At 73.0% G+C, this 43591-nt stretch carries 31 protein-coding genes and 2 pseudogenes; 15 read left to right on the top strand and 18 right to left on the bottom strand.

What is annotated here, in order from left to right:
• From ACZ7P3_RS37505 to ACZ7P3_RS37515, 3 genes are all read left to right on the top strand, one after another.
• On the top strand, positions 1 to 4407 hold a 4407-nt coding region (locus ACZ7P3_RS37505), incomplete at its 5' end, for an amino acid adenylation domain-containing protein (protein ID WP_472088683.1).
• Between the two features lie 63 nt (positions 4408 to 4470).
• The gene (locus tag ACZ7P3_RS37510; protein WP_472088684.1) at positions 4471 to 4698 is read left to right on the top strand and encodes an MbtH family protein; all 228 of its coding nucleotides are present in this window, start codon (positions 4471 to 4473) and stop codon (positions 4696 to 4698) included.
• Positions 4699 to 4906: 208 nt separating this feature from the next.
• Positions 4907 to 5575 (top strand): hypothetical protein, encoded by a 669-nt coding sequence (locus tag ACZ7P3_RS37515; protein WP_472088686.1) that lies wholly within the window; start codon positions 4907 to 4909, stop codon positions 5573 to 5575.
• Between the two features lie 176 nt (positions 5576 to 5751).
• Here the strand turns inward: ACZ7P3_RS37515 and ACZ7P3_RS37520 are convergent, their stop codons facing one another.
• On the bottom strand, positions 5752 to 7293 hold the full coding sequence (locus tag ACZ7P3_RS37520; protein WP_472088687.1) for an AMP-binding protein: 1542 nt from the start codon (positions 7291 to 7293) through the stop codon (positions 5752 to 5754).
• Between the two features lie 73 nt (positions 7294 to 7366).
• On the bottom strand, positions 7367 to 7564 hold the full coding sequence (locus ACZ7P3_RS37525) for a hypothetical protein (protein WP_472088688.1): 198 nt from the start codon (positions 7562 to 7564) through the stop codon (positions 7367 to 7369).
• A 150-nt stretch (positions 7565 to 7714) separates the two neighbouring features.
• Here ACZ7P3_RS37525 and ACZ7P3_RS37530 point away from each other — a divergent pair, with 150 nt between their 5' ends.
• From ACZ7P3_RS37530 to ACZ7P3_RS37540, 3 genes are all read left to right on the top strand, one after another.
• Positions 7715 to 8551: a LuxR C-terminal-related transcriptional regulator gene (locus ACZ7P3_RS37530; RefSeq protein WP_472088689.1), complete on the top strand. Its 837-nt coding sequence runs from the start codon at positions 7715 to 7717 to the stop codon at positions 8549 to 8551.
• A 139-nt stretch (positions 8552 to 8690) separates the two neighbouring features.
• The gene (locus ACZ7P3_RS37535) at positions 8691 to 11537 is read left to right on the top strand and encodes a helix-turn-helix transcriptional regulator (protein WP_472088691.1); all 2847 of its coding nucleotides are present in this window, start codon (positions 8691 to 8693) and stop codon (positions 11535 to 11537) included.
• A gap of 203 nt (positions 11538 to 11740) precedes the next feature.
• The gene (locus ACZ7P3_RS37540) at positions 11741 to 12532 is read left to right on the top strand and encodes a S1 family peptidase (RefSeq protein WP_472088693.1); all 792 of its coding nucleotides are present in this window, start codon (positions 11741 to 11743) and stop codon (positions 12530 to 12532) included.
• 115 nt (positions 12533 to 12647) lie between these two features.
• Here ACZ7P3_RS37540 and dmpI read toward each other — a convergent pair whose 3' ends face one another.
• Both dmpI and ACZ7P3_RS37550 read right to left on the bottom strand, forming a co-directional pair.
• Complete coding sequence (dmpI, locus tag ACZ7P3_RS37545) at positions 12648 to 12830, bottom strand: 4-oxalocrotonate tautomerase DmpI (RefSeq protein ID WP_066997876.1); 183 nt, start codon at positions 12828 to 12830, stop codon at positions 12648 to 12650.
• A gap of 120 nt (positions 12831 to 12950) precedes the next feature.
• The gene (locus ACZ7P3_RS37550) at positions 12951 to 13817 is read right to left on the bottom strand and encodes a LysR family transcriptional regulator (protein WP_472088695.1); all 867 of its coding nucleotides are present in this window, start codon (positions 13815 to 13817) and stop codon (positions 12951 to 12953) included.
• 511 nt (positions 13818 to 14328) lie between these two features.
• Here ACZ7P3_RS37550 and ACZ7P3_RS37555 point away from each other — a divergent pair.
• From ACZ7P3_RS37555 to ACZ7P3_RS37565, 3 genes are all read left to right on the top strand, one after another.
• Entirely contained in the window at positions 14329 to 15633 is a 1305-nt protein-coding gene (locus ACZ7P3_RS37555; protein WP_472088696.1) for a magnesium and cobalt transport protein CorA, read from the top strand.
• A 104-nt stretch (positions 15634 to 15737) separates the two neighbouring features.
• Positions 15738 to 16721: a polyphosphate kinase 2 family protein gene (locus ACZ7P3_RS37560; protein WP_472088698.1), complete on the top strand. Its 984-nt coding sequence runs from the start codon at positions 15738 to 15740 to the stop codon at positions 16719 to 16721.
• Positions 16722 to 16760: 39 nt separating this feature from the next.
• The gene (locus ACZ7P3_RS37565) at positions 16761 to 19484 is read left to right on the top strand and encodes a cation-translocating P-type ATPase (RefSeq protein WP_472088700.1); all 2724 of its coding nucleotides are present in this window, start codon (positions 16761 to 16763) and stop codon (positions 19482 to 19484) included.
• Between the two features lie 125 nt (positions 19485 to 19609).
• Here ACZ7P3_RS37565 and ACZ7P3_RS37570 read toward each other — a convergent pair whose 3' ends face one another.
• Positions 19610 to 20953 carry a diacylglycerol/lipid kinase family protein gene (locus ACZ7P3_RS37570; protein ID WP_472088702.1) on the bottom strand — a complete coding sequence of 448 codons (1344 nt, stop codon included), beginning with the start codon at positions 20951 to 20953 and terminating at the stop codon, positions 19610 to 19612.
• Positions 20954 to 21123: 170 nt separating this feature from the next.
• On the opposite strand from ACZ7P3_RS37570, the gene ACZ7P3_RS37575 reads away from it, so the two are divergent.
• Positions 21124 to 21966, top strand: a complete 843-nt coding sequence (locus tag ACZ7P3_RS37575) for a patatin-like phospholipase family protein (RefSeq protein WP_472088704.1) — start codon at positions 21124 to 21126, stop codon at positions 21964 to 21966.
• A gap of 278 nt (positions 21967 to 22244) precedes the next feature.
• On the opposite strand, the gene ACZ7P3_RS37580 is transcribed toward ACZ7P3_RS37575, so the two are convergent.
• From ACZ7P3_RS37580 to ACZ7P3_RS37610, 7 genes are all read right to left on the bottom strand, one after another.
• Positions 22245 to 23561 carry an ABC transporter substrate-binding protein gene (locus tag ACZ7P3_RS37580; protein ID WP_472088705.1) on the bottom strand — a complete coding sequence of 439 codons (1317 nt, stop codon included), beginning with the start codon at positions 23559 to 23561 and terminating at the stop codon, positions 22245 to 22247.
• Positions 23558 to 24562 carry a hypothetical protein gene (locus tag ACZ7P3_RS37585; RefSeq protein ID WP_472088706.1) on the bottom strand — a complete coding sequence of 335 codons (1005 nt, stop codon included), beginning with the start codon at positions 24560 to 24562 and terminating at the stop codon, positions 23558 to 23560. The genes ACZ7P3_RS37580 and ACZ7P3_RS37585 overlap by 4 nt, the downstream gene beginning before the upstream one ends.
• Positions 24559 to 26328: a VWA domain-containing protein gene (locus ACZ7P3_RS37590; RefSeq protein ID WP_472088708.1), complete on the bottom strand. Its 1770-nt coding sequence runs from the start codon at positions 26326 to 26328 to the stop codon at positions 24559 to 24561. The genes ACZ7P3_RS37585 and ACZ7P3_RS37590 overlap by 4 nt, the downstream gene beginning before the upstream one ends.
• Before the next feature lie 47 nt (positions 26329 to 26375).
• Positions 26376 to 28637 carry a serine/threonine-protein kinase gene (locus ACZ7P3_RS37595; protein WP_472088709.1) on the bottom strand — a complete coding sequence of 754 codons (2262 nt, stop codon included), beginning with the start codon at positions 28635 to 28637 and terminating at the stop codon, positions 26376 to 26378.
• On the bottom strand, positions 28634 to 30328 hold the full coding sequence (locus ACZ7P3_RS37600) for a S1 family peptidase (protein ID WP_472088710.1): 1695 nt from the start codon (positions 30326 to 30328) through the stop codon (positions 28634 to 28636). Before ACZ7P3_RS37600 ends, ACZ7P3_RS37595 begins: the two co-directional genes overlap by 4 nt.
• An 80-nt stretch (positions 30329 to 30408) precedes the next feature.
• Positions 30409 to 30870 carry a TIGR03668 family PPOX class F420-dependent oxidoreductase gene (locus ACZ7P3_RS37605; RefSeq protein WP_472088711.1) on the bottom strand — a complete coding sequence of 154 codons (462 nt, stop codon included), beginning with the start codon at positions 30868 to 30870 and terminating at the stop codon, positions 30409 to 30411.
• A 17-nt stretch (positions 30871 to 30887) separates the two neighbouring features.
• On the bottom strand, positions 30888 to 31538 hold the full coding sequence (locus tag ACZ7P3_RS37610) for a phosphoribosyltransferase (protein ID WP_472088713.1): 651 nt from the start codon (positions 31536 to 31538) through the stop codon (positions 30888 to 30890).
• A gap of 334 nt (positions 31539 to 31872) precedes the next feature.
• Here ACZ7P3_RS37610 and ACZ7P3_RS37615 point away from each other — a divergent pair, with 334 nt between their 5' ends.
• The 3 genes and pseudogenes from ACZ7P3_RS37615 to ACZ7P3_RS37625 all read left to right on the top strand — a co-directional run.
• A complete protein-coding gene (locus ACZ7P3_RS37615; protein ID WP_472088812.1) occupies positions 31873 to 32613 on the top strand; it encodes a polysaccharide deacetylase family protein in 741 nt (246 codons plus the stop codon).
• Complete coding sequence (locus ACZ7P3_RS37620; protein WP_472088714.1) at positions 32528 to 32968, top strand: SRPBCC family protein; 441 nt, start codon at positions 32528 to 32530, stop codon at positions 32966 to 32968. Before ACZ7P3_RS37615 ends, ACZ7P3_RS37620 begins: the two co-directional genes overlap by 86 nt.
• A gap of 116 nt (positions 32969 to 33084) precedes the next feature.
• Positions 33085 to 33300 (top strand): annotated as a pseudogene (locus tag ACZ7P3_RS37625) (hypothetical protein); the annotation flags it as partial.
• A gap of 46 nt (positions 33301 to 33346) precedes the next feature.
• Here ACZ7P3_RS37625 and ACZ7P3_RS37630 read toward each other — a convergent pair.
• From ACZ7P3_RS37630 to ACZ7P3_RS37655, 6 genes and pseudogenes are all read right to left on the bottom strand, one after another.
• Positions 33347 to 33549: pseudogene (locus ACZ7P3_RS37630) on the bottom strand (DUF4158 domain-containing protein); the annotation flags it as partial.
• A 1-nt stretch (position 33550) separates the two neighbouring features.
• On the bottom strand, positions 33551 to 34702 hold the full coding sequence (locus tag ACZ7P3_RS37635) for an XdhC family protein (RefSeq protein ID WP_472088715.1): 1152 nt from the start codon (positions 34700 to 34702) through the stop codon (positions 33551 to 33553).
• A 50-nt stretch (positions 34703 to 34752) separates the two neighbouring features.
• Complete coding sequence (locus ACZ7P3_RS37640) at positions 34753 to 36210, bottom strand: NCS2 family permease (protein WP_472088717.1); 1458 nt, start codon at positions 36208 to 36210, stop codon at positions 34753 to 34755.
• A 207-nt stretch (positions 36211 to 36417) separates the two neighbouring features.
• A complete protein-coding gene (locus ACZ7P3_RS37645) occupies positions 36418 to 38802 on the bottom strand; it encodes a xanthine dehydrogenase family protein molybdopterin-binding subunit (RefSeq protein WP_472088718.1) in 2385 nt (794 codons plus the stop codon).
• A gap of 1 nt (position 38803) precedes the next feature.
• Positions 38804 to 39385, bottom strand: coding sequence for a (2Fe-2S)-binding protein (locus ACZ7P3_RS37650; protein ID WP_472088720.1), 582 nt, complete (start codon positions 39383 to 39385; stop codon positions 38804 to 38806).
• Positions 39385 to 40278 (bottom strand): FAD binding domain-containing protein, encoded by an 894-nt coding sequence (locus ACZ7P3_RS37655; RefSeq protein WP_472088722.1) that lies wholly within the window; start codon positions 40276 to 40278, stop codon positions 39385 to 39387. Before ACZ7P3_RS37655 ends, ACZ7P3_RS37650 begins: the two co-directional genes overlap by 1 nt.
• A 346-nt stretch (positions 40279 to 40624) precedes the next feature.
• Here ACZ7P3_RS37655 and ACZ7P3_RS37660 point away from each other — a divergent pair, with 346 nt between their 5' ends.
• The gene (locus tag ACZ7P3_RS37660) at positions 40625 to 42298 is read left to right on the top strand and encodes a PucR family transcriptional regulator (protein WP_472088723.1); all 1674 of its coding nucleotides are present in this window, start codon (positions 40625 to 40627) and stop codon (positions 42296 to 42298) included.
• 166 nt (positions 42299 to 42464) lie between these two features.
• Positions 42465 to 43232, top strand: coding sequence for a hypothetical protein (locus tag ACZ7P3_RS37665; RefSeq protein WP_472088724.1), 768 nt, complete (start codon positions 42465 to 42467; stop codon positions 43230 to 43232).
• Positions 43233 to 43591 lie beyond the last annotated feature (359 nt).

Below are 43591 nucleotides of genomic sequence, written 5' to 3' on the forward strand. Positions count from 1 at the left end.
GGCGGGCAGCAGCCGGCGGGCAGTGTGCTGCGCGAACACCTGGCCGCACTGTTGCCGGACTACATGGTCCCTGCCGCCTACGTCGGTTTGGAGGCCCTGCCGCTGACCGGCAACGGCAAACTCGACCGCAAAGCCCTCCCCGCACCCACCCACGACACGACCGGCGACCAGCGGCGCGCACCCCGCACCCCGCAGGAAGAGATCCTCGCCACCCTCTTCGCCGACGTCCTGAACATCCCCGGCCTCGGTATCGACGACAGCTTCTTCGACCTCGGCGGGCACTCCCTGCTCGCCACCCGCCTCGTCTCCCGGATCCGCACCACCCTGGGCGCCGAGATCGCCGTCCGCGACCTCTTCGAGGCCCCCACCGTCGCCGCCCTGGCCGGCATCCTCGCCCACGCCGCAACGGCCCGCACCCCCCTCACCCCCCAGCCCCGCCCCCACCACATCCCCCTCTCCTACGCCCAGCAACGCCTCTGGTTCCTGCAGAAGCTGGAGCAGGCGACCTACCTGTACAACATCTCGACCGCCGTACGCCTGCGGGGCGCCCTGGACCACGAGGCGCTGCGTGCCGCCCTGGCGGATGTGACGCGGAGGCACGAGAGCCTGCGAACCGTGTTCGCGGAGGACGCGGACGGCCCGTACCAGGTGGTGCTGGACGCCGACGAAGCGCGGGTGCGGCTGGTCGTGGAGCCGGCCGCCGAGGCGGATCTGGCGGACAGGGTCACGGAGGCGACCCGGCACGAATTCGATCTCGGCGCGGAACTGCCGCTGCGGGTCTGGGCGTTCGGGCTGGGCCCGGACGAGCACGTACTGCTGCTGGTCATGCACCACATCGCGGGTGACGGCTGGTCACTGGCCCCGCTGGCCCGTGACCTGTCCACCGCGTATGCGGCGCGCCTGGGCGAGCGGGCACCCGAGTGGAACACCCTCGACACCCAGTACCCGGACTACGCGCTCTGGCAGCGGAAGGTGCTCGGCTCCGAGAGCGACCCCGACTCGGCCGTGTCCCGCCAGCTCGACTACTGGAAGGCGCAGCTGGCCGGCCTCCCGGCGGAGCTGGCGATACCGGCGGACCGCAGCCGTCCCGCGGTGCCGTCCTTCCGTGGTGACGTGGCCGAGTTCGACATCCCGGCCGAACTCCACGTGGCGGCCCGGGCCCTGGCGGCCCAGCGCAATGTGACGGTCTTCATGGTGGTGCAGGCGGCGCTCTCCGCCCTGCTGTCGCGGATGGGGGCCGGCACCGACATCCCGCTGGGCACTCCGGTCGCCGGACGCACCGACGCCGCCACCGAGGACCTGATCGGGTTCTTCGTCAACACGATGGTGTTGCGGACGGACGTGTCGGGCAATCCGCGCTTCACCGAACTGCTGGACCGGGTGCGCCGTACGAACCTGGAAGCACTCGCGCACCAGGACGTGCCGTTCGAGCGGCTCGTCGAGGTTCTCAACCCCGAGCGGGCGCTGGCCCGTCACCCCCTGTTCCAGACGGCGCTCAGCTGGAACAACGAAGGTGTCGCCGTGGAGCTGCCCGGCCTGACACCTGCCGGGCAGCAGGTGCGTACGGGCACCGCGAAGTTCGATCTCAACTTCGTCATGGCTGAGCAGCACTCGGCTGCCGGGGCGCCGGCGGGCATCGTCGGCCAGGTCGAGTACAGCTCGGACCTGTTCGAGCGAAGGACCGTCGCGGACCTGGTGGAACGGCTGCTGCGGCTGCTGGCGGCGGCGGTGGCCGAACCGGGCGGCCGGATCGGCGACTTCGAACTGCTCTCGGGCACCGAGCGGCGGCGGGTGCTGCGGGAGTGGAACGCGACCGAGGCGCCGGTTCCCTCCGCCGCCCTGCCGGATCTGTTCGCCGACCGCGCCGCCCGGACCCCGGACGCGGTGGCCGTGGAGTGTGCCGAGACCCGCTGGACCTACGCCGAACTGAGCGGGCGGGTCGACCTGTTGGCCGCCGCGCTGCGCGCTTCGGGGGTCGCGGCGGAGACTCCGGTCGCGCTGTTGATGGAGCGCTCGGCCGAGCTGGTGGCCACGCTGCTCGCGGTGGTCCGGGCGGGCGGCGTGTACGTGCCGCTGCACACCGGGTATCCGACGGCGCGGATGCGTTCCGTCCTCACGGAGGCCAGGGCGCCGGTCCTGGTGACCGACCGCGCCCTGGCCGGGCACGAGTTGGTGGCCGAACAACGGGCGGCCGGGGTCACGGTGCTCGTCGCCGACGAGGTCGTCGCGGGCGCCCCGCCGGCCGAGCCGTCGCCCGGCTCCCCCACGCCCAGCGTGCACCCGGACCAGCTCGCGTACGTCATGTACACCTCGGGCTCGACGGGTACGCCCAAGGGTGTGGCCGTCACGCACCGGGATGTGGCGGACCTCGCCCTGGACCGCGGCTGGGGGGTCGGCCCCGGCGACCGGGTGCTGATGCACGCCCCGCACGCGTTCGACATCTCCGTGTACGAGGTGTGGGTGCCGCTGCTGCGCGGCGCCCGGGTGGTGGTCGCTCCCGCGGGCGCACTGGACGCGGTGGCCCTGGACGGCCTGGTGCGCGAGCGGGGCATCACCCATCTGCATCTGACGGCCGGTCTGTTCCGGGCGATGGCCGAGGAACTGGTGGACTGCTTCGGTCTGCTGCGCGAGGTTCTCACCGGCGGTGACGTGGTCTCCGCGGCCGCCGTGGAGCGGGTCCTGGCAGCCGCGCCAAGGACCACGGTCCGCCATCTGTACGGGCCGACCGAGATCACGTTGTGCGCGGTGGGCCACCCGGTGCACGCCCCCTACCGCGCATCCGACGGGCTGCCCCTGGGGCGCCCGCTCGACAACACGCGGGTGTACGTCCTCGACGAGCGGCTGCGGCCGCTGCCGGCCGGAGTCGGCGGCGAGCTGTACATCGCGGGAGCGGGCCTGGCCCGCGGTTACGCGGGCCGGCCGGGCCAGGCGGCGGAGCGCTTCGTCGCCGATCCGTTCGGGGCTCCGGGCAGCCGGATGTACCGCACCGGCGACCTGGTGCGCTGGAACCGCGAGGGGCGCCTGGAGTTCCTGGGAAGAGCCGACGACCAGGTCAAGATCCGTGGCTTCCGGGTGGAACCCGCGGAGGTGGAGACGGTCGTGGCCGGGGCGCCCGGCGTCGCGCAGGCGGCGGTGGTGGTCCGGGAGGACGAGCCCGGCGACAAGCGGCTGGTGGCCTATGTCGTGCCGGTGCCGTCGGCGGCACCGAGCGCGGCGGAGCTGCGCGAGCGGGTCGCCGCGGTACTGCCCGAGTACATGGTCCCGACCGTGGTGCTGCTGGACGCGCTGCCGTTGACCCCGAACGGCAAGCTGGACCGCGCGGCGCTGCCGGCGCCGGCCCTCGCCGGTGAGGGCCGCGGCGCGGCCGTGACGCCCCAGGAGCAGATCCTGTGCGGGCTGTTCGCACAGGCGCTGCGCCGGGAGCGGGTCGGCACCGAGGACAACTTCTTCGCACTGGGCGGGCACTCCCTGCTCGCCACCCAGCTCATCACCAGCATCCGGCGCGCGCTCGGCCTGCGGGTCTCGATCCGGGACCTGTTCCAGGCTCCGACCGTGGCCGGGCTGCTCCGGCACCTGGACGCGGAAGGCAGCAAGGACTCCTTCTCGGTGCTGCTGCCGCTGCGCTCCGGCAGCGGCCGTGCACCCCTGTTCTGCCTGCACCCCGCTCTCGGCCTGGGCTGGTGCTACGCCCGGCTCACCGCCGAACTGCCCGGGGCGCTCCCGGTGTACGCGCTGCAGGCGCGCGGGCTGCTCGGGCAGGACGCTCCCGCCGCGAGCCTCGATGAGATGGTCGACGACTACTGTGCGCGGATCCGCGAGGTCCAGCCCGAGGGTCCGTACCGCTTGCTGGGCTGGTCGATGGGCGGGCTCCTCGCGCACCGGGTCGCGACGCGGCTCCAGGAGGCGGGCCATCGGGTCGGGCTGCTCGCCCTGGTCGACGCCTACCCGCCCGCGTCGGTGCAGGCGGAAGCCGGCCTCGACCGGGACGCCGCCGAGACGATCGCGCTGATCAGCGAGGATCTCGGGTTCGACGTCGAGAACGTCGAACCCGACCAGGAGGAGTCGATCCTCGCGGACCTGCGGGCGAAGGGCCACCCCCTGGGGCACCTGCCGGGCGGTGACATCGGCGCGGCCGTCCGGGTGTACGTCAACAGCTCGCGGCTGACGCGCAATCCGACGCTCGGCACCTTCGAGGGTGACGTGCTGTTCTTCGCCTCCGAGGAGTCGATCGCCCGGGAGGACGCCGCGTTCCGCACGGACGCCTGGCGCCCCCATGTCTCGGGAGAGATCACCGAGCACGTCCTCGACCACCTGCACGAGGACCTGTTGATCGAGTCCGCCTCGGTCGCGTCCCTCGCACAGGTCCTCAAGGGACATCTGCGGACCGCCGCCCGGGCGCAGCGGTAGCAGGTCCCCTTCCGAACCCCAGTGATCGCATGGAAATCCCACACCCCAAGGAGGGGCAGCATCATGAGCAACCCGTTCGAGGACCCGGAAGCCACCTACGTCGTCCTGGTCAACGACGAGGGCCAGCACTCGCTGTGGCCGTCGTTCGCGGAGGTTCCCGCGGGCTGGTCGGTGGCCCTGGCGGAGACCGGCCGGCAGGCGTGCCTGGACTACATCAACGAGAACTGGACGGACATGCGGCCCAAGAGCCTGGTGGCCGCCATGGAGGGTGCCGGACAGGACGCCGCCTGACCGACGGGGCCGTGACCGGGGCCGTCGGCGTACGCGGGAGCTTCGCGGGGTCCACGCCCCCGACGGCGTGGACCCCGCCGGGGCGCACGGCCGCGTCCTCCGGCTGCCCGGACGCGGCGGGGCGGGCCGGACGACCCTGGTGGACATCCTCACCACGGTGACCGGGCGACGCCGGCGGCCGGTACCGTCGGCGTCACAAGTGCCTGTCATGGGAGAGGTTTTGAAGCTGCACATCGCCCCGGAAGTACATGAACTGGGACTCCGCCACGTCCGCGGCTGGCGGCTCTCCTCGCAGCGCCCGCTGCTGGACGGCGACGGTCTGACGGCCGAGCGTGTCGCCCGGGAATACGATGCCGGCTCCCCGCTTCCGGCCGGCTACCGCAAGCTGCTCGCCGATCTCGGCCACCCCGAGGTGGTCCCGGCGGGCGAGCGCCTGCGCGACCTGGTGGCCACCCGGGGCTGGCGCTCCCACGGGGCGGTGGTGGACGCGGTGAGCGTGGCGACGCTGCGCCATGGTGCGGGCATCGGTCTGCACAGGCTGGACCCGGCCGACACGGATGCGTCCCTGTCCGTCGTCCGCGCCACCGGTACGGAACGCATCGTGCCCGCCTTCTCGTCCAAGTCCCGCCCCGTCCCGGCCGGCGACCTCCTGTACGGGCTGGCGCACGAACAGGCTCCCTTCGAGCCGCTGGCCTGGCTGGGCCGCCGCGACTGCGACGCCGCGTCCCGCCAGGTCGGCCCCGCCGACACCCTCGCCCTCCTGGTGGTGCTGGGCTGTCCGGGTGAGTCCTCGGCGCACACCGAGGCCATCGGGGCCACGGTGGCCGAGGTCCTGAGCACGGTCCGCGGCGACATCGCGCTCACGCCCGCGTGGTGAGTGCTCGCCGTCCGGGACGCGGTCCGGGGCCGCGCCCGCTCCGGCGTCCGTGACGATGCCGGGGCCGCGGCCGCTCCGGCGTCCGTGACGGTGAGCCTGACGGGTCCGGGCGCTTCCGTTGGAGGGAAGCCGTGGCCCTGGCCCGGGTCCATGCCCGGGCCAGGTCCGCGGAGGGGTCAGTTGACGCCCCGGCTGCGGCCCGACCAGTACGGCTCCCGCAGCTTGAACTTCTGGATCTTGCCGGTCGCCGTCCGGGGGATCTCCTCGCGGAACTCCACGCTCGTCGGCGCCTTGTACCCCGCCATCCGTTCCTTGCAGTACGCGATGATCTCCGCCTCGGTCACCGGCATCCCCTTCGCCGGCACCACCAACGCCTTGATCGTCTCGCCCCACTTGGCATCCGGCACCCCGATCACCGCCACCTCGGCCACCGCCGGATGACTGAAGATGGTGTCCTCCACCTCGATCGACGACACGTTCTCGCCGCCCGTGATGATCACGTCCTTCTTCCTGTCCGAGATCGTCAGGTGCCCGTCGGCCGCGTCGATGGACCCGCCGTCACCGGTGCGGAACCAGCCGTCCGCCAGCACCGCCTCCGTCTCCTCCGGCTTCTGCCAGTACCCGTCCAGGACGACGTTCGACCGTGCCATCACCTCACCCGAGTCCGCGACCTGGAGCCGGACGCCCAGCGCGGGCAGCCCCGCCCGCGACAGCTTGCGCGCGCGCTGCTCCGCCGGCAGCTCCGCGTCCTCGGGCCGCGCGCGGTTGAAGGTCAGCACCGGCGACGTCTCCGTCAGACCGTAGATCTGGGTGAACTCCCAGCCCAGCTCCTCCTCCATGCGCTGGATCATCCGGCTCGGCGGCGGCGCCCCCGCGCACACGATCCGCACCCGGTCCCGCCCCGGGACCTCGCCCTCCCAGCCGGCCGCCGCGTCCAGCACCGCGTTCCACACCGCCGGAGCCCCGCACATCAGCGTCACCCCGTGCTCGTCCACCCGGCGCAGGATCTCGGCCCCGTCGACCTTGCGCAGCACCACCTGTTTGACGCCGAGTCCGGCCATCACGAACGGCATGCCCCAGCCGTTGCAGTGGAACATGGGCAGCGTGTGCATGTAGACGTCGCGCTCCCACGTCCGGGTGTGCAGGCCGAACGTCAGGCCGTTCACCCAGATGTTGCGGTGGGTGAGCTGAACACCCTTGGGGCGCGCGGTCGTTCCGGAGGTGTAGTTGATCGTCGCGGTGGCGTCCTCGTCCGGCATCGACCACGGGCGCGGCTCCACGCCGAACCGCATCAGCTCGCTCTCGGTCTGCTCCCCCAGCACGAACCGGTGGTCCGTCTTGATGTTCGCGGTCACCCCCTGGACCTCCGGGTCGACCAGCAGCACCGAGGCACCGCTCTGCTGCACCACGTACTCGATCTCCTCCGCCTTCAGGCGGAAGTTGACCGGCACGCAGATCCGGCCGGTCATCGGCACCGCGAACAACAGCTCCAGCAGCCGGGCCGAGTTGTGGCTGACGACCGCCACCCGCTCGCCCTCCGCCACGCCCAGCGCGTCCAGACCGGCCTGCCAGGCCCGCACCCGCTCCCCCAGCCGCCCGTACGTCGACACCGGCACCGGCGGCGCGGGCTGGTTCGGCTCGTCGATCACGCCGGGGCTCCGGGCGAAGCCCAGCTCGGCCCGGTCCAAGAAGTCGGAGATCGTCATCGGAACGCGCATCGTTCTCCCCTATGCCCTCTGTCCGCTGTCCATTCGGAACCGGGCAGATCCCGTGTCCCGGGCCCGCCCACCGTCACGCCGTTGCCCGTGTGCGAAAGGCGCCGTCCTGCGAGCCTGTCGCCTTCAGGGCGTCCTCCGCGCGGCGGACGCGGCCGGGACAGCGGTCCTCGTCGCGCGCGGTGGCGGCGCCGGTGTGACAGTAGCCGTCGTGCCGGCCGGGCGGTGCTCCGAAGTCCCGGGCGCCGCCGAAGACATCCGTCGCGGTCGTCATCCACGTCCTCCTGGGTTCCGGACCATTGCCGGACGGCTCTCTGGCATCGTCTAATCCGTGATGCAGGTCTCACTACCCCCGATCGGGGGTGTGATCCACATGTACGGGGGCCGGGTCTGCACGTCAGAGCCGTGCCGAAGGAGCGATGAGGTGGCAGCAGAGTCCGTGGCGGCGGTGGAGATACGCGCTGCGCCGGCCCGGCTGCGGCGCACGACGGGGCTTCCCGTCGCCTTCGGCGGCCTGGTCGAGTCCGGGCGGCCGCAGATCCGCATCAGCGAGCTGAGCGGCACGGCCACCGCCGCCCTCAGCGCGCTCGCGGTGGTCTCCGGCAACGGTCTGGGCGGCAAGGCGGTCGCGCCGGCCCGGCCCGTCGCGGTCACCGACTGCTCCAGCTCGCGGCAGATCACCCACGAGTACGACGTGCCGGTGGCCGCCGAGGGCATCCGCTCGTTGCTCGCCGTGCCGGTGGTGGTGCGGCGCCGGGTGCGCGGGGTGCTCTACGGCGCGCTGCGCTCGGCCCAGCCGCTGGGCGACCGCACGCTGGGCGCGGCGGTCACGGCGGCGCGGGACGTGGAGCAGGCGCTGGTGGTGCGGGACGAGGCTCGGGGGCTGCCGGCGGCGGCCCGGCCGGAGCCCGCCGGCGGCCGGGATGCCCCGGGGGCCGCGTGGGAGCGGGTGCGCGAGGCGCACGCTGCGCTGCGCGCGCCGGCACCCCGGATCGCCGACCCGGGCCTGCGCGCCGAACTGCCGTCCGCCTGCGGACTGTTGACGGCGGCGCGCCCGGCCGGTGGCGTGAGCCTGGCGCCGTGCGAGCTGGACGTGCTGTCCTGGGTGGCGGCGGGCGCCACCAACGCGGCCGTGGCCGAGCGGCTGGGCCTGCGGCCGGAGACGGTGAAGGGGTATCTGCGCTCGGCGACGCGGAAGCTGGGTGCGCACACACGAGGAGAGGCGGTGATGGCGGCACGCCGGGCGGGACTGCTGCCGTAAGGAAACTTATCCATTCATGCGGCGACGCTTTGAATTTCCCTATGCGTGACCGTTTGTTATTTCCCTCACCACGGCTTCCGTCTGAATTTCAAGGATCGTTGCCTAGAATTTGGCCCGGACACGACACACGAGGGGAGCGGTGACCGTGCGACGGGACTTCCAGGAGCCTGCCCGATGCCGCCCCGACCTGCTCATCGGCCGCGAGGACCTGTTCGCGACGGCGCGCGACCAACTCGCCTCGGGCGGCAGTGTGCTGCTCCACGGCCCCGCCGGAATAGGGAAATCCACTGTCCTGCGGGCATTGACCGAGGAATACGGCGCCCGTGCGCGCACCGTGTTGCGCTGCTCCGCCACCGAGTCCGAATCCCATCTTCCGTTCCTGGCCCTGGCCGACCTCCTCGGCCTGGTCCTCGACGAGGTCTCCCCCGGGCTGCCTCTGGCCCAGCGCACCGCCCTGGAGTCGGCACTCACCGGCCGCGGCGAGTCCAGCCTGCTGCGGGACGGGCTCGCGCTGCGCCTCGCGGTGCTCTCCGCGCTGCGCGCGCTCGCCGCCCGGGGGCCGGTCCTGATCGTCGCCGACGACCTGCAGTGGCTCGATCCGGCCAGCGCCGAACTGCTCGGCTTCGCCGCCCGCCGCCTGGAGGGCACCCCGGTGCAGCTGCTGTGCGCGGTGCGCACGGAGGGCCAGGAGAGCCAGGAGTACGACCGTCATCTGCGCGCCTCCCCGCCGGACACCGTCGCCGTGCGGCTCGGACCGCTCAACCGGGTCCAGGTGGCCCAGCTCCTCGACCACCGCGGACACGGCGGCCTGACCCGCTCCACGGTTCGCGAGATCCACCGCACCAGCGGCGGCAACCCGCTGTTCGCGCTGGAACTGGGCCGCGCGCTCGCCGACAGCCCCACCCCGCCCCGGCCGGGCGAGCCGCTGCCGGTGCCGACCTCGCTGCGCGCCCTGGTGCTCAGCCGCCTGGACATGCTGTCGGTGGAGGCCCGCCGCACCCTGCTGGTGGCCAGCGCGGGCGCCCGCCCCACCCCGGCGCTGCTGCATGCGGCCGGCCGGGAGAACGCCGAGGCCGAGTGCGCCCAGGCCGCCGAACTCGGGCTGCTGGCCACGGAGGCCGAGGTGCCGGCCGTGCGGTTCGCGCATCCGCTCATCTCCGCCGCGCTGTATGCGGAGGCACCCGCCCAGGAGCGTCGGGCCGCGCACGCCGCGCTGTCCACCGCGGCCTCCGACCCGATCGAGCGGGCCCGGCACCTGGCCCTCGCCACCATCGGCACCGACCCCGAGGTGGCCGCCCGGCTCGCCGAGGCCGCGGCCCTGGCCCGGGACCGGGGCGCCCCGTCGGTCGCCGCACAGCTGGGACTGCTCGCCGCCCGGCACACTCCCGCCGACACCATGCCCGGGCCGGAGGAGCGCCGCCTGCAGGCGGCGGAGGACGCCATCACCGCGGGCGAGGTCGACCTGGCCCGGGACATCGCCCGCGAGGTGCTGACCCGGGCGAGCGTGCCCGCGCACCGGGTGCGGGCCTGGATCTTCGTCATCGACACCGCGGGGCACACCATGGCGGAGGTCGACGCCGTCTTCCCGCAGGCCCTCGCCGACGCCGGCGACGACCCCCGGCTGCTGGCCCTCGTCCACTACCAGCTGGCGTGGCGGGCGCTGATCGTCGAGGGGGACTTCACCGAGGCCCGCGAGGCCGCCGCGCACGCCGCCGAGCTGGCCGCGCGCGGCACCGACCGGCGCACCGAACTGCTCGCCCTCGCCCTGCAGGCGCAGACCGAGACCCTGATGGGCCATCCGGAGGCCCCCCGCACCATCAAGCGCGCCCTGAAGGAGCCCCAGGACCCGAGGGTGGCCTGGCACCACAACGGCGCGGGCAGCGCCCGGTTCCGCTGGCTGGTGATGGGCGACCAGCTGGTCGAGGCGAGGGTGACGGTCACCGCGCTGCTGCGCGAGGTGCGCCGGCGCGGCTCGGTGGAGAGCGAGGTGCACTTCCTGCGCGGTCTCGCCGAGACCGAGCTGCGCGCCGGGCACTGCGGCCGCGCCCTGGAACTGGCCCGCGACAGCCTGGGGCTCGCCCGCGACTCCGGGATCGGCGAGACCGCCTCGGCGATGCTCACCTCGCTCGCCGAGGCCTCCGGCGGGGACGTGGACCGGGCGCTGGCCCTCGCCCGTGAGGCGGTGGAGCACGCCGAGGAGGACGGCGACCAGATGTACCTGTCCCGGGCCCTCGGCGCGCTCGGGTACGCCCAGTTGGTGGCCGGCGACCCGGCGGGCACGGTCCGCTCGCTGCGCCGGGTGCGCCGTCTGGAGCTGGGCCTCGGCATCACCGACCCGGCACGCGGCCGCTGGCAGGGCGACCTCGCCGAGGCGCTGGTCCGCATCGGTGAGCCCGCCGAGGCGCAGGACGTCATCGACGCCAGCCGCGAGCACGCCCTCCGGCTCTGCCGGGAGAGCGTGCTGGCCGTGCTGGACCGGGCGGAGGCCCTGGTGCGTGCCGCACAGGACGACCTGGAGGCCGCCGTGGGCCAGCTGACGTCCGCTCAGGACCGGCTCGGCAAGCTCGGCTACGGTCTGGAGGAGGCCCGGGCCGCGTTCGCGCTGGCCCAGTTGCGCGCCCGGCGGCCGGAGGCCGGTCCGCGCAGGGTGACGGCGTACGACGAGGCCACCCGGCTGTTCCGGCGCTGCCGGGCCCTGCCCTGGCTGCGCCAGGTGGACGAGACCCTCACCGCGCCGGAGCCCGAGCCGGCCGGCCTGGCCGTGCCCGACACGCTGGACGGGTTGGACGCGCTGGCGGCCCTGGCCTCGATGGAGCGTCAGGTCGCCGCCCTGGTCATGGAGGGCGCCACCAACCGGGAGATCGCCGCCCGGCTGTTCATCAGCGTCAAGACGGTGGAGGCGACCCTGACCCGGGTCTACCGGAAACTGGGGATCCGATCGCGCGTGGACATCGTCCGATTGGCGGCAGGTCGCCGCGCGAAGTGAGAAGGCCGCCGGTTAACTGAGCCGGACCGAGGGTTTTCCCTCACCCAACCCCCTAGGGGGTTCCCTCATTGGGAGCCGAGGGTTCCGGGTCCTAGCGTAAAGGGCGTGCCGCTCGCCCGGGCACACGGGGGTCGGTCCCGCGACCCCCGTGCTCTACGCCCACCCGCGCGACCCCCCACCGGCAACCCCCACTGAGGAGACTCATGTTCGGGACCAGACGTGCCAGACAGACCGCCGCAGTCCTGGTGACCACCGCCGCCGCCGCGGCGACCGCGCTGATCGCCTCCCCCACGGCGACCGCCGCACCCCAGCCCGTCGTGGGCGGTACGACCACCACCACAACGGCGTACCCCTTCATGATGCAGATCACCGACGCGTCCGGGAACCAGTTCTGCGGCGGCACCCTGGTGGCCGCGAAGAAGGTCGTGACGGCCGCGCACTGCATGGTCGGCGAGTCGACCAGCAGTGTCCGCGTGGTCGGTGGCCGGACCTACCTCAATGGCACGAACGGCACGGTCAGCAAGGTCAGCAAGATCTGGATCAACCCGGACTACACCGACGCCACCAACGGTGACGACGTCGCGGTGCTGACCCTGTCGACGTCGATGTCGTACACCCCGGCGTCGTACGTCTCCTCTTCCCAGACCGGTGTGTATGCGGCCGGCACCACGGCCCGCATCCTGGGCTGGGGCACCACCTCGGAGAACGGCGGCTCCTCCAACCAGCTGCGGACCGCGACCGTCCCGACCGTGGCCGACTCCAGCTGCAAGAGCTCCTACGGTTCGGACTTCGTCCAGTCCGACATGGTTTGCGCCGGATACACATCCGGCGGCGTAGACACCTGCCAGGGCGACAGCGGCGGTCCCCTGCTCATCGGGGGCGTCCTGGCAGGGATCACTTCCTGGGGCGAGGGGTGCGCGGAGGCGGGTTACCCGGGTGTGTACACCCGGCTGACCACCTTCTCGAACCTGGTGACCGCGCAGGTCAACTCGTAGCCCGGAAGAAGAACACCTGAGCACCCCTCAGGTAGATGCCAGGGGGGCGTTGCGAGCCACCACGAGCGGCCCGCAACGCCTCCCTATCCACGTCCACCCCCGTGGGGCGTGGCGGCTACTTGTCGGCCGTGAGCTTCCCGGCGGCGCCCCAGCTGTCCGCCGGCACCTCGTGGATCCACACCTGCACGCTCTCTGCCGGGATCTTGTACGCGTCCACGAAGGCGTCCGTGACCCGCTTGACGAGGTCGCGCTTCAGCTCGGTGTCGCGAGGGCCCTGCTGGATGGTGACGATCGGCATGACTGACTCCCTGATGTCCTGCGATCCGCGCTGATCGCTGGTGATCGCTGGTGACCTCTTGTGGGACCAGTCCATCGCGTGCGGGGTCGCCGACCAAGAAGCAGATCGCGACCGAAGCGATCAGATTTCGTGATCGTCGCAGGCCAGCAGCAGTTTCTCCAGATACGGGGTGGGGGCGGAGGCGGACACGGCGAGGCCCGTGGACAGGGCGAGACCGGGGGCGCGGAAGGGCACGTAGGCCACCCGGGGCGTGTGCAGCACGCGCGCGTGGGAGGCGTAGACGACCGTCCACAGGGGCCGGGAGCCGATGGTGGCGAGGGTGTCCTGCAGGGAGCCGTTGACCGGTCCGGGCAGCGGCTCGAACCCGGCCGCGTGACAGGCACCGACGACGAGATCCACCAGGGACGGGTTGTTCCGGCGCGGGGTGAGGGCGAGGGGCAGCCCGGCGAGGTCGGCCAGGTCGACGTCCGGGCGGCCGGCCAGGGGGTGCGCGGCCGGGAGGGCGGCCACCAGCGGATCGGGCCACAGGGGCAGCACCCGTACGCCGGGCGGGGGTTCGGCCGACCGGACGAACGCGGCGTCCAGCCGGCCGGTCGCGACCCGGGCCAGCCGCTCGGAGACCGGCAGCGCGACCAGCTCGACGGGCACGTCAGGCGCCCGCTCGGCGAAAGCGGCGAGCACCCGGTCCAGATGGGCGCCGAGCCCGGTGCTGGTGCCGATGCTCACCCCGGCGGGCCCGGCCACCGCCGCCCGCGCCTTCTGGGCCGCCACCAGCACCGCCCGCGCCTCGGGCAGCAGCCGCTCCCCCGCCGCCGTCAGCCGCACCCGGCGCGGCGAGCGGTCGAACAGCTGGGCGCCCAGTTCCCGTTCCAGCCGCTGTATCTGCTGGCTGACCGCCGACTGCACGATGTGCAGCCGTTCGGCCGCCCGCCCGAAGTGCAACTCCTCGGCGACGGCGACGAAGTAGGTGAGCTGCCGCAGTTCCATGGCCCCGACTGTAGAGGGACGGCTCCGGCCCCGGGCGGCTCACCGCCCGGCGACGACGGCGAAGCGGATGCCGTACGGCGTCGGCCCAGGTTGCATGTCCCTGACGGGGGCCGGTCTCCCTCGCGGAGGCCGGTCCGTACGCGGCGAGGCAGCGCAGGCCCCGTACCGTACGGCGTCCGCGGCGGGGAGCGGCGCAGCGGAAGCCGGCCGGCGAGGGGGCGCGGTTCAGGGCGCGGGGGCCACAGGAGAGGAGCGGCGGCCACGCTGCTCCTCGTCATGCCCGCACGCCTGCACCGCCTGCACCGCCTGCACCGCACCCGCACCCGCACCGCCCGCACCGCCCGCACCGCCCGCACCGCCCGCACCGCCCGCACCGCCCGCGGACAGGTTCCGTCCTCATTTCTCATCGAAACCCGGTACCGGTTTCCGACGCCTGCCGGGTATGCCCCCGTTATCCTGCTCGTACCGCTGCGTGATCACGCCGTAGGCAGGCTCGACCGAGAGGGAGCCGATGTCCGAGCGCCCCGCCCGCCCCGCCGCGAAGAACGACGGGACCGCCGGCACCTCCGGCAGCGCCGCGAGGGCCGGGAACTCCTCCACTCCCGCGGAGGGCGTGAACACTACGAACGGCGCGAACGGCGCGAGTGCCGTGGGCGGCCGGAACGGCGGCGGCAAGGGCAACGGAGGCGGCCGGAACGGAGGCCGCAAGTCCGTCTGGCGCCGTGCCCTCGCCGCGCCGCAGCCGGACGCGGCCGCACCGGCCCCCGCCCCCCGGACCCCGGAGCCGGCCGAGACGGTGAGCATCGTCCAGGCGGCGCTGTACCGCGACGGCGTCCGGGTCTCCGCCCCCGCCGGCCTCTCCGAGACCTTCCGCGAGCTGCGCGAGCAGCCCGCCGGCATGGCGTGGATCGGCCTCGCCCGTCCCACGGAGTCCGAACTCCTCTCCCTGGCAGCCGAGTTCGACCTGCACCCGCTCGCGGTCGAGGACGCGATGGAGGCGCACCAGCGGCCCAAGCTGGAGCGGTACGGCGACACGCTCTTCGTCGTCCTGCGTGCCGCCCGCTACCTCGACGCGCCGGAGGAGGTCGACTTCGGCGAGCTGCACCTGTTCGTCGGCCCCGACTTCGTGATCACCGTCCGGCACGGCGCGGCTCCCGACCTGTCCGCGGTCCGCCGCCGCATGGAGGACTCCCCCGAGCTGCTCAAACTGGGCCCGGAGGCGGTGCTGTACGCGATCCTGGACGCGGTGGTGGACGGCTACGCGCCCGTCGTCGCGGGTGTGCAGAACGACGTCGACGAGATCGAGACGGAGGTCTTCCGCGGCGACCCGGAGGTCTCCCGCCGCATCTACGAACTCTCCCGCGAGATGGTCGAGTTCCAGCGCGCCACCCGCCCCCTGGTGGGCATGCTGCACGGCCTGATGGCCGGTTTCGCCAAGTACGAGACCGACGAGGAACTCCAGCGCTACCTCCGCGACGTCGCCGACCACGTCACCCACATCAGCGAACGCGTCGACGGCTTCCGCCAGGCCCTCACCGAGATCCTCACCGTCAACGCGACCCTGGTCACCCAGGAGCAGAACGCCGAGATGCGGGCGCTGGCCCAGGCGGGGTTCGAGCAGAACGAGGAGGTCAAGAAGATCTCGTCGTGGGCGGCCATCCTGTTCGCTCCGACGCTGGTCGGGACGATCTACGGCATGAACTTCTCCCACATGCCGGAGCTGCACTGGCGGTTCGGATATCCGTTCGCGATCGGGCTGATGGGCGTGGTGTGCGTCAGCCTGTACGTGATCTTCAAGCGACGGGACTGGCTGTAGGCCACACCGCGGACCGGGACCGCGGGCGGTGATCTCAGGGGCTTGACAGGGGCTCCTGGAGGGCTCGGGGGGCGATCTTGCCCTGGCGACCGGAGAATGGGCGTGTGGACGAGCGAACCGCGCGTATCGCGGACTTCATCGAGCCGCTGCGGGTGGCACCGGGCTCCAAGGTGCGCCTGGGCCGGGACTTCGACCCCCGCTACCGGGCCGGTCTGAAGAAGCGGGACGGCGTGGAGCTGCTGCGCAGCGGGGTGGCCCTGCTGGCCGAGTACCAGGAACGACTGGCCGCCCAGGACACCTACGGCGTCCTGCTGTGTCTGCAGGCACTCGATGCCGGGGGCAAGGACGGCACGATCCGGCACGTCATGAGCGGCGTCAATCCGCAGGGCGTGAAGGTGAGCAGCTTCAAGGTGCCCTCCGCCGAGGAACTGGACCACGACTACCTGTGGCGCTACGGACGGCGGCTGCCGACGCGCGGCGAGATCGCCATCTTCAACCGCTCGCACTACGAGGAGGTCCTCGTCGTCCGTGTGCACCCCGAGAACCTCGTCCGGCAGAAGCTGCCGGACAGCGCGCGCGGACCCGACGTGTGGGAGCGGCGCTACCGCGAGATCAACGACTGGGAGCGCTACCTCACGGGCAATGGGTTCAAGGTGGTGAAGGTCTTCCTGAACCTGTCCGAGGAGGAGCAGCGCATCCGCTTCCTGAAACGGATCGACCTGCCGGAGAAGAACTGGAAGTTCTCCGCGGCCGACGTCCGGGAAAGGCGCCACTGGGACGAGTACCAGCGGGCGTTCTCCGAGATGCTCTCCGCGACCAGCACGGCTTGGGCCCCCTGGTACGTCGTACCGGCGGACCGGAAGTGGTTCGCGCGTATCTGCACGGCGGCGGTCCTCGCGCACACCCTGATGGACATCGACCCGCGCTACCCCGAAGTGAGCGAAGAGGCGCGCAAGGATCTGCAGATCGCCCGACGGGAGCTGGAGCAGGAGGCGCCCCCCGGTGCCGCGGCGGAGCACACGGCGGCGGACGGCGCGGACGACGCCAGCCGAGGGCGGACGAAGGGGAAGAAGCACGGCCGGGACTGACGTCCCGGGGCGCGGCCGACCCCGATCGGAGGCAGGGCGATGACGGTCCAGTCGGATTCCGTCGGCGCAGGGTCCGGGGCGGCGCCGCAGGCCTGGTACACACGATCCGCCCCGGAGGTCGTGGCGGCGTTCGGTGTCGATCCGGCGGTCGGCCTCTCCGCGGCCCGGGCCGGCGAACTGCGGGCCGCGCACGGCCCGAACGCCCTGCCCGAGGAGAAACGGACCCCGGGCTGGCGCCGGTTCCTCGTGCAGTACCGCAGCTACATGCAGCTCGTGCTGGTGGCCGCGGCGGTCGTCTCGATGCTCATCCGGGAGTGGGCCACCGGAATCCTGCTGATCGTGCTCACCCTGCTGAACGCGGTCGTCGGCCTGCGCCAGGAGGGCAAGGCCGAGAGCGCGATGAACGCGCTGAAGTCGATGCTGGAGGCCACGGCGCGGGTGCGCAGGGACGGCGTGGAGGCCGAGATCCCCGCGGAACAGCTCGTCGTCGGCGACATCGTGCTCATCGCCGCGGGCGACCAGGTGCCGGCGGACGGCCGCATCGTCGAGGCCAGCGCCCTGCAGATCGACGAGTCGGCGCTCACCGGGGAGAGCGTCCCGGCCGCGAAGGACGCCGTCGCGGTGCCGGGCGACCGGCTGCCGCCCGGCGACCAGACCGACATGGCGTTCATGAACACACCGGTCACCCACGGCAGCGGTGTCCTCGTCGTCACCGCCACCGGAGCCGGCACCGAACTGGGCAAGATCTCCGGGATGCTGTCGGCCACCGAGAAGGAGGTGCCCCCGCTCACGAAGGAGCTGGACACCCTGACCTTGTGGATCACCGGGGCGGCGGGACTGACCATGATCGTGATGTTCGCCCTGGGGCGGAGCCGCGGCCAGGCCTGGGACGCGCTGTTCGTCAGCGCGGTCTCCCTCGCCATCGCCGCCATCCCGGAGGCCCTGCCGACCGTGACCCAGGCGATCCTGTCCGTCGGCAGCCTCAACCTGGCGCGGCGGAACGCCATCGTGAAGGAACTGCCGTCGGTCGAGACGCTGGCCTTCACCTCGGCGATCAACTCGGACAAGACCGGCACCCTGACGATGAACCAGATGACGGCCGTGGAAGTGCTCACCCCCACCGACCGGTACAGCGTCTCGGGCACGGGCTACGGGCTGGAGGGGAGGATCCACCACGCGGCGGGCTCGTCCGCGGGCATCGAGGACGCGATCCTGCCCTACGTCGTGGCCAGCGACGCGAAACTGGTGGACGGCGAGGTGGTGGGCGACCCGACCGAGGGCGCCCTGCTGGTGCTGGCCCACAAGGCGGGCCTGGACACCGACGCCAGCAGGGAGCGTCTCCCGCGGCTGGCCACCCTGCCGTTCGACCCGGCCTACAAGCTGATGGCCACCTTCAACTCGGCGGTCGACGCCTCCGGCCGGCCGGTGGTCCGGTGCTTCGTCAAGGGCGCGGCCCCCGCGGTGACGTCTCGGGCGACCGGCGCGCTGGGTGCGGACGGGAGTGTTCCGTGGGACGCCGAACTGGAGCGCCGGGCGCAGGAGCAGACCGAGCGGATGGGAGGCGAAGGGCTGCGGGTGATGGCCGCGGCCACCCGCGATCTGGACCAGGCGGCCTTCGATCCGGAGGCGGACCTGCTCGGGTACGTCACCGGGCTGCAGGTGACCAGCCTCGTCGCCATGGTCGATCCGCCCCGCGCGGAGTCGAAGGCCGCCGTAGCGGACGCCCGCGCCGCACACATCAGGGTCCGCCTGGTGACCGGCGACGACGTCACCACCGGAGCGGCCATCGCCCGGCAGATCGGCATCCCCGGAGAGGCCGTGCTCGGCGCCGACTTCGCCGCCCTGAGCGAGGAGGAGCAGCTCGCCCGCATCGACGGCATCGGAGTGGTGGGGCGGGTCGCGCCGGAGCACAAGGTGCTGCTCGCCGAGACGCTGAAGAAGAGGAACCACGTCGTGGCGATGACCGGGGACGGCGTCAACGACGCGCCCGCCATCAAGGCCGCCGACATCGGCATCGCCATGGGCAGCGGCACGGACGTGGCGAAGAACGCCGGCCGCATGATCCTCTCCGACGACAACTTCGCCACCATCGTGTACGCGGTGGAGCAGGGCCGTACGATCTACGACAACCTCACCAAGTACATCCGGTTCGTGCTGCTCCTGCTGGTCACCTTCGTCCTGACGTTCCTCGGGGCGACCGTCCTGGACATCGCGGCGGGCGAGCCGTTCACCCCGCCGCAGGTGCTGTGGATCCACTTCGTGGTCAACGCCTCCTTCGGCTTCGCGCTCGGCTTCGACCGGCAGAGCCCCGGACTCATGCTCCGCAGGCCGCGTCCGCGCGGGGAGTCGGTCCTCACCCGGCCCGTGCTGGTCACCGTCGGGCTCGCCGGGCTGGCGATCACCGTGGTCCTGCTCGGGCTGATCAAGCTCGGCCAGGCACTCTTCGACAGCGTCGCGATCGGTCAGTCGGTCGCGTTCACCGCCTTCGCGCTGTGTCTGATCGTCGCCGCGTTCGAATGCCGCAGCGAGACGGAGTCCGTCCTGACACCGTCCACGTTCGACAGCAAGCAGATGAACTGGGTGGCCCTCGCCCAGATCGTGCTCGCCGTGCTGGTGACCCAGCTGGACGGCTTCCGCCACCTCCTCGGGACGACCCAGATCAACGCACGGCAGTTCGGCTGGGCACTGCTGTCCGCCCTCGCCCTGCTGTTCGTGTGGGAACTGGGCAAGTTGCTGGCCCGCCGGTTCAGGGGGGCGGGGTGAGCAGGCCCGGGCCCAGGAGCCCTGGCCCGAAGAGCCCGCCCGGACCCGGGAAGCCCTGACCCGAGAGGTCCTGGCCCGAAGAGGCCTGACCCGAAGAATCCCGGCCCGGCCGGCCCTGACCGGGCTCAGCCGCTGTCGCGTCCTGCCGCGGCGCGGCCCATCGTCAGGGCCAGGCGCCGCACCCTGCGCCAGTCCATCGGCGGGGCGGGGCGCGGCGCCCCTGGACGGTGCCGCGGCACGCGTACACGCAGGGCGCCGGGCTCGACACGGCAGTGCACAGGAGTCGGCAGCATCAGGGCCTCGCCGTCGACGCCGACCGGGATCTCGGACGCGTCGGCGTCGACGACGACCTCCCGGGCGGTGACGGCGGTCAGTCCCCGGCTGCGCTCACCGAGCAGCAGCAGCTCCGTCGCCTCCGCCGCGGTGCCGACCTCGACGACCAGCACCCCCAGCCGGCCGGAGTCCAGCCGCTTCCGGCGCCCCAGGCCCGCCGAGTCGCCGGTCAGGTAGGGGTTGTTGCTCACCAGGACGGCCTGGGGATCCTCCGGTACCCGCGCACCGGCACGCACCGTCAGATGCGCGCCGCTGTGGCGGGTCAGCAGGTCCGGCAGCATCTCCAGGGTGGTGCGGGCCTTGTCCTCGCGGTAGGCGGGACTCTGCACGACGGCCGCGTACACCCCGAACGAGGCGTTGTTGACGAAGACCAGCTCCGTACCGCCGTCCGAGGGCCGCCGCCCGGCGCGGATGCGGCCGAGGTCGACGCGGAGTTCGAGGCCGTCGGTCAGCGCGTCCAGGCACGTCGAGGGGTCCTGCCGGTCCAGGCCCAGGTCCATGGCGAAGTGGTTGCGGGTGCCCGCGCTGATCACCAGGAAAGGAACGTCGTGCTCCGCGGCCACGCCGGCCACCAGGGCCTGCGTACCGTCGCCGCCCGCGACCCCGAGCAGGTCGGCCCCCCGCCCCACGGCCCGTCGCGCCAGCTCGGCCACGTCCTGGTGGCGGGCGGGGTCGAGTACGACGACCTCCGCGCCCAGGGCCCTGGCCCGCTCGGCCAGACGGAACTTCTCGACCTTTCCGCCGCCGGAGCGCGGATTCATGATCAGGAAGGGCCGGCGTGCCCGGCCGGCCGAACGCTCCGGCATCCTCCGTGCGCTGTCGTCGGCCAGCGCGGCCCTGCCCGCGGACACGGCCAGCGCCCACAGGCCGAGCGAGACCAGCACGACCCACAGCAGACCGGCGGTCGCGTACCAGGTGAGGACGGTGAGCGGCGCGGCGAGCACCAGCAGTACGGCCAGCGCCCGCAGCCATCCGGTACGGCTCAGCATCCACCAGACGCCGGCCGCCGTGAGCACCAGCCCGGCCGCTCCCACCGCCACCAGGACGAGGCTGCCGAGCCCGGCGAAGACCAGCAGCACCGCCACCGCCGCCGCACCCGCCAGCAGGGCCAGACGAGCGGTCCAGCGCCTGTTCATGGGGCAGCCTCCCGTTCCATGGGTGCCGGCTTCCAGATCAGGCTACGAGCGGCCATGCGGCACGGCATGTCCGAAACGGAACCGTCCGCGCGCCCTCGTGGTGCTCCTGGGATTACGGCCACCCCGTCCGGTGTAGTTTCCGGTGGATCACGGTCTACCAAGGAGCTGGGATGACGGAGGCATTGGTGCTGGGCGCGGGCGGCGTGGGCGGGATCGCATGGATCACCGGGCTGCTGGCCGGGCTCGCCGACACCGGGCAGGACGTGACCGGAGCCGATCTGCTGCTCGGGACCTCCGCGGGGGCGACCGTCGCGGCGCAGGTGGGCAGCGGTGTGGGCCTGGAGGAGTTATACGCCCGGCAGGTGGATCCGGCGTTGCAGACCGCCGAGATCACGGCCGTGATGGACCTGCGGAAGTTCGCCGAGGAGGTCGGCGCCGCGACCGCGTCCGTCGCCTCGGTACCGGAGCTGCGGCGTGTGGTGGGGCGGGGGGCGCTGGCGGCACGGACCGTGCCGGAGGCGCGGCGCCGGGCGGTGATCGCGTCACGGCTGCCCTCCCACAGCTGGCCGGAACGGGCGCTGAAGATCGTCGCGGTGGACGCCGAGAGCGGGGAGCCGAGCGTCTTCGACAAGGACTCCGGGGTGCCCCTGGTCGACGCCGTCACGGCGAGCTGTGCCGTGCCGGGGGTGTGGCCGCCGGTGACGATCGACGGACGCCGGTACGTCGACGGGAACGTGCGCTCCATCGCCAACGCCGACTACGCGGGCGGCGCGGAGCGGATGCTGGTCGTGGTGCCGATGGGGACCGTCGAGCCGTTCCCCAGCGAGCAGCCGGTGGAACGGGTCGTGGAGGAGATGCGCGCCGAGGGCGTCGAGGTGGTGCTCGTGGCGCCGGACGAGGCGTCCCGGGCGGCGATGGGCGACAACGCGCTGGATCCGGCCACCCGCGGCCCGGCCGCCGAGGCGGGCCGGGCGCAGGGGCGGGGGCTGCGGCTGCCGTGGAACAGGGACTGAGCCGACCGCCGCGGGCCCGCGCTCGTCGTTTCTCGTCCCCGGCCCGCGCCCGTCGTCTCGTCCCGGGCCCGCGCCCGCCATCTCGTCCCGGGCCCGCGCCCGTCGTCTCGTCCCGGGCCCCGCTCCTCGTCTCGTACCGGCCCGTGCCCCCGGTCTCGTCCCGGGCGGTGCGGCTCGCCTCCCGTCGTGTCGTGCCGTGTCGTGTCGTCTCGTCCCGGCTCGCGCCCCTCATGTCGTCCCGGCCGCGCCCCTCGTCCCGTGCCGGCCCGCGCCGCCGCTCAGGGGTCGCGGTCGCAGACCGACGGCAGCCAGGTCAGTTCCTTGTCGCTGCGCAGGCTGTCCAGGTTCTTCAGCAGGCCGTCGAGATCGTGGGTGTCGGCCAGGTAGTCGATGGTCGCCTGGGCGAAGGCGTCGCGGACGGCGGGCGGCATGGCGTCGGAGGCGTCGAAGCAGTGCACCGCGTCGGGGGTGAGGAAGGTCCTGGCCAGGGAGCGGTGCCAGCCGGCGGTGGAGTCGTCGGCGGGCGCCGCCTCGGCGTTCACGGAGAAGCCGGACTTCTTGGCGTTCCAGGCCTGCTGGGCGTCGGGGGAGGCGAGGTGGCGGATCAGCTGCCGCGCCTGCGGGGTGGCGTGCAGCAGGGCCACCAGATCGCCGGAGACCTCCCAGGTGTTCTCGGCGGTCGCGTGGGGGATCAGCCGGGACGAGGGCTCGTAACCGCCGTGCACGTCCTTCCAGGGCTGGTAGGTGCGGACGAAGGACGCCTGGTGCTCCAGCGTGCACTGCGGTGGGTCCTCGGTGACCAGCTCGGACACCTTCTGGTACTCGGTCCGCAGGGCGCGCAGGACGAGGTCTCTGGGCCCTCCGGCGCCCACCATGTCCCGCCAGGTGGTCCAGGCCCGCCTCACCTGCTTCGACTGCCAGGACAGCTTGCCGCGCGCCCAGAGGTCGTAGGTGCGCGCGCCGTACTGCTGCAGCAGGATGTCCTCGATCCAGTCGGTGCCTGGCCAGCCGCTGGTGGCGCCGGAGCCCATGCCGAGGCACCACTGGTCCGGCTGCCGTGCGGCCTGCCGGAGCTGCCGCTCCTCGGTGAGGCGCCCGGGGTGCCAGACGATGCTCTTGACGTCGGCGTTGAGCGGGAACCAGTACACGTGCCCCTTCAGGTGCGTGGCCCAGGACTCGCTGAAGTCGCCCTGCGGAACGAGTCCGTCGAGCGGTTCGAGTTTCTTCTGGGCCGCGTAGGCGGCGAGTTCGCCGGGGCCGGTGAGCACCACGACGTCCGGCGGTGTGCCGGCCTCGACATCGGCACTCAGTACCTGGCTCTCGGCGGAGCTGCCCTGGTAGTCGACGTGGACGTGGTACTTGCGCTCGAAGGGGGCGATGACCGCCTCGCGGAAGTACCGCGCGTCCTTGTCCGTCCAGTTGGCCAGCAGGGTGACGGTCGGTTCCCGCCCGAGGGTGCGTACGCCCACCACGACGGCCGCCGCCAGCACGGCCAGGCAGCTCGCCACCACGGTGAGCGTGCGCACCATGCGGCGCGAGGGACGGCGCCGGGTGCCGGGGGCGGCCGTCGCGGGGCCGCTTCCGGGGGTGCTCACCGCGGCCTGAACCGGTAGTCGTTGATGTGCTGCCGCAGACCCGTCTCGGTCAGCGCCATGAGCACGATGCCTCCTATCACGATCCATGCCGAGGCCGCCGCGCGCAGGCCGGTGTGTGCCAGGTACGAGGCGGCCTCGGGCCCCGCGGCCGTGCCGGCCGTCCCGGCCACCACCTGGTCGAGCAGGCCGCGGGTGTGTGTCATGCCCTGGTGGGTCCACACCGTGAACAGCACGAGGACGGCGAACCCCGCGGCCAGCAGCGCCCCCGCGCCGATGAGTTGACGGTTGTACCTGCGCCGGAAGCGGCGACGCAGGAAGAGCTGGGTCTCGACCAGGGCCGCGCCCAGGGCGAGGACGAGCAGCGCCGTCACGCTCCAGCCGAGCCACAGCAGCCGTCCGAAGGAGGTCTGCCGCCCGACCACGGCCTGCTGCTGGGTCTGCAGCAGCTTGAGGCGGTCCTCGATGCCGGTCTCCTTGGCGCTCAGCATGCTGGTCGCATAGCTCAGGTAGGCGTCCCGCAACAGGCTTCCGCCGGGCTGCAGTTGGGCCTTCTGGACCATTCCGGTGTACCCGGTGATCAGCCCGGCGGCCGTCTGCAGGGCCTGCCGGTCCGAGGGGCCGCCCACGTCGTCGGCGGCGGCCACGGCGAGGCTCTGGGCGGCCACCGAGATCTGCTTCTGGAACTCGCTGGTCGACGGGAAGGGACCGGTCGCGTTCGTCTGTGCGTCACGCAGCGCGGACAGCGCGGTGTCGATGGCGACGACAGCGGGGGCACTGGAGGTGCGCAGCGGGTCGGCGTCCGCGTGCACGCCCTCGTAGGAGAGGAACAGGGTCAGGGTCAGCAGGGCCGACAGGGCCAGCAGCAGCCGACGGCGCACGGAGAGGTCGTACGCGGTCGTGCTGGCCCCCTCCGGCGGGCGCCGCCCGGCGCCCAGGGGGCGGCCGAGGAGGCGGGGCAGGGGGGCCGGGTCGCGCAGACCCGCACCGGTGCCGGCCCTCATGAGGTCGCCTTCAGCAATCGCCCGCAGTCGCCGCCGCAGTACATGGAGTCCGCCGGGCCGATCCATGCGCAGTCCGGGCACTCGATGAGTTCGTCGGTGCCGGCCGGGACCGGTGGGCCGGGCAGGACCGGCAGGCCGGCCACGGGCGGACCGGCCCCAGGCGAACCGGGCTCGGGTGAACCGGGCACGGGCGCCCCGGCTGCGGGTGTGCCGGCGGCCGGCGGTCCGGCGGCCGGCGGCTGTGGTGGGGTGGTCATGGCGCTGGAGAGGATCAGGTGCTGCCAGTCGACGTCCTTGAGACCGTCGCGGACCCGGCCGGTGCCCGGCGCGGCCTCGACCCGGCGCAGCGCGTCCAGCAGCGGGGTGTCGCCCAGTTCGGCGGCGAGCGCCAGTGCCCGGGCGAGCTCCCGGTCCGCCGTCGCCCGGCCCTCCGCGCGCCGCAGCCAGGCCCGGTAGGCCCGGGCGACGGCGGCGCTCGCCTGCTGATACAGCTCGTGGCGGCGGACCCCGGGATGCTGCCGGGAGGCGTCGAGCGGATTGTCGGTCCAGCGGACCAGGATCGGCCGTGGCGCGGGCAGCCGTACCGTGCGTCCGAAGTCGGGTACGACGAGGTCCACGGCGGCGAGCTGGAGGTCCTCGCCGATCTCGCGTCCGGTCGGGTCGGCGGCCAGGACGACCTGGAAGTGCCGGGTCTCCTCGCCCCAGGCCCGGGTGACGTACTCGGCTCCGCGTTCGCCGAACCCGTCACCGGCGGCGAGGAGTTCCTGCTCGTTCGGTACCACCTGCTTGACCTGGCGGATCACCGTGCCGGGGGTCGGGGTGAGCTTGATGCGCAGCTCGGGCACGGCCGTGCCGAGCAGTCCGCCGACCAGTTCCTCGTACGCGCCGGGCAGTTCGGACTCGCGACGGACCGCGGCGGCCCGGCCGTGCAGCCGCCGGGTGATGCGCAGCAGGAGGTCGGCGTCCCAGTCCTCGCCGATTCCCCAGGCGTCGCAGACGAACCGGCCCTCGCAGGCGTCGAGGACGGTGTCCAGCGGGCTGGCGCTGCGGTGGTCGTGCTCGTTGCGCCCGTCGGTGAGCAGCAGGACGTGCTTGATCGGCGCGGACTGCTGTCTGAGCAGTCGCCGGGCCAGGTCGAGCCAGGTGCCGATGGCGGTGCCGCCGTCCGCCTCCAGGATCCGTACGGCGCGTTCGGCGGTCTCGCGCTCGGCGGGCCCGGCGACGGCCATCACCGTACGTTCGGGCCCGGGGTGGACCACGGTGGCGTCGAACCGGCCGGAGAGCACGGCGAAGGCGGTGCCCTCGGGCAGCAGCCGGATCGCGGCGGCCGTGGCGTCCTTGGCCGCGTGCAGTTTGGCGGCCGGGTGGAGCATGGAGCGGGAGGTGTCGACGATCAGCACCTCGGCGAGGGCGGGTCCGGAACCGTGCGCGGGACCGGGACCGTGGGTCGGCCCGGGACCGTGGGCCGGCCCGGTGGCGATCCCCGGGGCGCCGTCGCTGCTGACCCCGATCTCCAGGATGGCGTGCATCTCGCGGTCGTGCGGCAGCCCGGCCGCGGCGGGCACGGCGGGAAGTTCCCGCTGCTGCCCGACCGCGAGGGTCACCACGACGCCCGCCCCGGCGCCCTCCGCGCTCTCAGCGCTCTCAGCCTTCGCGGAGTTACCGACGTTCTCCGCGTGCCCGGCGTTCCCGGTGTTCCTGTGGTTCCCGGTGTTCCCTGCGTTCCCTGCGTTCCCTGCGTTCCCGGAGTTCCCGGCCACGCTCATGGCTGCGTCCCCCTCGCTTCCCTCCGGCTCGTGCGTGCTGTGTGCGCTCAGAACGTCGTCATCGGCCGCACGGCGTGCGCCAGGTCGAGCAGCCGGCCGTGTTCGCCCGCGGTACGCGCCTGTGCCGCCAGATGGCGGAAGGACTGCTCCAGCAGCGCGCGCAGGGTGTCCTCGGCGCCGGAGCCGAACAGGTCGCCGGCGGGGAACTCGGGCCCCCAGCCCTGCTCGGGGCGGCAGTGCAGGGCGTTCTCCCGGACCTCCGCGACCAGCCGGGCCCGTGACTCGCCGTCGGCGGCGCCGCCGTCCAGGTGCAGTTCGGGCAGCCGCCGGTCCGCGTCCCGCAGGTCGGCCACCGACGGGGGGCTGCCGTGCAGGATGCCGGCGCGGATGCGGACGGCCGCGATGCGTGCGGCGTCGTAGTGGCGGGAGGTGGAGGGGACGTCGTCGAGGACGCGTACGGCCGCGTCCCGGTCGCCGGCGGACAGATGGCCGCGGGCCAGGCCGAACGCGGCGGCCGTGTGGGCGAAGTTCCGTGCCCACACCGCCTCGTAGAACCGCATGGCACGGGGTGTGCGCCGGTCGCCGCCGTGCTCGGCGCAGTGGCCGAGGGCGAGCTTGGGCACGTACTCGCCGGGCAGCGCCTGGTAGACGGCCTCGAAGCAGCTGCCGGCGGCCCGCACCTCGGCCCGGCTCAGATGCAGGACGCCGCGGTGCCAGGCGATCCGCCAGTCGTAGGCGGCGGCGCGCTCGCCGAGCTGGGTGGCGGCCTCGGCCAGCCAGCTCTCGGCCTCGTCCTGCGCGCCTCGTCCGAGGTAGGCGCGGCACAGCCACAGCGCGGTCTCGGGGGTGCCGAGCCGGGATTCGCGGGGCCACTGCCGGGCGACCCGGTCGGGTGCGTCGGGCGGGAAGGTGTCCAGCAGCAGGGCAGCGCCGTCGTCGGGGTCGGGGACCGGCTCCGGCAGGGCGCCGGCGGCCTCGGCGGCCGGGGGCGGGGACACGTCCAGACCGGCGGGGCGTTCACCGGGGCGGCCGGTCCAGTGGTCCAGGGAGGGGATCGCGCCGAGTCCGGCGTCGAGGCCGGCCTCGGTGGCGCGGAACCGGGTGGAGCTCTCGGGCAGTTGCTCGCCGAACTGCAGCGAGCGGACCTCGCGCAGTACTTCCCACAGTTGCCGGGACATCTCGGCGGCCGAGCGGAACCGGGCGCGGGGTTCGGCGTGGGTGGCGCGGTCGATGAGGCGGCGGAAGGAGTCGGGGGCGAGGCCGCGGGCCGGTTCGGTGCCCCGGGCCAGGGCCTGCAGGGTCATGCCGACGGTGTAGAGGTCGCTGTCGACGTGCCAGCCGCGGCTGTCGACCTCCTCCTTGGGCGGGGCGAAGGTCGCGGTGTAGACGTAGGCGGATCCGCGGTCGCCGATCGCGCGGACCGCGCCGAGGTCGATGACCTTGACCGCCCGCCCGAAGTGGATGACGTTGGCGGGTTTCATGTCGCAGTAGAGGAGCCCGCGTTCGTGCATGTACTGGAGGGCGCCGAGGATCTTGCAACCGTAGGTGAGGACGTGGTCGAGGCGTGGGCCGCCGTGGAAGATGCGCTCGGCGTCGTCGGCGTCGAAGAGCTGCTGCAGGGAGCGGCCGCCGATGTAGTCCATGACCAGGTAGCCGGTGGGCGAGCCGCCGCCGGTCTCGTGTTCGGCGTAGGTGATGATGCGGACGATGTCGGGGTGGTGCAGGTCGGTGAGCGAGCGGCGTTCCTCGACGGCGTTGCGGCGGGCGAGCGCGTCGTGGACGTTGATCAGCCCCTTGAGGACGACGCGGTAGCCCTCGGCACGGGTGTCCTCGGCGAGGTGGATCCAGCCGAGACCGCCGCGGGCCAGGCAGCCGAGGACGCGGTAGTGGCCGGCGACCGTGTCGCCCTTGTTCAGCTGGGGCAGGAAGGAGTAGGGGGTGCCGCAGCGCGGGCAGCGGCCGGTGGCGCGGGCGGGCTGGCCGCCGTAGCCGATGCCGATGGTCATGGTGCAGCCGAGCGCGCCGCAGCGGCGGCCGCCGGTGGGCGGCCGGGGGTCCTCGACGAGTCCGCCCTCGGGGACCGGGACGTCGGGCAGCCGGACCAGTCCGTGCTGGTCGAGTTCGCCGACGCCGGCGACCGCGTGGGTGGGGTGCGGGCCGGGGGGCTCGTCGGCGCCGGGGCCGGCCGACGGGGGCGGCGGCTCGGTGGACCGCTCGGCCTGCGGTTCCTGGTGCCGGTGTCCGCAGGTGTCGCAGTAGCCGGTGCCCATGATGCGGCCCGCGCAGCCGGGCCGGATGCACGAGGTCATGTGGCGCCCTCCTTCCCGGGTGCCGTGCCGGAGCAGAATGCGATGAACGCCTCGACGGCGCTCTCGGCCCGGTCCACGTCGCAGGGGGTCTGCCGCAGCAGGGACAGGGCGTGTTCGTAGAGCCGGTAGGCCTCCACGACCCGGTCGTCGCCCCGCTCCGCGGCCCGTTCCCTGCACAGCGGCCACTCGGCGGTGATGCGTCCGAGGAGTTCCCCGCGGCGGCGCAGCCGGGCGTCGAGGGCGGAAAGGGCCTGCTCCAGGCGCCGGCGGCGGCGTTCGGCGGCGTCCTCGAAGGTGAACATCAGGTCGGCGCGCCGGGGTTCGCGTTCCCGTTCGGGGGTGTGGGCGACCCAGGCGCGCAGCATCCGGGTGCGCCGTACGCCGGCCTCGGCCCGGTCGAGCAGGGGCCGGGTGCCGGGGTCGGGCAGGACGCGGTCGCACCGCTCGTCGAGCGCGGGTCCCAACTCGTCCACTATGCGGTCGAGTTCATGGTGCAGGCGAGTCCAGCGGGCGCGCAGCGGACGCTGGACGAAGGACTCGGCGGCCCGGGCCGCGCGGCCGCCGCGGCGGCGGAAGACCAGGAGCAGGCGGGCCCCCTGCCGGGCGAGCCGGTCCAGCAGGCCCAGCAGGGCGTCGGGGTCGGCGGCCTGGTCGATGCCGACCAGGACGGCGGTGAGCGGGATGCGCAGGGCGCCGAGCCGTTCGGGCCGGGGGTCGCCGCGGATGCCCAGCCGGCCGGCGATCCGGTCCAGTACCTGATCTGCCGTCAGATCCTTGACGTCCAGGGCGAGATCGTGACCGCCCGCCGGGGGCACGGTCTCGGGCGGGTCATGGCTGAAGGCGCTGGTGTTCTGCTGGGTGCGCAGTTCCCGGTCGGCCAGGGTGATCGCGCGGGTGAGGGTCCAGGCACGGTTGCTGCGGGCGGGGACGACGGTGACGAGCACCGGCCAGCCCTCGCCCCGGAACCAGGAGGCGAGTTCGGTGGCGAAGGGCACGTCGAGCCGGCCCGCGGCTCCCGTCGCGCCGGTGCGCAGCGCCGGGTCGACGGCTTCGGCACCCTCGGTCCAGGCGGCGATCTGCGGCAGATGGCTCAGGATGGTCTCGGTGGGGCTCATGTAGCTGAAGACGGAGCCCGGCCCCTCGTCGACGCTGAGGACGATGCCGATGACCTCGTCGGTGGCGTGGTCGACCACTCCCCCGCCGCTGAAGCCGGGGGCGGCGCGTTCGTCCGGGGTCTGCGGGCGCAGCTGCACCTGGCTGTCCCGGCCGCGGGCCGCGACCAGGGTGGCGCCGTGCCAGCGGCCGCCGTCGTCGCCGTCCGGGAAGCCGTACATGCTCACCGGGCCGTGCGGCGAGGCGAGCCGGTAGAGCCGGGTGGTGTGGTCCGACGGCAGCGGCTCGGCCAGCCGCAGCAGGGCCAGATCGCCGCTGCGGTCGCCGAAGGCGTCCTCCCGCTGGGGTACGTGCTCGTCCGCGCAGGCCGTGGCGGCGACTCCGGGTACGCCGGGCACGCCGACGAAGTGGACGACGTAGGACCGGCCGGGAGGGACGACATGGGCCGCGGTGAGCACCCGGTCGGGGGCGAGCAGCACCCCCGCGCCGAGGACCCGCCCGTCCGGCTCTTCGATGCGGGCGATCCAAGGTGGTGTCCGTAACCGCGACTTGACGGCTCGCTCCCCCGTGCGCGTCATGTCACCCGAGGCTACTCCGCGTGCCCTTCCGGTACTACTGGTGTGCACGGGTTGTCGCGGACGGCCGGGCCTGCACCGCTTCAGGCAGGCGTGCGCGCCTCCCATCCGGTCCACCGCCGTACTGTGACGGTGATCACCGCACCGGCCGGCGGGTGGTCCCGGTACTGCGGGTACTTCGCGCGCAGCAGTTCCACAGCGCTCTCGTAGGCGTGCCGCAGGGCGGGGTCGGCGGCGTCGGGCGGCAGGACGCGGGCCTCGCCGTCGGCGCGGACCCACCACAGGTGGTCCCAGTTCTCGTCGTAGGCGTCCGCGAGCAGGCAGACCGGCGGGTGGGCCCGGATGTTGCGGAGCCGTGCGAGGCGGGTGGTGGTCTTGGGTTTGTGGTCGACGGCGGTCACCAGCCGGTCGGTGCCGTCGGCGGTGTGTGCGGCGAAGACCACCGGCACCTGGTGGGGGCGGCCGGCCGGGCCGACGGTGGCCAGCCGGGCCACCCGGGCCGCGGTGAACCGGCGGCGCGCCTCCGCCTCGGCCAGTTCGGGCATCCTCGCTCCCCGGGTGTTCAGCGGGCGTGCAGCGCGTCGAGCACACCGAGCACGTCGTCGTCGGTCAGCTGCTCGAAGTCGTCGTACCACTGGCCGACGGCGTTGAAGGCGACGGGCCGGTGCGGGCAGACCACCAGGTCGGCCTCGGCGGCGAGCAGGTCGAGGGAGTCCGGGGACCCGACGGGGACGGCCAGGACGACCCGGGCCGGGGCCAGGCGGCGCACATGGCGCAGCGCGGCGCGGGCGGTGGCGCCGGTGGCCAGGCCGTCGTCGACGACGATCACGGTCCGCCCCCCGAGGTCCGGGGGCGGCCGGTCGCCGCGGTAGCGGTGCTCGCGCCGGGCCAGTTCGCGTCGTTCCCGCTCCACGACCGGAGCGAGTCGCTGCTCGGTCAGGCCCAGGTGGTCGAGGGTGTCCGCGTCGAAGAGGGGCGGGTCGCCGGAGGCGAGGGCGCCGACGGCGAACTCCTCGTGGTGGGGGGCGCCGATCTTGCGGACGACGAGCACGTCGAGCGGGGCGTCGAGGGCCCGGGCGACGGGCGCGGCCACGGTGATCCCGCCGCGGGGCAGGGCCAGGACGACGGGGTCGGGGAGTTCGCCCCGCTCGCGCAGGTCGCTCAGCAGGCCGGCGAGTGTCCGTCCGGCCTCGGCGCGGTCCCGGAAGCGCATGGGTTCGTCCTCTCGCCGGGGTGCTCTCACCCCCGCATCGCCACGGAGCTCTCCTCCCCGGCATCGCTGGGGTGCTCTCCTCCCCCGTATCGCCGGGGTGCCGTTCTCCCCGGTACCTCCATGGTGCTACGGCGGCGCGGCCGTGACAGAGCCGCGTTGGCCCCGCCCGACCGCAGCGAGTGCGCTGCACACTGCAGCGCCCCGTCGCACCGGCCGCCCCATGGGAACAGTCGGGGCCTCGAACGGGTGAGCTATACGCTGTGCGTACAGCTCCGACATGCTTTTGTCGACTCCGACCGGGGCGTACCCGGCTCTGCGCCCCGCACCCACCAGGATGCGCAGAGGGGGCCGGAGGCTGCGCCTGGCCGCCCTCGCCTCGGTCGCCGCCTGCCTGGCGCTGACCGTGTCCGGCTGCGGGGAGGTCGACACCACCTCGCGGAGTTCGGTGCGCGCCGAGGCGGCGCACGGGGCACAGGCCCGGTTCGGGACCGTCGACTGCCGCGAGGCCGAGTGCATCGCGCTCACGTTCGACGCCGGCCCCCAGCGAGAACTCGCCGCGGCTGCTCGAGATCCTCAAGGAGAAGAAGGTCCGGCCACCTTCTTCCTGCTCGGCAAGCGGCACATCGAGAAGTACCCCGAGCCGGTCAAGCGGATGCAGGCCGAGGGTCACGAAGTGGCGAGCCACACCTGGGACCACAAGATCCTCACCCGGATCTCCGACCCGCAGATACGCGAGGAGCTGAAGCGGCCCAGCTACGCGACAGAGCGGCTCACCGGGCACAGGCCCACGCTGATGCGCCCCGATCCGAGCCGCCGGCCCCGAGCGACCGGATCCGAGCCCACCGGTCCGAGCCCACGGACCCGAGCCGCCGGACTTGAGCCGCCGGACTTGAGCCACCGGCCTCCAGCGACAGGCCCTGAGTCACCGGGTCGGGTGCGGCAGGGAGCGAACGCGCAGGTGACCGGTGCCGGTTCCCTACGATCGTGCTGTGCCCCTCTTCTCTTTCGAACGTACCGTGCCGCTCCCCCTCGACGAGGCGTGGCGCCGGCTCACGGCGTGGCCCCGCCACGGTGACGTGGTTCCGCTGACCCGGATCACCGTGGACCCGCCCGCGCCGACCGGCGAGGGCACCCGGTTCGTGGCCCGTTCGGGCATCGGCCCCCTCGGCTTCGACGATCCCATGGAGGTCACGCTCTGGTGCCCGCCGCTGGACGGTGAGCCCGGCCTGTGCCGGCTGGAGAAGCGCGGGCGGGTCGTGCTCGGGTGGGCCGAGATCGAGGTCCGGCCGGGGCCCGGCGGTCGTACGCGCGTGGTGTGGCGGGAGGAGCTGCGGATCCGCTTCCTGCCGCGCCTGTTCGACGGCGTCCTGGAGAGCACGGCCCGCGCGGTGTTCGGGCGGGCGGTGAACCGGCTGCTGAGGCAGCCCTGACGGTCCCTGAACCGTAGGGCGCCCGGGGATTGCGCGAGGTCGGGAAGGAGGGCAGGAGCGAAGGTCTCACGTGTGGGACAGCCGGTTCCGGAAGTCCGGACAAAACCCCGACCTCAATGGTCACCGCCTACGACGTACGCACCCCGCTCTGCACCGCCGCCGGCCTCCTCCTAGCCATGACCGCCGTCACGGCGACCATGCCCGGCAACCGCCGCGTCGAGGCGGCGCTGCGTGCCGCCGCCCCGGCCGGTGGTCCAGAGCACCCGGAATCCAGGGATCCCGTTCAGGAGGCTGCCGTTCAGGGCTCCGCAGACTCGTTGAGCCAGTGCTGACCTCAGCTCGGCGTTCCTGGCCTCGGCGCCCCTCGCCGCGGCGCAGGAGCGTCGAGCGCCGCTCGGCGTGCGCTTCACGCACGAGGCGTCCACGGTCCCGAGCCGCCCGGCCAGGTCCTCCACGGCCTCCCACGGCACGGCGCGCGGGTCCTCGCCAAGGAACCGGCCGGCAGGGCGGACCGTGCAGAGCTGCACCGCCGTCCCGAGCCGGTGCGCGTCCGTACGACGCAGCGCGATCAGATCGCGGTCCTCAGGCGACCGACCCGATCCGCGCCGCCGGGCGCGAGGCCGTGTCGTGGTGGATCGGGGTGTGGGCGCCGGTCAGGGACAGCCCGCCGCCGCCGCGCCGGTTGGCGACGATCTCCGCGGCGATGGACAGCGCCGTCTCCTCCGGGGTGCGGGCACCGAGGTCGAGGCCGATCGGGGAGCGCAGACGGGCCAGCTCCAGCTCGGTGACGCCGACCCCGCGCAGGCGCTCGTTGCGGTCGAGGTGGGTGCGGCGGGAGCCCATCGCGCCGACGTAGGCGACCGGCAGCCGCAGGGCCAGGTGCAGCAGGGGGACGTCGAACTTGGCGTCGTGGGTGAGAACGCACAGGACCGTACGGCCGTCGACCCCGGTGCGCTCCAGGTACTTGTGGGGCCACTCGACGACGATCTCGTCGGCCTCGGGGAAACGGGCCCGGGTGGCGAAGACGGGCCGGGCGTCGCACACGGTGACGTGGTAGTTGAGGAACTTGCCCACCCGTACCAGCGCTGACGCGAAGTCGATCGCGCCGAAGACGATCATCCGGGGAGCGGGGACGGAGGACTCCACCAGGAGGGTGAGCGGGGCGCCGCAGCGCGAGCCCTGCTCGCCGATCTCCAGGGTGCCGGTGCGGCCCGCGTCCAGGAAGGCGCCGGCCTCGGCGGCGACCGTACGGTCCAGTTCCGGGTGGGCGCCGAAGCCGCCGTCCCAGGAGCCGTCGGGGCCGACGAGCAGGGCCCGGCCGAGCAGTTCGGCCGGTCCCGTGACGATCCGCGCGACCGCCGCCGCCTCCCCATGTGCGGCGGCGGCCAGCGCGGCCGCGACCACCGGCCGGGCGGGACCGTCCGCCCGGACCGGGGTGACGAGGATGTCGATGATGCCGCCGCAGGTCAGGCCGACGGCAAAGGCATCCTCGTCGCTGTACCCGAAGCGTTCGAGGACGGTTTCCCCGTCTTCGAGCGCCTGCCGGCACAGCTCGTACACCGCGCCCTCCACGCACCCGCCGGAGACCGAGCCGATGGCCGTGCCGTCGGCGTCCACCGCGAGGGCGGCGCCGGGCTGGCGCGGGGCGCTGCCCCCGACGGCCACCACGGTGGCGACGGCGAAGTCACGGCCCTGCTCGACCCACCGGTTGAGCTCCTCGGCGATGTCCAGCATCTCTCGGTCTCCTTACGGGGTTGCGTGAAGAGGGCGTTCCACAGGGCGGGCTAGTGCACGCCGAGCCAGCCCTCGATGGGATGGAGTGCGAAGTAGACGAGGAAGACGACCGTCAGACCCCACATGAAGGCGCCGATCTCGCGGGCCTTGCCCTGGGCTGTCTTGATGGCCACGTACGAGATGACGCCCGCGGCGACACCGGTGGTGATGGTGTACGTGAACGGCATCAGGACCACGGTCAGGAAGACCGGGATGGCGGTCGCGCGGTCGGCCCAGTCCACGTGCCGGGCGTTCATCAGCATCATCGCGCCGATGACCACCAGGGCGGCGGAGGCGACCTCCTGCGGGACGATCGCGGTGACCGGGGTGAAGAACAGACAGGCCGCGAAGAACAGTCCGGTGACGACGGAGGCGAGACCGGTACGGGCTCCCTCGCCGACGCCGGTGGCCGACTCGATGAAGACCGTCTGGCCGGAGCCGCCCGCCACACCGCCGATCGCACCGCCGGCGCCGTCGATGAACAGCGCCTTGGACAGGCCCGGCATACGGCCCTTGTCGTCGGCCAGGTTGGCCTCGGTGCCGACGCCGATGATGGTGGCCATGGCGTCGAAGAAACCGGCGAGCACCAGCGTGAAGACGATCATGCCGACGGTCATCGCGCCGACCTTGCCCCAGCCGCCGAACTCGACGTGCCCGAAGAGCGAGAAGTCGGGCATCGAGACCGCGCCGCCGTGCAGTTCGGGGGCGCCGTTCGCCCACTGCTTGGGGTCGATGACACCGGCGCCGTTCAGGATCGCCGCGACGACGGTGCCGGAGATGATGCCGATGAGGATGGCGCCGGGGATGTTCCGGGCCTGGAGCATGAAGATCAGGAGCAGGGTGCCGGCGAAGAGCAGGACCGGCCAGCCGGCGAGTTCACCGGCAGGGCCGAGAGAGACCGGGGTGGCCTTGCCCTGGTGCACGAAGCCGGCCTTGTAGAAACCGATCAGGGCGATGAACAGGCCGATGCCCATCGTGATGCCGTGCTTGAGCGCGAGCGGTATCGCGTTCATGATCATCTCGCGCAGGCCGGTGACGACCAGCAGCATGATGACCACGCCGTACATCACGCACATGCCCATGGCCTGAGGCCAGGTCATCTGGGGGGCGACCTGCGAGGACAGGACGCCGGAGACGGAGAGGCCGGCGGCGAGGGCGAGCGGCACCTTGCCGACGAATCCCATCAGCAGCGTGGTGAAGGCCGCCGCGAACGCGGTCGCGGTGATGAGCGCCTTCTGGCCCATCGTGTCCCCCGCCACGTCCTTGCCGGACAGGATGAGGGGGTTGAGCAGGAGGATGTAGGCCATCGCCATGAAGGTGGTGATGCCGCCGCGGACCTCTCGCGAGACCGTGGACCCTCTTCTGGATATGTGGAAGTACCGGTCGAGCCAGGACCGCCCGGCCGGGACGCGGCTGCCATCGCCCGCGTCGTCGGCTGCGGTCCTGGGCTCCACTGACTGCTGGGTCATGAGCCATCTCCCAAGGTTCACAGGGGCACCCGTCCAACCGCCTCGGCGGTCACGGGATTTGGGAATGGACGACCCGGGGGACGGCCCGAGACGAACGAATTTCCTGGTACTTCAAGGACCGCGAGCGGAGCGGAACTCAAAGAGGGTTCCTCCGGGCGGCGCGGCGGAGTGTGTGACGTTCCCTGCGCCGCCCGGAGAGCTGGGGTGTTACGCGGTCCCCGTGAGGTGCTCGGGCCGTACCGGAGTGCGGTTGAGCTCCAGCCCGGTCGCGTTCCGGATCGCCGCGAGGACGGCCGGGGTGGACGACAGGGTCGGGGCTTCGCCGATGCCGCGCAGCCCGTACGGGGCGTGGTCGTCGGCGAGTTCGAGGACGTCGACCGGGATGGTCGGCGTGTCGAGGATGGTCGGGATCAGGTAGTCCGTGAAGGAGGGGTTCCTGACCTTCGCCGTCTTCGGGTCGACGATGATCTCCTCCATCACCGCCACGCCCAGGCCCTGGGTCGTACCGCCCTGGATCTGGCCGACGACGGAGAGCGGGTTGAGGGCCTTGCCGACGTCCTGGGCGCAGGCCAGTTCGATGACCTTGACCAGGCCGAGTTCGGTGTCGACCTCGACGACCGCGCGGTGCGCGGCGAAGGAGTACTGGACGTGCCCGTCGCCCTGGCCGGTGTGCAGATCGAAGGCCTCGGTCGGCCGGTGCCGCCACTCCGCCTCGATCTCGACCGTCTCGCCCTCCAGGACGTCGGCCAGGTCGCCGAGGACCTCGCCGCCGTCGGTGACGACCTTGCCGCCCTCCAGCAGGAGCTCGGCGGTGGCCCAGGCGGGGTGGTAGGTGCCGAACTTGCGACGGCCGATCTCCAGGACCTTCTCGCGGACCAGCTCGCAGGTGTGCTTCACGGCGCCGCCGGTGACGTACGTCTGCCGGGAGGCCGAGGTCGAACCGGCGCTGCCCACCTGGGTGTCGGCCGGGTGGATGGTCACCTGGGTGACGCCCAGCTCGGTGCGGGCGATCTGCGCATGGACGGTGACACCGCCCTGGCCGACCTCCGCCATCGCGGTGTGCACGGTGGCGACGGGCTCGCTGCCCACGACCTCCATGCGCACCTTGGCGGTGGAGTAGTCGTCGAAGCCCTCGGAGAAGCCGACGTTCTTGATGCCGACCGCGATGCCGACGCCGCGTACGACGCCTTCGCCGTGCGTGGTGTTGGACAGACCGCCGGGCAGCTGCCGTACGTCGGCGCCCTCGCTGGACTCCCACTGGCGCTCGGGCGGCATGGGCATCGCCTTGACGCGGCGCAGGAGTTCGGCGACCGGGGCCGGGGAGTCGACCGGCTGCCCGGTCGGCATGATGGTCCCCTGCTCCATGGCGTTGAGCTGCCGGAACTCCACCGGGTCCATGCCGAGCTTCTGCGCCAGCTTGTCCATCTGCGCCTCGTAGGCGAAGCACGCCTGGACCGCGCCGAAGCCGCGCATGGCGCCGCAGGGCGGGTTGTTGGTGTAGAGGGCGATGGCCTCGATGTCGACGTCGTCGACGACGTACGGACCGACCGACAGGGACGAGGCGTTGCCGACGACCGCCGGGGAGGCGGAGGCATAGGCGCCGCCGTCCAGGACGATCTTGCACTTCATGTGCGTGAGCTTGCCGTCCTTGGTGGCGCCGTGCTCGTAGTAGAGCTTCGCCGGGTGCCGGTGGACGTGTCCGAAGAAGGACTCGAACCGGTTGTAGACGATCTTGACGGGCTTGCCGGTGCGCAGCGCCAGCAGGCAGGCGTGGATCTGCATCGACAGGTCCTCGCGGCCGCCGAACGCGCCGCCGACGCCGGAGAGCGTCATGCGCACCTTGTCCTCGGGCAGGCCGAGGACCGGGGCGATCTGCTTGAGGTCCGAGTGCAGCCACTGGGTGGCGATGTAGAGGTGGACGCCGCCGTCCTCGTCGGGCACGGCGAGACCGGACTCGGGGCCGAGGAAGGCCTGGTCCTGCATGCCGAAGGTGTACTCGCCCTTGACGATGACGTCCGCCCGCTTGGCGGCCTCGTCCGCGTCGCCGCGGACGATCGGCTGGCGGTGCACGATGTTGGGGTGCGGGACGTGGCCGATGTGGTGGTCGTCGCGGCCCTCGTGGATGAGGATCGCGTCCGGCGCGGTCGCGGAGGCCTCGTCGGTGATGACCGGGAGTTCTCTGTACTCGACCTTGATCTTGGCGGCGGCGCGGCGGGCCGTCTCCGGGTGGTCGGCGGCGACGATCGCGACCGGCTCGCCGTGGTGGCGCACCTTGCCGTGGGCGAGGACCGGGGTGTCCTGGATCTCCAGGCCGTAGTTCTTCACCTCGGTGGGCAGGTCGTCGTAGGTCAGGACCGCGTAGACGCCTGGCGTGGCCAGGGCCTCGCCTGTGTCGATCGAGACGATCTCGGCGTGCGCGACCGTGGAGCGCAGGATCTGGCCCCAGAGCATGTCCTCGTGCCACATGTCGGACGAGTACGCGAACTCGCCGGTGACCTTGAGGGTGCCGTCCGGGCGGAGCGTGGACTCGCCGATGCCGCCCTTGGTCTGTGAGCCCTGCGTGATCTTCGTAGGAGCGCCGTTGGCCGGCATGTCAGACCCCCTCGGACTGGCGGGCGGCCGCCAGGCGGACCGCGTCCATGATCTTCTCGTAGCCCGTGCAGCGGCACAGGTTGCCCGACAGCGCCTCGCGGATGTCCGCATCGGTCGGGTTCGGGTTGCTCTCCAGCATCTCGTCGGCGGCGACCAGCAGCCCCGGGGTGCAGAAGCCGCACTGGACGGCTCCGGCGTCGATGAACGCCTGCTGGATCGTGGAGAGTTCGGTGCCCTCTCCGGTCTGCGAGTCGGTGCCCTTGGCCTGCCAGCCCTTGGCCTCGTCGAGCGAGGTCCCGCAGGCACCGGTGGCGCAGCCGCCCTCGGCGCGCTGCCTGGCGTAGTCCGCCAGGCCCTCGACGGTGACGACCTCGCGGCCCTCGACCTGGCCGGCCGCAACCAGGCAGGAACAGACCGGGACGCCGTCCAGGCGGACCGTGCAGGAGCCGCACTCGCCCTGCTCGCAGGCGTTCTTGGAGCCGGGCAGGCCGAGGCGCTCGCGCAGGACGTACAGCAGGGACTCGCCCTCCCAGACGTCGTCTGCTTCCTGCGGACGTCCGTTGACAGTGAAGTTGACGCGCATTACGCAGCTCCCTCCGAGGCGCGGCGGGCGCCGCGGTACGACTCCCAGGTCCAGGTGAGCGTCCGGCGGGCCATGACGCCGACCGCGTGGCGGCGGTAGCTCGCGGTGCCCCGGACGTCGTCGATCGGGTTGCAGGAGGCGGAGCACAGGTCCGCGAACTGCTTGGCGACCGACGGGGTGATGATCTTTCCGTTGTCCCAGAAACCGCCCTCTTCCAGGGCAGCGTTCAGGAAGTCCTCGGCGGCCTTGGCCCGCACCGGGGTCGGAGCGGCGGAGCCGATGCCGGTCCGGACGGTGCGGGTCTCGGGGTGCAGGGCGAGACCGAAGGCGCACACCGCGATGACCATGGCGTTGCGGGTGCCGACCTTGGAGTACTGCTGCGGGCCGTCCGCCTTCTTGACGTGGACGGCGCGGATCAGCTCGTCGGGCTGGAGGGCGTTGCGCTTGACGCCGGTGTAGAACTCGTCGATCGGGATCAGGCGGGTGCCGCGGGCCGCCGACTCCGCCTCGACCTCGGCGCCGGCCGCGAGGAGGGCGGGGTGGGCGTCACCGGCGGGCGAGGCCGTGCCGAGGTTGCCGCCGACGCCGCCGCGGTTGCGGATCTGCGGGGAGGCGACCGTGTGCGAGGCGAGCGCCAGGCCCGGCAGCTCGGCACGGAGATTCTGCATGATCCTGCTGTACGGGACGGATGCACCCAGCCGTACGGCGTCCTCGCCGACCTCCCATTCGGTGAGGTCGCCGATGCGGTTGAGGTCGAGCAGGTACTCGGGCCGGCGGTGGTCGAAGTTGATCTCGACCATCACATCGGTGCCACCCGCAATCGGCACAGCGGTGGGGTGCTCGGCCTTTGCGGCGAGCGCCTCCTCCCAGCTGGCGGGGCGAAGGAAGTCCATGACCGGCTCTCTTCTTCTTCGTCTCGTGGGTCGTACGTATTGAGCCAATCCGTGTGCGGCGGGCCCGGCTCGTTCATGTCCTGTTAACGCGGAGTGGACTCAGTACACCGCTCAGTACTCCGGCGGGGTCAGTCACCGAAACCATGAAGGAGTTGGCTGGCCATGGTGGGCATCTTGTAGATTCGTATGAACGAGGGTCATCGGAAACCTCTTCGTTTTCCTCGGGAAACGCAGGACACAGCCCGGCGACCCCGGAGTACGGCCTGAGCGCCTACCCCGCCGGGCCCTGCCCCGTCACCCATCAAGATTCATCGTAGGTTTCGAGACATAGAACGGCGGCAACGAGATGCGGCTTCGCGCACTTCTGGACACCGATGCGCTGGGCCTGCGGCTGCTCGGCGGCGAGGACGAGCTGGACCGGTCGGTACGCGGGGTGATGACCACCGACCTGCGTGACCCGAGCCGCTACCTCTCGGGCGGCGAGCTGGTGCTGACGGGCCTGGCCTGGCGCCGGGACGCGGACGACTCCGAGCCGTTCGTACGGATCCTGGTCCAGGCCGGGGTGGCCGGGCTGGCGGCCGGCGAGGCGGAGCTGGGCGATGTGCCGGACGACCTGGTGCTGGCCTGCGCGCGGCACCGGCTGCCGCTGTTCGCGGTGCACGAGTCGGTGGCGTTCGCGACGATCACCGAACACGTGGTGCGACAGGTCTCCGGCGAGCGGGCCGGGGACCTGGCGGCCGTGGTGGACCGGCACCGCCGGATGATGACCTCGGGACCGGCGGGCGGCGGCCCGGACGTGGTCCTGGACCTGCTCGGCTCCGACCTGGACCTGCGCGCCTGGGTGCTCTCCCCCACCGGCCGGCTGATCGCCGGCCCGAAGGTGGCGGGTCCGGCGCTGTCGCCTGAGACCTGCGCCAAGCTCGCCGCCGAGCACCTGGCGGCCGCCCGCACGGGCCGCCGCGGGCCCCACCGGGTGGTGCTGGGCGGCGCCCCGTTCTCCCTCTTCCCGATCCGCTCCTCGGGCCGCTCCCCGCAGGCCGCCAGGGACGTCCGCGAGACGGTCCTGTCGGACTGGCTGCTGGCCGTCGAGGCGGACACCGGTGACTGGCCGGAGGAGCGTCTCGACCTGCTCCAGGGCGTCACCCAGCTGATCGCGGTCGAGCGGGACCGCCGGGACGCGGCGCGCACGGTACGGCGCCGGCTCGCCCAGGAGGTGCTGGAGCTGGTCCAGACGGGCGCCGCGCCCGCCGAGATCGCCGCGCGTCTGCGGGTGGCGGCGCCGGTGCTGCTGCCCGGGCTCGGGACGGCCCCGCACTGGCAGGTGGTGGTGGCCCGCGTCGAGTGGGAGGGCAGCGAGAACGAGGTCGGCCCGGTCGCCCAGTCGCTGCTGGAGGAGGTCCTGGTCGACCCGCAGGCCACCGGCCCGGAGCCCTTGGACCGCATCGCGGTCGCACACACGGGCGACGAGGCGATCGCCCTGGTGCCCCTGCCCGCGGTCTCCGCCGAGCACGAGGGCGCGGAGACCGGCCTGCTGGCCGACGCGCTCCTGCAGGCGGTCCGGCAGCCGCTGTCGGCGGGCCTGAACGACGACGGGCGGCTCACCCTCGGCGTCAGCGCGGCCGTGCACTCGGCGGAGGGGCTGCGCGGCGCGCTGGAGGAGGCCCGGCACGCCCGCCGGGTGGCGGCGGCGCGTCCCGGCCGCGTGTGCGCGGCGGGCCACCAGGAACTGGCCTCGCACGTGCTGCTGCTGCCGTTCGTCCCGGACGACGTCCGCCGCGCCTTCACCGCCCGGCTGCTGGACCCCCTGACGGACTACGACCGCCGGCACCGGGCCGAGCTGATCCCGACCCTGGAGGCGTTCCTGGACTGCGACGGCTCCTGGACGCGCTGCGCGACCCGGCTCCACCTGCACGTCAACACGCTGCGCTACCGAGTCGGCCGCATCGAGCAGTTGACGGGACGGGACCTTTCGCGCCTCGAGGACAAGCTGGACTTCTTCCTGGCGCTGCGCATGAGCTGAGCTCACAAGGGCGTGGGGCGGCCAAACCAAGTCACGCCAATGCCCCACTACTTTGTGAAATCTTTCACCCACCCTCTTGGCCCGGCCCCTGCATTGGTGCTGGAATGCCGCCACCACTCAACAGCTCGATGGCGTGCTCGGGGAGGGCAACGTGGCGCATTCCGCCATGTCTGGTAACGGAACGACCGCCGGTGACGATCCTCTCCAGACCGCGGTATGGCGGTTGCGCTCACGGGCCTGCTGGGTGGACGCGGCGGCCCTGCTGCCACCCGACACCCCGCCGGCCGCGCTGCAGCGGGCGGCGCTCCTGGTCGAACGGTGCCTGTACACCGAGCGGGGCTGGGCGGAGGCGGAGGACGCCCTCCGTACGGCGGAAGCGCTGGCGCACACCGACGAGGAGCGGGGGGCGGCCGCCTGCGAGCGCGGTCAACTCGCCTACGCCGCCACGCTGCACACCGTGCGGGACCGTGCGGACGAGGCGCGGGCCGCGCTGGGGCGGGCGGCGGCGCTGATCCCTCCGGGGGGTGCGGCGAGGGCGCTGCTGGACTTCCGCAGGGGGCTGCTGGCCGAGAACCTCGCCCGCTCCCCGCAGGCGGCTCGCGCCGCCTACCGCCGGGCCCATGCGGGCGCCGCGGCGCACGCCGACCCGCTGCTGCTGTCCTTCACGTGGCGGCATCTGGCCGGGCTCGCCCTGCGGGACGGCGAGCTGTCCGAGGCGCGGCACGGTTTCGCCGAATCGCTGCGGATCCGGGAGGAGTTGGGCTACCTGGTGGGTACGGCGCCCGCGCTCGCGTCACTGGCGGACACGGAGTCCGAGCCGGAGGCGTCGCGCCTGCGGGAGGAGGCCCGGCGGCTGTTCCGGTTGCTCGGGGGCGTACCGACGTGGCTGGCCCGCCAGTTGACACCACCGACGCCGGGGACGGCGACGGCTTAGCGGCGGGTGCGTGCGGACGGTGGCCGACCGTGGTGCGCGCGGTCCGTCGCCGACCGCGGGTTCGCGCGGTCCGTCGCCGACCGCGGGTTCGCGGGGGCCGATCGCGCAGTTCCCCGCGCCCCTGGCCGGGCACAGGCCCGCCGCCATAGGTGCACGCCCGCAGAGCCATGACAGCCGACGCCGCGGCGACCTCCCAGGGACCGGCGCCGCGGCCGCCACGCAACGGGCTCGTGCGGACCGTCGCCGACCGCGAGTCCGCGGGAGCCGATCGCGCAGTTCCCCGCGCCCCTGGCCGGGCACAGGCCCGCCGCCATAGGTGCACGCCCGCAGAGCCATGACAGCCGACGCCGCGGCGACCT

Source organism: Streptomyces sp. NPDC107581 (assembly GCF_055657175.1).

Bases quoted from the DNA above. Each gene is read 5' to 3' on its own strand.
- ACZ7P3_RS37510 (WP_472088684.1), top strand. From the start codon at position 4,471: ATGAGCAACCCGTTCGAGGACCCGGAAGCCACCTACGTCGTCCTGGTC.
- ACZ7P3_RS37515 (WP_472088686.1), top strand. From the start codon at position 4,907: ATGGGAGAGGTTTTGAAGCTGCACATCGCCCCGGAAGTACATGAACTG.
- ACZ7P3_RS37520 (WP_472088687.1), bottom strand. From the start codon at position 7,293: ATGCGCGTTCCGATGACGATCTCCGACTTCTTGGACCGGGCCGAGCTG.
- ACZ7P3_RS37525 (WP_472088688.1), bottom strand. From the start codon at position 7,564: ATGACGACCGCGACGGATGTCTTCGGCGGCGCCCGGGACTTCGGAGCA.
- ACZ7P3_RS37540 (WP_472088693.1), top strand. From the start codon at position 11,741: ATGTTCGGGACCAGACGTGCCAGACAGACCGCCGCAGTCCTGGTGACC.
- dmpI (WP_066997876.1), bottom strand. From the start codon at position 12,830: ATGCCGATCGTCACCATCCAGCAGGGCCCTCGCGACACCGAGCTGAAG.
- ACZ7P3_RS37550 (WP_472088695.1), bottom strand. From the start codon at position 13,817: ATGGAACTGCGGCAGCTCACCTACTTCGTCGCCGTCGCCGAGGAGTTG.
- ACZ7P3_RS37555 (WP_472088696.1), top strand. From the start codon at position 14,329: ATGTCCGAGCGCCCCGCCCGCCCCGCCGCGAAGAACGACGGGACCGCC.
- ACZ7P3_RS37565 (WP_472088700.1), top strand. From the start codon at position 16,761: ATGACGGTCCAGTCGGATTCCGTCGGCGCAGGGTCCGGGGCGGCGCCG.
- ACZ7P3_RS37570 (WP_472088702.1), bottom strand. From the start codon at position 20,953: ATGAACAGGCGCTGGACCGCTCGTCTGGCCCTGCTGGCGGGTGCGGCG.
- ACZ7P3_RS37575 (WP_472088704.1), top strand. From the start codon at position 21,124: ATGACGGAGGCATTGGTGCTGGGCGCGGGCGGCGTGGGCGGGATCGCA.
- ACZ7P3_RS37585 (WP_472088706.1), bottom strand. From the start codon at position 24,562: ATGAGGGCCGGCACCGGTGCGGGTCTGCGCGACCCGGCCCCCCTGCCC.
- ACZ7P3_RS37590 (WP_472088708.1), bottom strand. From the start codon at position 26,328: ATGAGCGTGGCCGGGAACTCCGGGAACGCAGGGAACGCAGGGAACGCA.
- ACZ7P3_RS37595 (WP_472088709.1), bottom strand. From the start codon at position 28,637: ATGACCTCGTGCATCCGGCCCGGCTGCGCGGGCCGCATCATGGGCACC.
- ACZ7P3_RS37600 (WP_472088710.1), bottom strand. From the start codon at position 30,328: ATGACGCGCACGGGGGAGCGAGCCGTCAAGTCGCGGTTACGGACACCA.
- ACZ7P3_RS37605 (WP_472088711.1), bottom strand. From the start codon at position 30,870: ATGCCCGAACTGGCCGAGGCGGAGGCGCGCCGCCGGTTCACCGCGGCC.
- ACZ7P3_RS37610 (WP_472088713.1), bottom strand. From the start codon at position 31,538: ATGCGCTTCCGGGACCGCGCCGAGGCCGGACGGACACTCGCCGGCCTG.
- ACZ7P3_RS37615 (WP_472088812.1), top strand. From the start codon at position 31,873: ATGCGCAGAGGGGGCCGGAGGCTGCGCCTGGCCGCCCTCGCCTCGGTC.
- ACZ7P3_RS37635 (WP_472088715.1), bottom strand. From the start codon at position 34,702: ATGCTGGACATCGCCGAGGAGCTCAACCGGTGGGTCGAGCAGGGCCGT.
- ACZ7P3_RS37640 (WP_472088717.1), bottom strand. From the start codon at position 36,210: ATGACCCAGCAGTCAGTGGAGCCCAGGACCGCAGCCGACGACGCGGGC.
- ACZ7P3_RS37645 (WP_472088718.1), bottom strand. From the start codon at position 38,802: ATGCCGGCCAACGGCGCTCCTACGAAGATCACGCAGGGCTCACAGACC.
- ACZ7P3_RS37650 (WP_472088720.1), bottom strand. From the start codon at position 39,385: ATGCGCGTCAACTTCACTGTCAACGGACGTCCGCAGGAAGCAGACGAC.
- ACZ7P3_RS37655 (WP_472088722.1), bottom strand. From the start codon at position 40,278: ATGGACTTCCTTCGCCCCGCCAGCTGGGAGGAGGCGCTCGCCGCAAAG.
- ACZ7P3_RS37660 (WP_472088723.1), top strand. From the start codon at position 40,625: ATGCGGCTTCGCGCACTTCTGGACACCGATGCGCTGGGCCTGCGGCTG.
- ACZ7P3_RS37665 (WP_472088724.1), top strand. From the start codon at position 42,465: ATGTCTGGTAACGGAACGACCGCCGGTGACGATCCTCTCCAGACCGCG.